Raw genomic sequence first — 57,671 nt, 5'->3', positions numbered from 1 at the left:
ATTCTCCCCCTTCACTTGGATCTCACCCACCATCTGCCCCTCAATCTCTTGGGCATCGGCTACCCTCAGCTTCTCTATCATCTTCAGCTCCTTACCACATGAGCCAGAGACATAGTTTTTATACTGAGCATAGGAGACCAGTGGCGCACACTCCGTCATGCCGTAGCCAACGGTGTAGGGGAACTTGATGCGGTCGAGGAACTGAGCCACCTCGGCATTGAGGGCTGCCCCACCAATGATGATCTCACCTAGATTGCCCCCTAGTGCCTGGATCAATCCCTCTCTAAACTTCTTGTATACCGAGTTGCGGAGGATCGGCGTCTTAAGTGCCAACCGTACCGAAGTCTCCTTGAGCTTAGGCGTCACCACGCTCTTGTAGATCTTTTCCAATACGAGTGGTACGGAGAGGATCAGTCGAGGTTGCACCTCCTTAAGCGCTTTGAGGAGAATGGTAGGGGTAGGCTTTTGACCAAGGATATAGACGTGTGCACCCGAAAGCAAGGGGAGTAGGAAGTTGAATGCACAGCTATAGGCGTGGGCGTTGGGGAGGAAGCAGAGGAGGCGATCACCGCGGCTCTGCATCTTTTCCGTCACTGCATAGGTCATATTGGCTGCTAGGTTGTTGGCAGTGGTCATCACCCCTTTGCTAAAGCCCGATGTACCAGAGGTATAACTAATGAGTACCACCTCCTCATTGCTCACCTCGGGGAATTTTACATCCTCCCGAGTAAAGTCATTTGGGTATCGTTGCTTAAATAGAACATCGATATTGAGTGCCTTGGTTGGGTCGTTGGAGAGTAGTCCTAGGAGTGGCTCCATACTTTTAATCCTATAAAGCCCCAATACATTAGGGAGCAGTGCTCCCTCTAGGTGCTTCTCGTGCTCTGGCCCCACGAATACAAACTTAGAGTCACTATGCTCAATAAGGTGTAGCAAGTCGGCCTTAGGGAAGTCGGGCAGTATAGGTACCACCACCGCCCCATAGGTAACAATGCCCATCCATACCATACACCACTCGGCACAATCCTTACCAATAAGGGTCACCTTATCGCCCTTCTTGATGCCATTCTGCTCCAAGATAAGGTGTACACGTGCTGCCCACCGTGCGACATCTGCCACAGTATAGGTTCGCCCCTCCTCATAATTGGTAAAGGCAGGAAGCGCCCAATTTTCCTTCAGTACCCCCTCATATAGCTTTACAAAGTTCTCCTTAATCATAATCCTCGTGGTCTAATGTTAATATTCATTACAAACATACAGATTCTACCGTAAACTACCAACTAAAGCGGAAATAAACCTGCCAATACGAGCTAATGTGTAATTAAACTTCTAGTGAATTGGATCTTGTAACTTTCTTGTATCGGAGTTTGGAATGTCAATAGATTATTCGTATCTTTGCGGCACGAGAACCCGCCAAGCCTCTCAACGATGCTCAAATGTGCGGGTCTTTTTTTTATACTATGACAAAAAGAATTCCGTTTGTAAAAACATACGCTACCCCTATGGCGTTAGTACAGTTGCTCAAAGCAAGAGGCATGAAAATAACTGATGAAGGAAAGGCTGAACACTACCTTGCTCACATCGGTTACTACCGCCTATCTGCATATATGCACCCTTTACTTTCCACCCCTAAGGAACAAAAACTATTTAAGCAAGGTGTTACCTTTGACAAGGTAATGATGCTGTATAAGTTTGACAAGAAGTTACGACTGCTCCTCTTCAATGAAATTGAAAAAATAGAGATTGCAGTGCGTTGTGCAATCGTAAATTTTGGAACAAAAATGTTAGACGATCCATTCTGGATGACGAACGGACGTTATTTCTCAGATCCTAGTAGATTCAGACGCACTAAACACCTAATTGAAGATGAGTTAAACCATACTAAAGAGGATTTCATCCATCATTTCAAGAAAAGCTATATCAATCAGTACCCACCATCTTGGATGCTGGCTGAGATACTACCATTTGGAGTAGTCACCAACATTTATTCCAACATCAAGAATAAAAGAATTAAGAAATCCATTGCTCAGTCATTTGGACTGCAAATTTCTCCATTCGAATCTTGGCTTACTATTGTTGCAGTAACACGAAACTCTTGCTGTCATCATGCTCGTATTTGGAATCGCGTGTTCTCCATTCGTGCTACTATGCCAATCAGAATAAAACGTCCTTGGATTACATTGCCAACTGATCCATTAAAGGTATACTTTGACCTGTGCATTATCAAGTATTTCCTTGATGTCATATCGCCAAATAACGACATGCTCCACAAAATGAATCATCTCTTTGCTACATTTCCAGAGATAGACAAGGCTGCACTTGGCTTTCCAAAGGGATGGGAGAATGAACCATTATGGAAATAATCCATTTAGCTTTTACATTGCCACTTTTTACCATAATGGCTATTGATTATCAAAGATTATGAAGAGAAACAATATATATAAGATGTTTGGGAGTATCCTTGCGGTACTTCTTTGTTGCCCACTAGTAAAAGCGGGCACCCCACCAACGATGATCAAGGACCCCGCCTGCTCTGCTGCTGCCTATGCTTATGCCGATAGCGTGATGCAGGGGATGACGGATGAGCAGCTTCTGGCTCAGCTTATTATGCCAATGGTCTACCCCAAAGAGGGTCAAAAGAGCCTAGAGGAGTGGGACCACCTAGTAGCACGTGGCTTCGGAGGCGTCCTTTGGCAGAAAGGGACGCCCGAGCGACAGCTCTTCCTCATCAATCGCATGCGACAGAGAGCTACGATCCCGATGCTGGTGGCGATGGATGGCGAGTGGGGACTCTCGATGCGTCTTTCTGGCACTATCCGATGGCCTCGAAACATTGTGCTGGGGGCCACCAACAACCTCTCCACTGCCTTTGAGTATGGTAGAGCCACAGCAGAGGAGGCGAAGCGGATGGGCATTCAGGTCAATTTCGCCCCTGTTGCCGACGTCAATAATAACCCCCTCAATCCAGTCATCGGTACCCGTAGCTTTGGCTCCGACCCTCAGCAGGTAGCGAAGCTGGTACTGGCTTATGGTCAAGGGCTAGAGAGCCTAGGGGTGCTGGCGGTAGCGAAGCACTTCCCCGGGCACGGTGATACCAAGGTCGATTCCCACAAAGCTTTACCCGTGATATCGCACGACCGAGCACGGCTAGAGGAGGTAGAACTCTACCCCTTCACCCAATTTATCCAAAAGGGCTTAGGGGGGATCATGACAGGGCACCTCACCGTTCCCGCGCTAGATAGCAGCCGAAAAGCGGCCAGTGTAAGCCACGCCATCACCACCGAACTACTGCAGGAGCAACTCGGCTTCGAGGGGCTCATCTTCACCGATGGGCTAGCGATGCAAGGGGTGATAGACAATGTAGGCAAAGGCTCTGTCGCTGTCGCCACTTTCAAGGCTGGCAATGATATTCTATTGGCACCACCCTCACCCCAAAAGGCATTAGCAGAGCTGCTCACCGCACTAAAAGCGGGAGAGATAGACCGCAGTGAGGTGCTACGTCGTTGCCGAAAAGTACTTGCGTGGAAACATCTCCTTGGGGCAACTAATCGGGCGCTACTGCCAACCACCGCCCTCTCTGCCGACCTTAATAATGAGCAGAGCAAGGCACTCCGTACCAGAATCTACGAGGAGAGTGTCACCCTACTGAAGAATAATGAGTCACTCCTTCCATTCGCTGGAAAAAGTGAGATAGCCCTCCTGCGTTATGGAGATTCTAGGACCCCTCAGCTTCTACAAGTGCTCCGCAATGGTGGCACAGTTAGCAGCCACGGCATTGGCGTGAAGGCAGGTAGTGGCGAGCGACAGGGCACCTACCAAAAGCTACGAAAGAGCTCCGTGATACTGGTTGCCATCACCTCCGAAAGGGCACGGCCTGATGCTGGGCTCCTCCAATTGGCACGCGATAGGTCGGTAGTCTTGCTTTTCCTCACCAATCCCTACACCGCACTGCACTTCAAGGAGGTGATCACCGAGGCAAAGGCGGTGGTGATGGGCTACGATAGTAGTGTCGATGCCCAGGCAGCCGTCGGACGTGCCTTACTTGGTCAGCTTCCCATGAGTGGGGTGCTACCAGTTGACCTACCCCCACTCTTCAAGGCGGGAGCAGGCATTCCTCTAGAGCGAAAAGGGCTCACCTTCGCCAAGCCCGAGACCGTGGGGCTCAATAGCCGCCTCCTCTCCAAGATAGATAACATTGCCCTCGAGGGGGTGAAGAAAGGCGCCTACCCTGGTTGCCAGGTACTAGTGGCGAAGGAGGGAAAGGTGGTTTATAGCAAGGCCTTTGGCTACAAGGATAGCGGAAAAAAGGAGCCCAATAACACCGCCACCCTATACGACCTCGCCAGTGTCACCAAGGCAGTCGCCACTGTGCCACTGCTGATGATAGCAGAGGACGAGGGGCGGTTGTCTACAAAGGATCCACTAGGTAAGCACCTCGATTTCCTCAAAGGGAGCAATAAAGAGTCGGTAACACTTGCCGACCTTCTTTTTCATACAGGGGGAATGCCTGCGGTGATCAATTTTTACCTCTCGCTCATTGACCAAGAGAGCTACCCTTCGCCACTAATCACCTATCGGCGCCAAGCCGGCTTTCCCATTCAGATCGCCCGAAAGGCGTGGGCAAGGCGCAACTTCTCCTACCTTCCATCATTGGTTAGTAGAGAGCAGAGTGAGGACTACCCTATCCGCTTCGCCGAGGGATATTACCTCCACCGTTCGGTAAGGGAGATGATGCGTGAGGAGATCCGCGATGCACAGCTCCGTCGGCGGGGTTACCGCTACAGTGACATTGACTTTCTGCTATTGCAAGAGGTCCTTGAGCAGTGCTACCAGATGCCACTCGATCAACTTTTTATGGAAAAGCTAGCCACACCACTCGGGCTAAAGCGACTTACCTACTGCCCTTTGGCGCGATTTGCCCCTTCCGAGATAGCCGAAGGGCAGAAGGATCAATTCCTTCGCCACCAAACCCTTCGTGGCGATGTAGATGACGAGGCAGCAGCAATGCTAGGAGGAGTATCGGGCAATGCCGGACTCTTTGGCACAGCAGAGGAGCTATTTCCACTCCTACAGATGCTCCTAAATGGTGGCACCTACGATGGTCATAGGTATATTAAACCCAATACGGTACAGAAGTTTACCACAGCCCGCCGCCCTATCTCCCCCTATGCACTCGGCTTCGATCGTCACCGTGGCAAAGGCAAGGTAGGCAACGTGGCCGATATTGCACCCCTCTCCACCTATGGGCATACCGGCTTCACCGGCACCTGCTGCTGGATAGATCCCCAAAATGAGATTGTCTACATCTTTCTCTCCAATAGAGGTGCCCCAAAGCGGTGGAACAACCAGCTCTCACAGCTCCATATCCGCACCCGCATCCAAGAGCAAATCTACCGATCACTAAGGGGATAAACCTATTTATCTCATATATGGTTATCCGCCACTCCCCCTCCCGCAAAGGGTCGTGTGTCGGGGAGCTATTGACTACACCTTTCCATCTAATAGAGCTGACACATCACCCACTAAAAACTCCTTAATTACTTAGATTTTACGCACTCTTTGGGTAAGTTTGCAAGTACTCTAAAAAAGAGACCCAAACCGACAAAAGAAAAGAATGAATATGAAAAAGTCTTCGATGAGACTAATAGGGTTAGTGGCTATAGCAGTTGCGGCACTACTACCCCTGAGTGGTTGTGACACGAAAAAGGGCGGCCAAGGGCAGCAAGCCGATGGCACCACCTACACCGTACGAGAGTTGAAGGAGCAGCAGATCACTTTACCATCTATCTACCCCACTACACTTCGGGGCAAACTGGATGTAGAGATACGCCCACAGGTGGCTGGACCCATCACTCAGGTGGCTGTAGATGAGGGAGCCAAGGTGCGTAAGGGCCAGCTCCTCTTTGTGCTGGACCAGGTACAGTTCCAAGAGGCGGTCAATGCTGCCAGGGCAGCTGTAGCTGTGGCTGAGTCTCAGGTGGCAACTGCCGAGCTAACGGCCAAGAACAATCGCCAGCTAGCCAGCGAAAATATCATCGGGGACTACGCACTCCAATCAAGCGAAAACCAACTCGCCACCGCCAAGGCCTCACTTGCCAGTGCCAAGGCTCAATTGGCGAGTGCCCAGAAACAGCTCTCCTACACCCGTGTGGTAAGCCCTACCGATGGCGTAGTGGGTAGCATCCCATACCGCGTGGGGAGTCTCGTATCTCCACAGATGCCACAGCCCCTCACCTCGGTGAGCGATATCAGCGAAATGTATGCCCACTTCTCTATCACCGAAAGGCAATTCCTCGCACTCTCTCGTGCCCATGGAGGGCTCAAAGAGGGCATCTCCTCTATTGGCGGTATTGAGCTTCGCCTTATTGATGGCACACTCTACCCACACAAAGGCGTGCTAGAGACGGTGAGCGGGGTACTCAACCCCACCACTGGTTCGCTCAATGTGCGCGTGCTCTTCCCCAACCCAGACCGCATACTTCTCAGTGGTGCTACGGGCGAGGTGATCATCCCCAACGTGATTGAGAATGCTATTGAGGTGCCACAGCTAGCCACCTTCCAACTACAGAAGAATTCATTTATCTATGTTGTGGACAATGACGGCAACGTCACCGCACGAGGGATAGAGCTACTGCCACAAAATGATGGACAAAACTACATTGTTACCTCTGGTCTGTCGGCAGGCGACAAAGTGGTACTAGATGGTGCTGTAACCCTCCGGGAGGGCATGAAGATTAAATATCAAATGGAGGAGCGGTAATGAAACTAGACGGATTTATCAAGCGACCAGTCCGCTCCTCGGTCATCTCTATCATCATCGTGCTACTGGGACTGATAGGCATCACTAGCCTACCAGTAGAGCGCTACCCCGATATAGCACCACCTACCATATCAGTCCAAGCCTTCTATCCAGGAGCCGATGCCGAGACGGTGGTGAATGCAGTGCTCTCGCCCCTAGAGGAAGCGATCAATGGCGTAGAGGGTATGACCCACATGACCTCCAGTGCCAGCAATGCTGGCTCTGGCTCGATTACGATCTACTTCGACCCAGATATCGACCCCGACATGGCACAGGTCAATGTACAAAACCGTGTAACACGTGCTCAGGCACTACTCCCAGCTGAGGTGACTAGGTCGGGGGTGAGTGTCAATAAACGACAGAGTAGTACACTGCTCCGTATTGCTATCGAGGATACCGATGATCGATACGACGACCTCTTTCTGCAAAACTATGTAGATATCAATATCCTCCCCCAGATCATGCGTGTACCTGGTGTGGGAGAGGCCTCGGTACCAGGTGCCAAGACCTACACCATGCGTATCTGGCTGAAGCCCGATGTGATGGCTCAGTATGGCTTGATCCCTGCCGATGTGATGATGGCACTGCAGGAGCAAAATATTGAGGCGGCTCCTGGTCAGTTGGGCACACAGGGCAATCAGGCCTTTGAGTATGCCCTCACCACCAGAGGACGCCTTAAGAATGCCGATGAATTTGGCAATATCATCCTACGAGCCGATGCCAATGGTCAGCTCCTCCGCCTCAAGGATGTAGCGGATGTGGAGCTAGGGGCCCTCTACTACTCAGTGGTGGCATCGCGCGATGGCAAGACCTCTATCAATATCGGGGTTAACCAGATTGCAGGCTCCAATGCTACCCAAGTGGTAAAGGATATAGAGGCGCTGATGGAGGAGGTAAAGAAAGACCTCCCACCTGGCCTAAGTATATCCTACGGCATGAATGTCAATGACTTCCTCTACGCGGCTATGGGCAATGTGCTACGTACCTTGCTTGAAGCATTCCTCTTGGTAATGCTTGTGGTCTATATCTTCCTCCAAGACTTCCGAAGCACCCTTATTCCAGCTATTGCCATCCCAGTGTCACTGATAGGTACCTTCTTCTTCCTACAGCTCTTTGGCTTCTCCATCAATCTACTGGTGCTGAGTGCTCTGGTGCTAGCGATTGCTATTGTGGTAGACGATGCCATCGTGGTGGTAGAGGCGGTACACGCCAAGCTCGACCATGGATACAAAAGCCCACAAGCTGCCTCCATCAAGGCGATGGAGGAGATAGGTGGAGCGATCCTCTCTATCACGATGGTGATGATGGCTGTATTTATCCCTGTGAGCTTTATTGGCGGTGTCTCTGGAGTTTACTACCGGCAGTTTGGTATCACCATGGCGATCGCGATAGCCCTCTCTGGTGTCAACGCCCTCACCCTCACCCCAGCACTGTGCGCCTTATTCCTAAAGCCTGCTAGCGACGAAAGTGGCAAGAAGCCCAAGTTTATAGAGCGCTTCCACATAGCCTTCAACACCTCCTACAATCGCCTGCTCGGCAAGTACAGAGGTGCCCTAAACAGGATCGCCCCTCGCAAGCTACTCACCTCAATTGCGGTAGTGGCAACACTCATCATCACTGCACTACTAGTAGGCAATACCCCCACTGGCTTTGTGCCTGAGGAGGATAATGGTGTAGTACTGGCTCAGGTAAGCCTTCAGCCAGGTGCTTCACTAGAAGAGAGTACCAAGGTACTCTACGAGGTGAGCAAGGTGATCCACCAATTCCCAGAGGTAGAGTCGGTAACAGAGTTTGCTGGATTTGGACTGATGAGTGGGGTCGGCAGCTCTTATGCCACCCTTATCGTACAGCTCAAGCCGTGGAGTGAGCGCCCCTCCAAAAAGAATAGTTCGGCTGCCGTGCAGCAGAGGATCATGCAGAGGTTTGCCACCCTCCCCAATGCTCGCCTTATGGCCTTTGTGCCACCGACTATTCCAGGGTATAGTGCCTCGGGTGGTGTGCAGATGGACCTCCAGGATACCAATGGTCGGGAGTTATCGGACTTCTATAATATTGCAGTAGGCTATATTACCGCCCTCAATCAGCGATCCGAGATAGCAGCTGCCTTTACCACTTTCAACCCTAGCTTCCCTATGTACCGCGTGGATGTAGATGCAGCTAAGCTCAAGATGGCAGGGATCTCGCCACAGACCATTTACTCCACCCTTCAGGGCTACATTGGCGGTATGTATGCCTCCAACTTCAATGCCTTTGGGTACCTCTATAGGGTGTACCTACAAGCCGGGCCAGAGGATAGGGCCAACCTCTCTGATCTCCAAAAGATCTATGTGAGAGGGCCTCAAGGTATGGCTCCTATCAGTCAGTTTATCTCGCTTGAGAAGGTATATGGCCCGCAGGTGATCAATCGATTTAACCTATTTAATTCGATCAACGTTAATGCCACACCAGCCCCTGGTTACTCATCGGGAGAAGCTATCAAGGCGGTTGAAGAGGTGGCCGCAAGTGCCCTACCATCGGGCGTGGCCTACGAGTTCTCTGGCCTTACCCGTGAGGAGCAAAAGGGTGGTGGAGCAGGCTCTACCGTGATGGTGCTACTGCTCTCACTTGTATTTATCTACCTACTTCTAGCTGCTCAGTACGAGAGCTTCGTGCTACCACTTGCGGTGATACTGTCAGTACCCTTTGGGCTGATGGGCACCTTTATGTTCGCAATGATCTTTGGCGTGGAGAATAATATCTACGTACAGATTGCAATGATCATGCTCATAGGGCTACTCGCCAAGAATGCCGTGCTGATCGTGGAGTACGCCCGCCAGCACCGCCACCAAGGCTATAGCATACTGCAGGCGACCATCTCGGCTTCTGCAGAGCGTATGCGACCTATCCTCATGACCTCTCTCGCGATGATCATAGGCCTCCTGCCACTTATGTTTACCACAGGTGCAGGTGCTGCAGGCAACTTCTCGCTCGGTGTAGCTGCTGTGGGTGGTATGCTAATAGGTGTGCTATTGCAGGTAATCTTTGTGCCTGGGCTTTACTACATTGCCCAAAACTGGCAAGAGCGGATCCACCCCATCCAATTTGAAACTAAAGATGATTCGAAAGATGAAGAATAAGTATATCCCATGTCTCTACCTATGTCTCTCCCTGATGCCGCTACTCCTCTCTAGTTGCGGAATCTATGGGAGCTACCAGCGCCCAGAGGAGATCACGGCGGAGCGACTTTTCAGAGCCCCCACTCTGCCCAATGACACAGTACCAGCAACGGATCAAAATATCGCGACCCTTTCGTGGCAAGACTTTTTTTGTGACCCCCAACTGAAAGGACTGATCAAGACCGCTCTAGAGCGCAATGCCGATATCCGCATCGCCCAGCTAGGGCTAGAGCAGTCCAAGGCGGCATTGCTATCCGCCAAGCTAGGGTTCCTTCCCAATATCTCTGCAGCACCATCGGGGCAATACAGCTATAATACCGAAGTGTGGAGCTACAACCTCCCCATCACCGCCAGTTGGGAAGTTGACCTCTTCGGGAAGCTTCGCAATAGTTTGGAGCAACAAAAAGCTCAGACTCGACTTGCAGAGGCTCAGACCTATCTAGTACAGACCAATATCATCGCTGCGGTGGCCAATAGCTACTACACGCTATTGGCGCTTGATGCCCAGATAGGCGTGGCAGAGAAGACGGTGGCTACCTGGAGAGAAAATATCAGAGTGCTCCGACTGCTAAAGGAGACAGGAAGAGTCACTGAAGCTGCTATTGCACAAGCAGAGGCACAGACCTTTGGACTACTTGATGTGCTAGCAGAGCTCAAGACTCAGAGGAGAGTGACAGAAAATGCCCTCGCCACCCTACTTCATCTTCCACCACAGCAGATAGAGAGGGGATCGATGGATAGCGAGAGGATCCCCCACTTCGACACAGACCTTGGAGTGCCAGTGGACCTCCTAGCCCTTCGCCCTGATGTGCAGATGGCTGAGGAGCGACTAGTGATGGCCTACTATGGTGCCAATAGAGCTCGGGCCGACTTCCTCCCCTCTATCAAGCTAACCGCCAATGGCTCCTGGACCAATGCCCTTGGCGGGGTGATTGTAGACCCCTTCACCTTTGTGGGCAACGCCATCGGGTCGCTATTCCAGCCTATCTTCAATAATGGTCGAAATGTAGCCCAGCTACGTATCGCCAAGGCTAAGCAGAAGGAGGCAACAATACAATTTCAGCAGACCCTCATAGCTGCTGGTGCTGAGGTGAGCAACCAGCTTTATCGGATAGAGGCGTACCGTACCAAGATAGACTTCCGCAAGAAGCAACTAGAGTCGTTACACCAAGCTACCGATATGACCATGAAGCTGATGACCCTCGGCAATGGCACCTACCTAGAGGTGCTCACCAGCCAGCAACAGCTCCTCAATGCCGAGATGGGCTCTTATGCCGACCAACTAGGGCTTCTCCAAGCCCATATCAACCTCTACAAAGCCCTCGGTGGTGGCACTAGATAATAGGGATTACGCATTGGAAAGAGTCCTGCATCTCATACTCTGTACGACATTCTCATGAGTGGTAATACCCCGCCAAAAAAGCACCCGAAGGGTGCCATTCAGATAGCCCCCGGTCAAGGCTCGTAGAGCCGAAGACCGGCGGGAAATGGATTGCGGTTTATCCATCGACCCTTGCGGTCGCACTAGCCTATCCAAGTGCGACCACAAGGGTCGATGGGTGTGGGCGTCTCGTACCCCCAGTCAACGGGCTTCGCCCTCGACTGGGGGCAATCTATGTTCACCACCAAATTTATATAGTTAAAAAGTGTTATTTCGCTCTATGCTCGTTTTGCGTCATAATCAGAATAGAATTTGGTCCTTCTCGTAGCGATTGTAAAGGCGACCGTCAGTAGCTTGTTTTTGATGTTGTTCATAATGAGCAGTTTTGGCTTGCCTTTGCTCTTTAACCTTTCATCGTAAGCCTTAAACTTCGGATTATGTATGCTTGCAGTGAGTGCCGTCATATGTAAGAGGCTTGCAAAATAAGGGTCGGCAAACCAACTCCTATGATTGCCATTTTGGACGGATGTACCTGACTGATTCGGGTGTGGAGAGACACCTAAAAAGCAGGCAAGCTGCTTGGGGTTATCAAACCTTGTAAACCCTCGAGTAACAACGATCAAAAGAAGGCTTGTGATCTTCCCGACACCTGGTATGCTCAGTAGGCATTCATGGATCTCATTAAGCTCTTCATCAGCTTCAATCATTTCTACCATTTTAGCTTCAATAGTCTTGATTTCTTCCTTCAGAAACCTCTCCTGCTCCTCTAATCGTTGGATCATAAACTTTAGCGTCTCATCATTGGGTTCTGACTTAAGAATATGCTCATATTCTTTTATTTGACACTGCAATCTTGCACTTTCTCTCACCTGTCCATATCGGTATGAATAGAGTCTCTCTAAGCTCTCCATATCCTTAGATAGGGGCTTATAGAGCCTAATCTGATCACGAAAGCGATAGAAGTAGTAAGCGATCTTTTCTGCGTCCATCTTATCGGTCTTGTCGCGAACAATCTTGCCACTACCACATTTGATCGAATAAGCATTTTGTACGGAGCAATCAATTCCCAGCACATAAAGCTGTTTAGGCAACGTGGTGCTATAGTTACCTGTATCTTCTCCACCTACAAGGACAGAGGAGTAGTCGCCAGATAGTGCACAAGTCTTATTCAGCCATTTTACAAATCGCTTACAACCTGGCACATCGTTTTTAAACTGCTCATTACCAATGATCTTTAGATCAATAGAGCTCTCTTCAGATACCTTGAGGATAGCTGCGTCAAACGTTTCTTTTGAGAAATCAATTCCCACAAATAAATTTTTATTCATAACTTTGTACTTGAAGTGGTTAGATAGCCATTAGTCGAACGAAAGCTGTTTGTACTCAAGCTGTAAATAGGAGTATAATCCTAACAATCTATATAGTATCCAACAGCGTGATTAGGTGTCCTTATTGCCCCCAATAGGTTCTATGACCTCGCTAGCATACTAAGGTTTCTCACCTAATCGACTAATGGCTATCTTTCTACAACAAAGATACGGCATTAGTCTCGCTATTAGACTATTTTTACTGGTTATTTCATCTTTGATATACCCTTTATCTACGCATTTGAATTTAACTTTTTTTGTTTGATTTTGGCGGGCTCGATAAACTCGCCCGGGCTACCTGCAAACTTACAGCTAGCTGAGTGGCACCCTCACGGGTGCTTTTTTATTAAATAAACTACCGTCCGATAAAGTCATTTTATCGGGCACCGAATTGCGCGCCACCGCATTTTCTAAGGCGAATATTATTTATTTACAAAATTCTTTATTACATTTGTGGAAGTATTAGATGACGGTATTATTTTCACAATATAAAGTTTATATCTTATGAGTTTTTTGACTGACGACAAGCTCGTGATCATCGGAGCAGGAGGTATGATTGGTAGCAATATGGCACAGACAGCAGCTATGATGCGCCTCACCCCAAATATTTGCCTATACGACCCCTATCTTCCTGGTCTTGAGGGCGTGGCAGAGGAGATCCGCCACTGTGGATTCCAAGGTCTCAACATGACCTTTACCGACAATTTTGAGGAGGCTCTAAAGGGAGCTAAGTACATCGTTTCATCAGGTGGCGCCCCTCGTAAGGATGGCATGACTCGTGAGGACCTCCTCAAGGGTAATAGCGAGATTGCTGCCGACCTCGGTGAGCACATCAAGCGCCTTTGCCCCGATGTAAAGCACGTGGTAATCATCTTCAACCCTGCCGATATCACTGGTCTCGTAACCATGCTACACGCAGGTATTGACCCACGCCGTGTGACTACTCTTGCAGCACTCGATAGTACTCGTCTGCAGAGCGAGCTAGCTAAGCACTTCGGTGTAGCTCAGTCCGAGGTTACTGGTGCACGCACCTTCGGAGGCCACGGTGAGCAGATGGCAGTCTTTGCATCAAATGCCAAGATCGCTGGCAAGCCATTGAAGGACTACATGGGTACCGACAAACTGACCAAGGAGCAGTGGGAGGAGATCCGTACCAAGACCACTAAGGGTGGTGCTAATATCATCAAGCTACGTGGTCGCTCATCATTCCAGAGCCCAGCATACTGCTCTATCGAGATGATTGCTGCTGCTATGGGTGGTGCTGAATTCCCATGGCCAGCAGGTACTTTCGTGAACAATGATAAGTTCCAAAACATCATGATGGCAATGGATACCAAGATCGGCAAGGATGGTATTGTTACCTACAATATGCCTGAGGGCACACCAGAGGAGATGGCCGAGCTAGAGGCTAGCTACAAGCACCTGGTAGACCTACGCAATCAAGTGATTGAGATGGGCGTGATCCCAGCAGTAGAGGATTGGGGCACCATCAATAAGCACTTCGCTAAGTAATCTCCTTATAGATAGAGAAAAACAAATCCAAAAGGGTCGGGCTCCTCGTGATGCCCGACCCTTTTTTCTATAGATTAAAAAAACCTGCTGTGTGGTCAGAAAAAGTGACCATCTATGAGAGCAAAAGTTGAGTTGCAACTAAGCAATTGGCGAGTTGCAACTAAGCGATCGGCGAGATGCAACAAAGCAAATGCTTAGTTGCATCTCGGTTTTTGCTTAGATGAGAGCACACCCAAGGGGTGGCTCATTGGACAATGGGTGCCTCATCGGACAAGTCGGACAGGTCAGACAAGTCAGACGAGTCAGACACCCGTACCCCGTCAGCAACTTATTGGGGCTCCGACTCGTCCCACTCGGGCAATAAATTGTCGCCAAAAAGCACCCGACAGGGTGCCATTCAGATAGCCTCCGGTCTTCGGCTCTACGAGCCTCGACCGGGGGGAAAGGGATTGCGGTTTATCCATCGACCCTTGCGGTCGCACTAGCCGATACTGGTGCGACCACAAATGCCAAACAAATGCCATAAATCATTCTAGGTTTACTCATTATTTATCTATATATTTGTTTGAAAATGATTGTATTACAGATTATATATAGTTTATGAGAGTAGAGTCTAAGAATGTCAGAGAGTTACTTATGGGCAATACTTCGCCCTTCTTTATTCCCCCTTTCCAACGATCATACGCTTGGGGTAAGCCCGAATTAAGTCGCTTTTTCCATGATATTACAAGATTGCTTGAGTCGGAACTTTCTGGAAAAGAGCCAAAGCTACAGCATTTCTTTGGTACGCTTGTAGTCAAGAGAGAATACCAAAGCCTTGATAAAGATATTATTATTGTTGTTGATGGGCAGCAGAGAATAACCACTACTCTGCTTTTCCTTCTTGCTCTTCGTGATACATTTCCCATGTCCGATGATGAAAGAGAAGGTACTGACCAAGCTTTCTTTTATAGTTCGGACTCAAAATATGAAGAGAAAATCAAACTAAAGCAAGTTACTGCAGACTGGGATTGCTATAAAGCTATAGTGACTGGCAAGAAAGCTCCTTCAGGTTTGATTACTAATGCCTACACTTATTTTTGTAGAGAGTTGAAGGCACTTATGCAAAGAGTTCCTAGGTTGGAAACTGTGCATTTCGTCAGTATCTTAGAGCGAATAAATCTTGCTGTAATCAATCTTGAAAATGATCCTTATAAGGGAGAGGATCCACAGATTATATTTGAAACACTCAATTCTCTTGGTAGGCCACTTACCCTATCTGACCTTATTCGCAACTATATTCTTCTAGGTTTGAATAGTGAAGAACAGACAGAAGCCTACGAGCAGTGCTGGTTCCCCATGATTGAGGAGAAACTAACCAGAAAAGAGACTTCAAATTACTTACGGGACTTTACACAATACAAGCTCTCGGAGTATTTAGTGACAGCTAGCGATAGTAATGCTAAACAATTATACTCCATTTTCAAAGAAAGAGTTGCATCAGAATATGAAGATAAACAACTGCTTATTCTTGAGATATCAGAAGTGGCACACTACTATTTGGCAATCGTTGACCCCGACTATACCCCACGTCTCACTGAAGACAAAAGATTTAACAAGGAAGTAAAAGACTTACTAATTGATATCTTTCAGGGTATTAAGTCAGACCCATTTAAATCTTTCGTGATGGGGTTGCTGATTAGTCATCAAGGAATTAATGGAAAGAAGAAACTGTCCGATGATGCCTTGCTAAATACTCTCCGAATGATTAAGACATACTTAATACGAAGAAGAGTATGTGATTTGACCAGCGGAGAAAATAAGAATATGCCTTTGTTGACTAAATATATTCCTGAAATGGCTAACGGAGAAACCGACTTCCTACAAATAATAAAGCAATTGCCTTATTTCCTAAGAATGCCAAATGATAAGGAGATACGCAGTACTCTCGAGACCTTGCCTTTTTATAATGAGCTAAGAAACTATTCAAAGCTTATCCTTGGTGATATGGAGAAAAAGAGATCTAAGGTATCAGTGGATTATAGAGATCCATTAATAACGATTGAACATATTATGCCCCAAAAATTAACCACTATTTGGGAGCAAGAATTGGGAGAAGACCATCAAGAAGTACATAGTAAATACCTCCACAACATAGGGAATCTTATCCTAACTGAATATAATATGGAGATTAGCAATCGATCGTTTGAGACAAAGAAGCAGAAGCTTGGAGAATCTGCTTTAAGTTACAGACTTGATATTATTTCAGTAGAGCGGTGGGATGAGCAAGCAATACTCAAACACCAAGAGCAGATGATTCAGTTATTCTTAAATGCGTATGAACTCCCAGATGAATATCAAATTGTTAACAACTGGAATGAGCGGATTGAAGATAACGAGATACGAAAGTTTTCTATAACTGATTCAGATGCAAAATCCTTTGTAAAGTTTAGACAGCCAGAAAGTGTAACAATTGAAGGTAAAGTCTATAAGGAAAATAGGTGGAACCACTTATATTTTGCAATACTTCAACACCTTAAACGGAACTACCCCAACCAATACGAAGTGCTTGTCAATGATCTAACTACTCATCTAAAGCAAGGGAAAAACCCTAGCGTGATCAATTGGAAAGATGAAGAACTATATCCAGAAATTCCAAGCTTTAATACTCGTTATGCCTTAGTTGATGGTACGGTCTTGAAAAAAATACCAAATAACTATTCTGGAGATAAAAGGCTGGTTTTTTACCATAATAGGTCAGCAGAAAAGATGATTGAAGGCATAAATGAGATGTTTGAATATTTCCATGTAGATGGTGATGAGGTAATCATTACACTCAAAGAAAAATCTAACTGATCCAGGTCCAACCCTCAAGGGGTTGAATGGTGGGGGTGGGTGGTTTCATAAACCCCTAGTCTCCGGCTCTCGAGGTTCGATTAGGGACTAGGATCCATCTGACCTCCTATGAGGGGAGGCCAAATCCACCACCATTCCCTCGGCCGTCCGACCTGTCCGACTTGTCCGATAAGGTACCCTTGATTAGGCACCCCGACAAAGGGCTTTGAGCACTCGCCAACTCATGGAGGTCTCTCGGGGCAGTCGTTACTTAGGAAATGCGGAGATAAAAAGTGGTTGTTTGTTTTGCAAACTACCGAATTCTTTGTATCTTGCTGTCGGAAAGTAATTCACTAATCATTAAAAAGAAGAATTATAAGTATGAAGACAATAGTTAGAAGATTATCTGTAATAGCACTGATGCTAATTGGTGCCATGGCACTAAGTGCTCAGGCACAAACCCCTATGACTATCTCGCTCAATGATAGCCCTACGAGGCTACAGGTGAGCCACTCTATTGAGGTGAAGATTATCCCTTCTACCAAAAATGAGATGGTAGTGGTGGAGGAGGGCAAGGGCGGTACTTTTAAGTACACCTTTGAAAATGGCAAGCTCACTCTATCCCGTGAGAAGAAGTCTCGCCGTAGATGGTTCAACTTTGGGGAAGATGATATCGAGGTGAAGCTCTATGTAACCGATGTGACCAAGCTAGAGGAGGTAAGTGCTTCGGGTGCTAGTGAGGTAGATATCAAGCAGAGCCACGCTCTGAATATCCGCAAGGTAGACCTTTCGGGGGCAAGTAGCTTTGAGGCTCAGGGCTCACTAAAGTCGATGAGTGTGATCCTATCGGGTGCTAGCGAGTTCGACTTTGATGGCTCTATCCAGCAGCTCATTGTTGATGCCTCTGGGGCTTCGGATATTGAGGTAGATGGCGATATCACAGGTAAGCTATCTGTAGATCTCTCTGGAGCTAGCTCTATGGAGTACAAGGGGCGTGTAAAGGAGGCCAAGATTGAGGTCTCTGGTGCATCTAGCTTTAAGGGTAAGCGTGCCACTGCCGACACTGCATGGCTAGAGGCCTCTGGTGCCAGCAAGATCACCCTCCCAACCAAGGATTGCAAAAGCTCTACAGCTTCGGGGATGTCCTCTATCAACTCCTAATCAGTCAACTGACCAAATAAAAGAACTCTCCTCCATTTATCCAGAAGGGTAAATGGAGGAGAGTCGTCATTAATAGATCATTAAGTGTTTCCTTAATTATTGAAGCTTGTATCGACCTGCTTTAAGGTCTTGGTAAGTTGGGTTATAGAGGTTATTATTGACTTTGCTGCTGGTCCAGTTGGATTCATTAATCTGACCATTCTCTACCAACTGCTTGAGACCCGAATAATCCATTAGCACAGTGCAGTACGCTATCTCCACCCTCTTGACTTTCTGAAGGTGTGATAGGAAGTTTAGATGTGTCAGGCTCTCATTTTGCTCCCAGTAGCCACGGCCACCAAATTTTATGGCTCCTACCTCTGTTAGTTTAGGGAGGTTAGCATCCTTGAAGTATTTAGTCTGAAGGTCTAGATCTCCTCCCACTTTTTCCAGAGCAGGCATATCTAGGTACTCAGTAGCGGCACCTCCTAAGTCTAGGTTTTCACCTATTTCTTTTAATCCCTTGGCTGTGACTTTCTTGAAGTTGCTAGTTAGTTTGAGACCCTTTGATATTTTTTCAAGGGTCGCAGGCAACTCCACCTCCTCCATATCGTGAGCCAATTCAAGCATAAAGCTTTGGCACTCCTTTAGCCCTTCCATGATGGGTGCCTTGGTCACAGGTCGGCCATTGTAGCTAATCACTACATCCCCGCTAATAGTTTCAGGAAAGATTATTTTCCCAATGGTATATGGGCTGATGGTTACGTTTTCAATAGATTGAACATGGCTGAGGTCTATCAGATCCACTACCCTATTCTCATCATCGGTAAGGTCGATCTCTAGTCTAGGAATGCTCTTGATATGATCAAAAACACTTGGTAGATAGCCACTTACGTACAAAAGGGTATTTACTTTCTCTAGCTTTGGAGCTTCGTACTTGGTTAGGTTATCAGGGATGTAAAGTTTGTCTACTTCCGTAAGCTCCGGGAATAGCAAGCTCTCTAGTGCCTTGAATGGGTCACGCTCAAATTGTATGGTCTTTACCCTTTCGAGCTTTGGGAAAGCTAGCTCTTTGATGAGCTTATTGCTCATATCACCTCGCCAATCGCTTTCAAACTTTATCTCCTCAACCTCTTTAAGACTAGATAGATCGAATGTGGTCAAAGACTTAAGCATAGATATATCTATCTTATCAGCCTTCTTCAAAGCTGGGAGGCTGAATGCTTCTAGCGCCTCAGCTTCTTCGAGCTTTATGGATTCAACCGTTTCTAGCTTAGGCATTGAAAAGGAAGTCAGCTCAAGAGGTTTTGAGTAACTTGATTTATTGAGGTGAATATTCTGTGCTACCATAAGCTCAGGGAAGTCCAAAGCTTTTAATTGACTTGCCTTGATTGAGACGTTGCCAAATAGACCTTTGACGCTAGGGATCTGGAAATCGGTTAGATTTTCAGCCTCAATGGATACCGTCCCCATCTCCTCGAGCATTGGCATAGAGATGCTTTTTAGCGAATCACAATTGATCTGAAATCCATTGGGGATTGACTTAACATTCGGAAGGTCAATAACCTTGATGCTATCATTATTACCCATGAATTGTAGAGAACCGATGCGCTCTAGTCCTTTGAGGGGTGATAGGTCGGCTACTACATTGCTGTGCAGGATGAGTTTGTATCTAACTTCTTTGAGCTTAGCAAGCCCCTCGAGTGAGTGGATGCTATCTTCGGCGTTTTCTGATCCAAGGATCAAATTTCCATTGATGATATCCACCCCTTGGGTTAAGAACTGTGCCACCTCCTCATCGGTTGTTAGGTGAATGGCGCTATTAAGAGCTACGTCGGTAGACTGCACCTTTACGGTGTAGGTACGTGTGGCACCACTATAAGAAGTGACGGTAAAGGTCTGAGACTCCATCCACCCTTTTACCTCTTCGGGCTTGGGCGAAACAGATGCCAAGTCGCTGAGGTTGTATTTCGCTGTGAGCGATGTACGGGCGACATTGGAGGGGATTCTGACCGTTATCTCATCACCTTGTACGCTACCTTTATAGGCTTCACCATCTGGTGCTGTCAGCTGAAAGGAGAGGAAGAAATTATCTTCTCCGCTAAAGGGATCTACTTTTTTACACCCTGTAAGAGTGCTAAAAAAGAGGAGCAATCCCATCAATAGTATGGTTGGTTTATTATGTGTCATAATCTTGTGCTAATCCTTAATAAATTTTCCATCTTGTAAGTCATACAAGCTTGGCTGATAGTATGTGTTGTTGGCGTATAAGTATGTAATAGAGCCATTGGCTACTGCTCTCTTAAGGAATGAGTAGTCTTTGAACGCCTTGAGGTTATTAAACTTAACGTAACGCACCTTTTCGAGTGCAGATAAACCGTTGAGGTTAGTCAGTACATTATTGGCATTTTTAGGCCAATAGCATTGGATCACTAGCTCGACACTAATGGTCTTGAGCTGTGGCATATCTAGCATCTCCAAGTCGTGTAGGTTAAAGCTCATCTTCTCTACTGATTGTAGTTTTGGTGCCACTAGTTTTTTCATAGCACATTGAGCTTGAATCTCCTTATTCCTTCCATCGAATGCTGATGAACTGTAGTTATAATCTATTTTCTTAGCCTCTTCCAATAGTGGGAAGTTAAGGGAAAGCATATTCGAGCAGTCCATTGTGATATCTCCTGCTTTCGTGAGCATTATCTGAACCTCTTGTGGCTCTGCTAGGTGATAGTTGGACACCTTAAAGTTTTCTGATACCTCTTCCACTCCACTCATCTTGAGTAGTTGCTTCACTTGCATCATGGCGTCACCTTTTATCTCCACTTTCTTCATCACCTTAGGAAGGATAAGATCCTCTACATTTCGGCACCGCTCTAGCATGATTCCCTCAATGCCTGTATTACTAAAGTCCCAAACGCCACCAGCATTGATATCGACTAGTGATACACTCGCTACTTTCTTCAATTGATTGGCAAAGGCGGTTATATCTTGTAGCTTTGAGAGATTTGTAAACTCAAGCTTGCCATCAATCGTCTTTACCCCAAACTGATTGAGATCGGAGAGCCCACACCCATTGAGTATGAAGTCACCGTGAATGCTCTCTAGATGCGGTGCAATGAGGGCAGAGAGGGAGGTAGCATTAATAGATAGCTTGCCACACTCTTTGAGCTCACTCAAATAGAATTGACTGATAGCCACACCACTCATCTCAATATCAGCAATGGACTGTAGCTTATTGAGACTCAATACTCCGAGCACTTTGAGTGTCTCGAACTTCAAATTGCCACTGATCACCTCAAGCTTTGGCGTGGTGACTGTGGATAATTTGGCGAGGTTTTTAAGCATCCAATCACCATTGATCTTTTTAAGCTGGCGTGCAGTAAGCGTGCTTAGCTGACTACACTCTTCAAGTTGGATTGACCCGATCTCCTCTACACTGGGGAGGGAGAGCTCCCTTACCATTGCCTTGGTGGCTTTCAATTGACCATCAAGAGCGATTAATTCGGGGAAGGCGACTTCATTCAGAGATGCTCCTGAAATGACAATATCGCCATATACCTTTTTCAGGTGTCGGAAGGTACCATTCTGTAGTTTATCGCTTTGCAGGAAGATGCTTCCAACCTCCTTGACATTTCGTAGTCCGGAGAGGTCTTTCCCTTTGTAGGTAGGATTGATGATGATATTATAATCCACCTTTTCGAGCGTGGTCAGTGCATCAATATTGCTAATAGAGTCCGTACCAGTGGTGGCTCCAATGATCAGATGCCCCTCTACGTGTCTTACCCCCTTTGCCACAAAAGCTTTAACATCATCATCTGTCACTAGCTTGACGCTGTTTGGAGCCTCTGTAAAGGATCTGGCTATCTTGACAAGATAAGTACGGTGCTCCCCAGAGTAAGAGCGAACCTGGAAAGCTTGGTCGTTATTCCAATTGTCGACCTCCGTTGGCTTTGGTAAGATTTGTGCCTGGTCGCTTATGCGATAAGCAACTTTGGCACTTGAGAGGTCGGCATCAGAGGGGACCTCTATCTGGAAAACATTCTCATCAATAAGAGAGGCGGTATACTTATGGCCCTTGCTATCGGTGAGAGATAGCTCTAGTAGTCTATTATCATTCCCTGAGAAGGGGGTCTCTATCTTCTCTTTGCATCCTGTTGCTGAAAGCAAAAGTAGCACGAGGAGTAAAGACTGTATTTTAATTGATTTCATACTTTATTATTTCTCCTTGTAAACATCAATGAACTTAAATACCTCGGTAGAGTTTTCGCCCAACCACCCTGCCGAAATGTTGAGCCCAGTCTGGACCTTAACAAAGTCGATATACTTTAGATTTACTGGCTGCAACTTGTGGTCAATGGCATGGCTGATCTTGAAGTGATTGGCATTTGGTGCAGCGAAGTAGTTATCATCATCTGTTAGCCTATCAATAGGGCTGAAGTTATCGGCATAACCCCAGTCGAACTCTTGATTTACCCAGTAGGTTCCTTGCCCACTTTGATCAAACGTCCGACTTGCCAAGCAGGTACCCCTCAACATGTAGGTGTCGTTCTTTACCCAAAGAGGGTAGTAGAAGTCTTGCTGATGGAATCCAAGCCAATCAACTGACCCACGGTTGCCTCTATTATCCGTCCACATAGTATTGGCTTTTTTCTGAGTTGGGCGGTAGTAGGTGATCTCATAATCTTGTATGGTTTCGGGCTTGCCCGTTTCGCTACCTTTCAGTTCGTACCAAGTGTCATTAGGGAGACCATCACCATTTTCATCTTGCATCACCCAGACGATTCCTGGCTCCGAGCTACCCTTAAAGGAATTGCCCATAATGGCGAAGTCGTAATCCCCTGTATTTTTAATGCTGTGGTCAAACCCTACAATAATGTAGCCGCCAAATCCGCCAAGCGATACATAGGCATTACTCTCAATGCGACTTTGGGCATATTGGCAAGCCTCTTCCATCGTATTGGCAATGTATCCTTCATTGACGAACTGCCCTGGTGCCGGTAGGAATTCAAATACCTTTACTACATCACGCTTGCTGGTGCCCTCTACGAATGGGCGGTAGTATTGGTTGGACTCCACGACTTGAAGAGTGAGTGAGGCTTCACCCTTCTTATCTCCCTTTTTGCCAATAACCTTGACTTGATGATTGCCCGTCTTCGTCGCCTCATATGTGAGGATAGAGCCCTGCTCACCCTCTACCTTCTTGCCATCTACGTACCATTCAAAAGTCATATTTTTAGAGGATGGAACATTCGCTGGGATACGAATGGTTCGGCCCACTGTGGCGGCACGAATATCATTGTCGAAGCTGACCTCAACAGGAATCTCATTGACTACAGTAAGGCGAATCAGATACTCATCCTCTCCATCTTCATTGACTGCTTTGAGGGTAACAAATGAGACGCCAGGTTTGGTCTCAGTAAAGGTATAGGTCATATCCTCCGAGACCACTTGATTATCTCTGATCCAGGTGAGCTTTAGCCCCTCCTTGTTATCAATGATAGGGGTAAGTTCGTACTTCTCACCCACCTCTACAATCGGCTCTCCACCCCCTTCTATAGAGATAATGGGGAGCTGAAACTCAACCACCTCCACCTTGGCATTGGCTTTTGCTGTACCGCTAGGTGTGGTAACCGTAAGGGTGAGGTGGTGCGTGCCTAGCTCATTGGAGCTAAAGACAAGGGTGGGCTCTGTGCCCAATATCCTTCCCTCTTCACGCCAAGCATATACCGCATCCTCCTCAATATTCTCAAAGGTAGGAGCAATCTTGATAAGTCTGTCTGGCTTGGTTTGGTAGTTAGCCTGCTCCAACCTTACTATTGGTGGAAGCACTTTTTCAATCTTGCGGCAGCTCGGTAATATGAGCGATGCTAGCAAGAGAAAGCTCAGAATGTACTTAATTCTCTTCATTTCTTGAGTTGTTATTATTCGTTAGTTGTGTTATCTTTTTTACGTTGTTCGTAGAGGAAGGCGAAATGGCCTGGGATGTCGCCTGTGTCGACCTTCCATTTGAGTCGGCCAAACTTGCTATAGCAGCGCAAGGTGCCCGGCGTTACATAGTCAATAGCATCGGTAACGTAGATATCTCCATTCACGGGGTTTACCTTTACGCCATAAGGGATGGTAATGTCTTCGTCGGTGCCATCTTTGATAAAGTTGCGGCTCACCACCTCGTGGGTTTTTACATCAAAAATACCATAGGTGATGGTATTGGTATTGGTGAGGTAGCTCCATTCTACCGAGTAGATATAGGCTAGCTCGCCACTGATGTCCAAATTGGTCACAGCTAGATCAAGGGTATCTGTCACTTCCTCTGTATCTAGGTCAACAAAGAATGTCCGAGAGGGCACATAGTAGTAATCTCCTCTGCTGGTACAGATCAACTCGTTGTAGGGCGTAAGACGGAGACGGTGTAGATTGATCGCCACCTCAATGGTATTGACTACTTCAAAAGTCTCTAGGTCAATAACCGAAATGGTATTGTCATAATTAGGAAACATATAGCCTCCAGAGTTGGCGACGTAGATCTTGCCATTTGTGATTACCAGCTCCTCAGGCTGGTAGCCCACATTGCACTGCCGTGTCACTTCAAGGGTGGCGGTGTCAATTTCGCAGACCATTCCCACCCTTGCATTTTGATTGAACTCAACGGGTGCCACATAGGCCGAAGCGTATGCCTTGCCATCGTGAAACTTTATATAGCGGACGTTGGGTATCTTGACAACTCCTAAGTGCTTTGCCGTATAGGCATCCATCACCTCGATAAAGTTAGAGACATTGATCACGGCATAGAGTTTTGAGCCATAGATACCGATGTCATTGCCGACATCTCCGAGCTCTTTAACCATCGTCGGATTGGTCTCGGCATAGATATTTCTGTGATAGGTCCCTGTCGCGAAATCAAAGTAGTCAAGGGTAGACTTATTGCTACCCATATTACCTTCATTGAGTAGGTAGAAACCTTTTAGCTGGCCTAAGTTTTCTTCCCCCACATTGGTCTCATGGGATAGAGAGTGGATAATCTCATACTCTCCTCTACATCCTACCACTAATAGGAGTAGTATCCCTACAACGACACTGAGGGGTTTATAATTCATTCTCATAATTGGTAAGTAAGAGTTAGCTTGTAATTACGCCCTGGCATAGGGTAGTTGATCACAACGTCGTAGTGCTGGTTAAGGAGGTTGTTCACATCTAGATTGATCCTCAGCAGGTGCTTCTTCCCGAAAAGGAAGTCTTTTCGAAGCGAGATATCGTGCGTATACCATGGGAGCATACGGCTATTTTCATCATTGTATTTAGCATTATACCGCTTACCTGTGTAGATAAAGCTGTAGTTGAGCCCCCACGATTTGTACTCTGCTCCAGCGATAACCGACCCACTATGCTCAGGGATATAGACTATCTGGTGTCGGTAGTTCTTAGCTTTGGGGCTTGTCACATCAAGAGCCTTCTCATACGTGTAGCTTAGCCGAAGTGTAGTGACTAGCTGCTCAATAGGCTCCACAGCGAGGTCTAGGTTGGCTTCGGTCCCGAATATATCTACTTTGCCTAGATTGAGCATGGTCCATCGGAACATATTACCAGCGGGTACGGCTACAATCTTATCCTTAATCTTATTGAAGTAGCTCTCCACACGAGCATCAGCGTACTTCACGACCGATGAGCCCTTGGGTCGCCATCGGTAGCTTATGCCGAAGTCGTACTGCTCAGCATACTCTGGTCGGAGCACAGCATTCCCAATAAAGGTATAGTAGAGGTCGTTAAAGGTGGGCATCCTAAATATATTTTTGTAAAAGGTATGGACCTTTAGATCCACCTCTTTGAATGGCTTGAGAGATAAGAAGAAAGAGGGGGTCAGCACATTCTTGGGTGGTGCCCCAACATTGCGCTCTACACTCTCACGCACCATAGTGCCCAACAAAGCTGCCTGAAAGGTAATCCATGGAAAGCTTACCTCACCAGAAACTACTCCCATAAGAGTCAGACGCTTGGGGTATGAAAAGTTGACAAGATTGGCATTCAATGTGTTGTATCTAGCATCTGTTGAGAGCCCAAATCTTAGCCACTTGGTAGCAATAAACTCTTGAGCTATGGTGGCATAAACTTCGTGCTGCTCATATTTATTATCCACATATAGAGGGCTGGTCCACTCTTCATCAAGATAACGGGTGTAGTCATTGGCATACTTTGCTTGAGCCTGTATGCTATACCACTCATTCACCTTTTTAGTCAGCTTCCCTTGGAAGAAGAAGTTTTGGTCTTCGAGCCGTTGTCCGTGCTGAAATACATTTCGAATAATGGGGCCAGGCAATCCTCTTTTAGAGTGGTAGTAGTACCCTTGTATGTCCCATTTACCCTCCTCCATTTTCTTAAAAAGAGCCAACTCGGCCCTAAGTGCAGTGATATCTCCATTCTGCCGAACTGCCACGGTATCATAGGCAATGGTGCCATCCTCAAATACTCGCTTATACCTAAATGGGTATTTACCACTAGAGGAGACAAACTCCACATTGGCACTCAGGGCAAAGTCATTGGGGAGCTTTTGCTCTACCAAGACTGATGGAATCACCGTGGCAAAGGAGCCGGCACGAAGATGTGCCCGAAGGTTGGTACGCTTACCTTTACTGAAAGTCGGCTGCCTAGTTTCAATATAAATGGAGGAGGCTGAAGCGAAGTGCTGAGCTGGCTGAAAGAGATCGCTCTTCTGCCCATTATAAAGGCTTACCGCTTCCACATTGTCTAGTGAAAACTTACCTAGGTCAATTTGCCCATTTTGTGCATTTCCAAGCTTGATCCCATTGTAAAACACGCCGAGATGATTGGTACCCATGCCTCGCACATCTACCGTTTTCAAGCCGCCTAGTCCGCCATAATCCTTAATCTGTATTCCTGAGAAATACCTTACGGCATCAGCAATTGATATGCTACTCAATTTCTGTAGCTGTTTGCCTTCAAGCTTCAACCCTGGAATCACCTCTCGGTGTTGCTGTGCCGTTACGGTAAGGTCGGGTAGTAGATACACGCTATCGAGCTGTGCCCACGCCGAGAGGGTTGTGAAGCATAGCAAAGTGATCGTTAATATCACTACCCTTAAAGTTTTAGTTGCTTCTATCAACTTTAACATACTAAGTATAGAAAAAGATAGGTGTGCAGACTAGAGGAATTATTCCTACTTTAGTCTGCACACAATATTTCAATATAAAATCAAGTTATTTATTGATAAACTCATCACTAAACCTATAAGCGAAGTCAATACCTGCCGTACTTGCACCCCTTTGGGTAGGGTAGTGATATTTATTCAGTTGTTTGATAGGATCAACCGTCACATCATACTCAAAGATATCAGAGTCAACATACGCTGCCGTTCTACCTACCCAAAGATGCCCAGTGGTAGGATGCACTCCCATAATTCCATAAATATTATAGAAAGAGTAGCCTTCCTTGAACGCTGGCACATAATGGAGGTCGAGCTTCTTTGTCTCATAATTGTATCGTGATGCTGTAGAAGCGTTGAAGTCCGCAACATCCACAAAGTAGAGATGTGGCTTAGTAAAGCTAGCACAAATGCCAATTGCTGGACTCCAGGTAGCCACAGGGAAGACTACAGTATTTGGCATCTTATGCTCTTGGATTACTGTCCCTTCATGATCCATCTCCACAATGATTGGATCGGAGGTAAACTCTGTATTCCACTGCTGATTTCCCTTAAACTCACCCGCGAAGGGCACAAATATATGTCCATTAACTCCCTTTACGATACCTTTCGCCTGACGCCCCTTGTACTCTAGACGCTTGCTGATAGAGTTAGTTTTAGGATCAATGATAACCATCCCGTGTCCACAGGCAGCGTAAACTTTTCCGCGAGAGAAGACGAGACGGGTTTTGATAGCCCCCTCTGTGGTAAACTTTCCAAAGGTTCCCTCTACGGTCTTATCTATCTTTAGTTTCCTATTCTTATAGATAATCTTGATGATACCAGAGGTCTGCTCCATATTGCTATCGGACCATTGTACATATCCAAGAGAATCATTGCAGATCACTATGTGCTGTGGCCATGTGCCTTCTCCCTTAGGAGATTTGAATACAAACGAATCGGCATACTCCATCTTCATAGTACGGGCATCACACACCACAAAGCGTCCAGCACCATTCATGCGGTCACCATTTTGTGTGATGAGATAGATCTTGCCATTTGCCATATACATGTCTTGGACCACATTGCCTATCTCCAAATGGTTATTGGCATTCTCAAAGATATTGAGATACTCATTATTATTCTTGTCGTAATAGACTATGGTACCATTGACGGTGGTCATATTCCCTTCGCATACTACAAAGGTGCCTGCAGGATCTGTATAGTCAATCGATGCAATCACCTCAACTGAAGCAAGGTAGGTAGCTCCATTTCTTCCTAGCCCCATCAGGGTGATGATTCCACCATTGTATGATTGCCCTGGTGTTTGCTTTGGAGCTTTGATGCGAACCATTTTCTTTTGGGCATTGACTTGGAGGCTCCACCCTTCTGGTACCTTAATCTCCTCAATAGTAGCTATATCCTCAGCGGTCAGCTTAATATTCCTTGCTTCATTGAATTTGAATACGTGATAGTGGTACTCTCCTTCAGGCTTCTCAAAGGCAAATATCTCAAATCCTGTTTTTGGGATAGTAATCTCCTCCCCATTGGCAAGGACAAATACCACTGCATTGCTTTCATTTCGGACAGATTGGAAAAAGGAGTCGCCATCTTTTCCCACAGCTTGTACCTCCTTACCCTGATCGTTCTTGATCCTTTCGCCATCTAGGGTCCAGTAACCATCTTTATCCACCCCTATAACAGGTGAGTGACCATCTTGACCATCTACTCCATCCTTTCCGTCTTTTCCAGCAACAGGAATTTTATTGCCATTCTTATCTTTGAGCCATTGGTCTTTACCACCAAGTGTCCAGTAATAGATGCCCTCTTCCTCTTGGATCCCAAGTTCAGGGGCATCTAAGCCATTTTTGATGGTGACTTTTGTTCCGTCGTTGAATTTGATTTCATAGCCGCCATCAATCTCATTGATCTCATCAATGGTCTTTTTCTCTTGCTGAGCCTTCACCACCTTTTGCAGGGTAGAGATGTCAGCTTTTGTTTGGGCAATCTCCTTCTTGATATTTGCAATCTCTCCCCATAGGTCACAATCATCGTATCGATAGCAACCCGAGAATAAGAGGCCCACCAGTGCTAGAAATAGCCAGACTTTCTTTGTTCTCATACTCATTACATCTATTCTAAGTTTCTTATAATCAGCAGCCTCCATTGGTATGGCGATCGCTGAATACATTTATTCAGTGTCAAATGGCTTTCGTGCGGAGATGTAATAGAGTAGCAGGTTGACTAGAGTTTAGGAGTTAATTATGTTTTTGTTTCTCTAGAATTAGCCGTTGCCAATGCAACATTGTAAGCTTAATAAGTATCCCTCTATCTCTAATGCTTCAGTGCCTCGGAAGCCATTAAAGCAGTTATCGGCAGGTCTTCTGACTTACTCCAACTTTCGCACACCTTCCCAAGAGACACTATGCTCTAAGTGGTATTTTGATAGATTAACTAAGCTATTTGGAGCTTACAGCAGCGGGTACTGTCTAGGATTTGCACCTAGTTCCCTTTTCACCAATCGCCCTAAGGATAGGGTTATGGCACCGTTAACATCTTATATTCTTTGCAAATGTAACCAAAAGATTTCAAATTGTCCTAAATATCAGAGAGAATAGCAGGGGTTACGCATTAGAAAGTTCTTGCCGTATGGTTTTTAGGTGTCTATGAGTAAGGACCTCCGCGAGGAGGTCATTTATGGTAAGACTCTTTCTAATGCGTAACCCCTGAAGAGAATAGTTAGGCTAACATATTCAAATGATCTATTTAATGCTTATGTCTGTAGAGTGCATCTCACGTAGGCGAGCTGCTTAAATATAAAGGGGTGGTGCAACTGTTGGTTGCACCACCCCTTTTTGTATGCTAGGCGACGTCGCTTACTCTTCAGTAGCGGGAGCCTCCTCTGCTGGAGCCTCAGCTTCGGTAGCAGCCTCTGCCTCAGCCTTTGCAGCTGCTTCAGCTTCTGCCTTTGCCTTCTCCTCCTCGGCTTTCTTCTCAGCTAGAGCTGCCTCACGAGCCTTATTCACCTCACGCTCAGCCTCTAGTGCTTTCTTAGCTGCTTCACGCTTAGCTGCCTCGTCCTTGCTCTTGATCTGAGCTACCTCAGAGTTCTTGCCTTGCTTCCACGCCTCAAAGCGCTTCTGAGCCTCTTCCTCTGAAAATACACCCTTCTTCACACCGCCTTGTAGGTGCTTCATCATCATCACACCTTCGCGTGACAGGATGCTGCGTGCGGTATCGGATGGGGTGGCACCCACGTTCACCCAATAGAGTGCTCTATCGAACTTCAGGTCGATAGTTGCTGGGTGGGTATTAGGGTTATAAGTCCCCAAAATCTCTACGAAGCGGCCATCACGAGGGGCACGCTTGTCGGTCACTACAATCTTGTATACAGGGTAACCCTTGCGACCGTGTCTTTGCAATCTGATAACTGTTGCCATCTTTGATTTGTAAATAATTAGTGATTAAACTCTGCGCCCCACGGTCTCCCGACACGGGTACACGACCCTACGGGGTGAAACGCAACCGCAAAGGTACCTATTATTTTGCAAGTAACCGACTATTTTGCACAATAAAATGGGGCACTGGGTAGTGGCTCTGATAATTTTAGTAGTTTTGTAGATATTTCAAGTGTATATATATAATGAATGATATCATACTTAAGGGGGTAAGGGTGCATAACCTCAAGGGGGTGTCGCTAGATATCCCGCGCGACCAATTGATTGTGATTACAGGGCTGAGCGGTAGCGGTAAGTCGTCGCTCGCCTTTGATACGCTCTATGCCGAGGGACAGCGAAGGTATGTAGAGAGCCTAAGCGTCTACGCACGTCAGTTCGTCAGTAAGATGGCAAAGCCCGAAGCCGATCTGATCAGCGGCATTCCACCGGCCATTGCGATTGAGCAGAGGAAATTCAATCGTAGTCCTCGTTCTACCGTCGGCACCGTCACCGAGATCTACGACTACCTCCGAATGCTCTATGCGAGGGTAGGACATACCTTTAGCCCCATCAGTGGGCAGGAGGTGAAGCGGCACACCACGAGAGATGTGCTGGAGTATGTCAATAGTCTCCCTGAGGGGAGTAAGTATATGGTTTGTGCCCCTATCACACTGCCACAAGGGCGTACGGTATCGGAGCACCTAGAGCTACAGCTTGCCAATGGCTTTAGCCGTGTCTTGGTGAAAGACAAGGTGGAGCGAATCCAAGACATCTCACAGGAGGAGGCAAAGCTGCCTCGTACCGCCAAAGACCTATCACTCGTCATTGACCGATTGGTGGTGCAACCAGATAACGATGCCACCAATAATCGACTAGGAAATTCAGTGGAGACCGCTTTCTTTGAGGGGAGAGGAACAGCACTAATTGTGCACGACGAAGGAGTGGCTACCTTCAGCGACCGCTTTGAACTAGATGGTATCACCTTTGAGGAGCCTTCCGATAAGCTCTTTAGCTTCAATAGCTCCGTTGGTGCCTGCCCCACCTGTGAGGGGTACAGCCAAGTACTGGGGATCGATGAGGATTTAGTGATTCAGAATAAAAATCTCTCCCTCTACGAGGAGTGCGTCATGCCATGGCGGGGTGCCAAGATGAGCGAGTGGCAGAAAGACTTTATCCGCAAGACAGAAAAGCTCAACTTCCCTATCCATCGCCCCTATCGGGAGCTGACGGAAGAGGAGAAAGACCTCCTGTGGAATGGCAATGGACTGCCCGAAATTCATGGCTACAGCCGAGAAAAAATCTATGGTATCAACGACTTCTTTGACCATATCAAGGAGCGACAGTACAAGATGCACTACCGAATTATGCTGGCGCGCTACCGTGGCCGCTCTGTTTGCCCTACCTGTAAGGGCAAGCGACTACGCAAGGAAGCCCTCTATGTGCAGGTGGGTGGCAAGAATATCTCCGAACTAGTCACTCTCCCTATTAGTGAGCTCAGGAAATGGCTCAAGGCACTACAGCTCTCCGAGCAAGACCTCAAGATCGGCCGTCGACTGCTGGAGGAGCTTCGCTACCGAGTGGGCTTTATGGATGATATCGGTTTGGGGTACCTCACACTCGACCGTGTGGCGGGCACCTTGTCGGGAGGCGAAGGGCAGCGTATACAGCTCGCCACGTCGCTAGGCGGAGGGCTGATCGGCACCCTCTATATTTTGGACGAACCAAGTATCGGTCTGCACGCTAGAGATACCCATCTCCTTATTGATATCATGCACCGATTGAGAGATATGGGCAATACTGTGGTAGTGGTAGAGCACGACGAAGAGGTGATGAGGGCAGCCGACCTGATCATCGACATGGGTCCCGAGGCGGGAATTGGAGGTGGGGAAGTGGTCTTTATGGGACGCCCCGATAAGCTACCCGCCCGCTCCAAGAGCTACACTGTGAAGTACCTACAGGGCAAGGAGCAGATACCGTGGCCCAAGCGACGCCGAACCTCCAAGAGCACCATCACTGTGGAGGGCGCCTACCTCCACAATCTAAAAGACATTGATGTGACCATCCCACTTGGGGTGATTACGGTGGTAACGGGGGTGAGTGGCTCGGGCAAGAGTACCCTGGTGCGGGAGATATTTTACGAAGGGGTAGAGCGATTGATAGATAAAGCTCCGCTCACCAAGATTCCTTGTCGCAATATCAAAGGGAGTATCTCTAGCCTCAAGGCAGTGGAGTATGTAGATCAAGACTCCCTAGGCATCTCCACCCGCTCCAATCCCGTCACCTATATCGGTGTGTACGATGATATCCGTCGATTAATGGCGGCTCAGCAACTCTCTCGCCAGATGGGCTTCACGCAACAATACTTCTCATTTAATACAGAAGGGGGTCGTTGCGAAACCTGTAAGGGTGAGGGCGTCATCACCATTGAGATGCAGTTTATGGCCGATATCACCATCCCTTGCGATGAGTGCCACGGCAAACGCTTCAATGAGGAGGTGCTGGAGGTGACCTTCCATGATAAAAATATCTCCGATATCCTTGAGCTATCAATTGATGAGGCGATTGAGTTCTTCACCCACTACCAAGATGAGAGCCTCTTTATCCCCAAGATTGTGGAGGGGCTACAGGTGCTCTCCGATGTAGGCCTTGGGTACATTAAACTAGGGCAAAGCTCTAGCACCCTTTCGGGAGGTGAAAGCCAGAGAGTGAAGCTTGCTTCGCACCTCAAGGACAAAGGAAAGCGACCCACCCTCTTTATCTTTGACGAGCCAACCACCGGGCTCCATGTGCACGATATCCACGTGCTGATGAAGTCGTTCCAATCGCTCATTGAGCACGGGCATACCGTGGTGATCGTGGAGCACAATATGGAGGTGATCAAGTGTGCCGATTATATTGTAGACCTCGGACCTGAAGGAGGTGATAAGGGTGGGCAACTGGTTTACCAAGGCACGCCAGAAGGACTGATGGAGGTGGAAGAGAGTTACACAGGTCGCTATTTGAAACAAAAGTACGAGCAAGACCACGCTAAGAAATGAGACCCGAGAGCGAACTACACTTCATCTGGATGAATCGCCTCTTTAGGCAAGTGACCCTCAAGGGAGAGCCTATTGAGGTACTAGATGTGGGCGAGCTCAATAGTCACGACGGCCCCGACTTCGCCCTCTCGCGAGTTCGGGTAGGCAATATAGAGTGGGCTGGGTCGGTGGAGATTCACCGCCGTGCCTCGGAGTGGGAAGCACACAAGCACCAACACGATCCCCGCTACTGCACAGTGGTGCTACATGTAGTATTGGAGGCAGATCGGGAGGTGTACGACCAGGAGGGGCGACGGGTGCCAACGGCAGTCCTGAAGATGGCGCCCGAGATGCTGGAGTACCTGGAGCGTTTGGTGCAGGGCAATAAGAGTCTCCGCTGTATGCCCGAGATGATGGCATTGGGTGAAGAGCCCTTCTTGGATGGGGCCTTGGAGTTGCTCCCCGAGCGCTTGGAGGAGAAGCTGGCACGTCTGCGTGACCGTTCGGAGAGTGACCACTTCAATAGCATTCTCTACCACACCTTGATGAGGTATGTGGGAGCACACCAGAATAATGAGGTGATGCAGCAGGTGGCAGAGAGCCTACCCTATACCTACCTCAAGAAGCATGCCTCCGACCTCGTGGCACTCGAAGCGATGCTCATCGGGCAGGCTGGTCTGCTGAGTGAGACCCCTCATGATGAGTATGAAGCAAAGCTACTAGAGGAGTATCGCTTTTATCAGCAGAAGTTTGGGCTCACCCCTTTACCTGCCGGTAGCTTTCGGTATCTCCGCTTGCGTCCACCCTCCTTCCCCGCACGTATGCTGGGCATAGTGGCAATGATCCTCCACCATGAGGAGCTGTTGCTCTCTGCCCTCTCTCGGTTGGATAAACCGATAATTGAGCAGACACTTCGATTGGCTCCTAGTCCCTATTGGCAGGAGCACTTCGACTTTGGACGACGGTTGGACGGGCGTCGTGCTGGCGTTGGTCGGCAAACCCTTACGTCATTGATCATCAATGCCATCGTCCCCTCTGCCTACTACTATGCCCAAAAGGTGGGTGACGCCCACCTAGAGCAACGGGCACTCGACTGGCTCTACCTACTCCAGCCAGAGCAGAATCAGTATGTGAAGCTCTTTGAGCAAAATGGGCTACACCCCCGCCATGCTGCCGACACCCAAGCCCTCCTCCAGCTCTACCACCACTACTGCCAGCCACTCCACTGCCTCCGTTGCCCCCTTGCCATCGCGTACTTCCGCCACTGCCACCATCGGTAACCTCAACCAATTTGGTTAACACCATCTCCCATTCCAAAGCCTTAGAAGGTGGATAGTGCAAGGGTTACGCATTAGGAATATATTCATAAGCAGAAAGTAATGGCTCAAAAAGCCCATTTATAACAAACAGATATTCAACACCATATAAAAGTAAAAACTGAGTTGCAACTAAGCGATCGGCGAGATGCAACTAAGCAAATGCTGAGTTGCAACTAAACTTTTGACCACTTAGAGCCTGTTGCTTTTTAGGCTGTTATGCGAAGACCATCTGCCCCCTTACTTATGGTATGGATTTGACCGTGGATGTTAATTATGCACTCCGTGTAACAGTCTCCTTATTCATAGATACCCCGATAAATACCACTCACAACACTTTTCTAATGCGTAACCCCTATGCGTAACCCCTGGTGGCGGGCGTAACGAAATATTGAGCAAAGAGATATTTTAGTACCTTTGTGCAATATTGTATACATCTAGTAAGGCATCTATGGATATTAAGAGATATAAGGTATTGGAGCGCAGCCTTGGGTGGCTGCTCTTTGTGCTGAGTAGTGCGGTCTACTTCGTGACGATGGAGAAGAGTGCGAGTGTGTGGGACTGCCCTGAATTTATCACCACCTTTGCGAAGATGGAGGTGGGTCACCCACCTGGGGCACCTTTTTACATGTTGGTCTACAACACGCTCGCTAATCTCTTTCCAAATGGAGGTCAGTGGATAGCCACAGCGGGGAACGCGATCAGCGGACTCTTCTCTGGGCTCACCATTATGTTGCTTTTCCTCACCACAGCGCACCTTATCCGGCGAAGCGACTGGCTAGGAGAGAGCTGGGTAGCCCCTAGCTCAGTGAGCAAGACCCAAGTGGTGCTTTACCTCGGTGGCGGTGCGGTAGCAGCGCTTCTTTATGCCTTTAGCGATACCTTTTGGTACAGTGCTGTAGAGGCGGAGGTCTACTCGATGAGTAGCTTCTTCACTGCTTTGGTCTTTTATCTGATGCTAAAGTGGGAGGCGGAGGCCGATGAAGAGGGGAGTGACCGCTGGCTATTAGTGATTGCCTATCTAATGGGTCTGAGTGTGGGGGTACACCTACTGAACCTCCTCACCATCCCTGCCATGGGACTTATCTACTACTTCCGCAAGAGCGAAAAGCCCACTTGGAAAGGGGCCGTGGTGGCGGTACTCGTCTCCTTTGCCCTGATTGCGGTGCTGATGTTTGGTATCATGCAGGGGGTACCACAGATGGCAGGCTACTTCGACCTCTTCTTTGTCAATACCCTTGGTCTGCCCTTTAACAGTGGGTTGGTGGCCTATCTGATTGTGATGATCGGGCTATTGGTCTACACCTATTACCTCACCATCACTCGCCCAGTGAAGCCTCAGCTACTAAAGGGGCTTTACCTCGTATCGGTGATATTGATCGGTATTCCTTTTATGGGTAGCAGTTGGGTGATTCCAGTATTAATCATCGGCGGATTGGCGGTCTATCTTTTCAAGGCGACTCGGCTACCAGTGCACATAATGAGCACCACTGCCATGGGGATGCTTCTCTTCCTCTTCGGGATGAGCACCTACGGAGTGATCTTAATTCGTGCCAACTCAGATATCCCGATGAATCAAAATACCCCATCGGATGTCTTCTCGCTCCGCTATTACCTCTCTCGTGAGCAGTATGGCAAAGCACCGCTGATCTATGGAGAAAGCTATGCCGCACTCCCTGAGTACGATGATGCGGGAAGGGTAAAGACGGTGAAGAGCACCACCTACCGCCGCAATGGTAATCGGTACGAAAAGCAGGTGTCGGAATCTATTGTGTATCGTAGTGATATGAAGATGCTCTTCCCCCGTATGTATAGCAATATGATGCCTCACTACAAGCAGGGGTATGAGATATGGGGCGATGTAGAGGGAAAGACAATGACGGTATCGGATCGTGGTAAGACTCGTACCGTGGTAGTGCCTACTTTTGCCGAAAACCTGAAGTATTTCTTTAGCTACCAACTCAACTATATGTATTGGCGCTACTTCCTCTGGAACTTTAGCGGTCGGCAAAATGACCTACAGGGGCAGGGAGAGGTGTACAAGGGGAATTGGATCACCGGTATCTCGTGGCTCGATGAGATCTTCTTGGGGCCACAAGAGGGGCAACCTAGCTTTGTGACCGATAACAAGGCACACAACCGCTACTATATGCTTCCCTTGATCCTTGGTCTGGTGGGGCTAGTAGCTCAATTGTATGGCCGTCGGAGGGATCGCGAAAACTTCTGGGTGATCTTCTCGCTCTTCTTTATGACGGGTATTGCGATTGTACTTTATCTCAATCAGCCACCTTATCAAGTGCGTGAGCGTGACTATGCCTACGCTGGTTCCTTCTACGCCTTTGCCATTTGGATTGGTATGTCGGTGCCTGCCCTTCACACACTTATCACAAAGGGCAAAAAAGAGAGCCCCGCTCTCGCAGGGCTCTTTACGGCAGTAGGGCTAGCCGTGGTAGGATTGGTATTTCAGCAGAATTATGATGACCATAACCGCAATGGGCGGTCGCTTGCTTCGGACTTTGGCAATAACTATCTAGAGAGTTGTGAGGAGAATGCGATTATCTTCTGCAACGGCGATAATGATACCTTCCCACTCTGGTATGCACAAGATACCGAAGGGATAAGGCGAGATATCAAGGTCTGCAACACCTCTTACCTACAGGCTGATTGGTACATTGACCAGATGAAGCGATGGAGCTACGAGGCGGCACCGATGCCGATCAGTTGGACACCCAATGAGTATGGTGGAGATAAGCGATTGACCGCCTACATTATCCCTAATACCACCGATACAATCCCGCTTCGCTTGGGGCTAGACTTTGTGGCAAGTAACGACCCTAAGCTGAAGCAGATACCAGGGGTGGCTCAGCAGATTGACTATATGCCAGCTGACCAGCTATCACTCGCCTTTGACCCAGCTAAACTGGTAGCAAATGGCACGCTGATGCCCGCCGACACAGTGGCTCTAGGGCGACCAGAGATGCACTTTGACTTTTCCAAGAAGCAATACCTCGGAAGGCACGAGCTGATCATCCTAGATATGCTGGCCACCAATCAGTTTGAGCGACCCGTCTACTACGCCCTCACCGTGGGTGAGGATCAAAGAGTTGGCATGACCTCCAACTTCCGACAGACCGGTATGGCCTATCAAGTGCTACCCGTAGAGGTGAGGGGCACTGGCCGTGAAGTAGATATTGAGCGAATGTACCGCAATGTCACCCAACGCTTCCGCTGGGGTGGTGCCGATAAGCCAGGTACCTACTTCGATGAGAATAGTCGCCGCCTGGTGGAGACTTACCGGAGTATGATCTTCGCACCACTCGCCAAAGGTTTGGCGGAGAGTGGCGACCTAGAGCGTGCCAAGGAGGTATTGGCCCTAGCTGAGCGTGCAGTGCTGGAGGAGAATGTACCGCACTCCGTTTCGTCACTTCCACTAGTAGAAGCATACTATGCAGCAGGATTGACGAAGAAGGGCGATGAGATCTCTAGCAAGGTGATAGAGGATTATCTGCAGCAGTTGGATTGGTTCTTCCGCCTAAAGCCAGAACTGATGATGAACTCCCTCCCCGACATTCAAAATGCCCTCCTTATTGTAACGGAGGCCCTGAAGCTAAGTAATAGCAATAGCGATGCTCTCAAAGGAAAGTACGATGCACAGCTAGCAAGCTATCAGAATACTCTCCTCGGCATCATTAAATTGCTACGGGAGCCATGATTATAGAGCAACCTCCGAAACTCTATCGCAGACTATTTCCGGGTGCAGTATGGCGGATTCCTAGTCTGCCACACGAGGAGCAGCCATCGGTCTACCTCACCTTTGACGATGGCCCTATCCCCGAGGTGACCCCTTGGGTATTGGAAACTTTGGCAGAGTACGGGGTAAAAGCCACCTTCTTCTGCGTGGGGGAGAATGTATGGCGATTCCACCCCCTCTTTGAGCGCATTCTACAAGAGGGGCATGCGGTAGGCAATCACACCTACCACCACCTACAGGGATTGCCAACCCCTACAAGGGCCTACATAAAAGACACCATGAGAGCCGATCAATTGATCCATTCGCCACTCTTCCGCCCCCCACATGGGCATCTTGGGCGAAGTCAATTGAAGGTGCTAAGTAGTCGCTACCAACTGATTATGTGGGACGTGGTAACCCGAGACTACTCCAAGCGGGTGACTCCACAGCAGGTATTGGAGGCGGTAAAGCGATATACTCGCGACGGCTCCATCATCGTATTTCATGACTCACTCAAGAGTGAACCCAATCTCCGTTACGCCCTACCAAAGTCTATTGAATACCTCCTCGAGGAGGGCTATCAATTCAAAAGGCTACCTGGGCGGTGCGAAGAGGAGACTCATTCATTAATAACAGAGGCACTATGAGCCAACCTAACAACCATAACAAACCGCTCAACTGGGCCGGGCGACTACTCGCCCGCTTCGGTTGGACCCCTATATTTCCCGAGACTTTCCACCCGAAGAGTGTCATCTGCGTGGCACCCCACACCTCTAATTGGGATTTTATCATCGGGTATCTATACTACAAAGCGTGGGGCGTCGGCGTGACACCTCGCTTCCTAATCAAGAAAGAGTGGTTTACCTTTCCCTTCAACCTGATATTTAAGCCGCTAGGGGGACTACCAGTAGACCGCAAGAGCGGAGGCTCCTCGGTAGACCAGGCGGTAGAGATGATTCAGAAAGCCGACCGCCTACACATCGGCATCACACCCGAAGGGACACGCAAGCGCCGTGACCGCTGGAAGAGCGGATTCTACCGTATTGCGAAAGGAGCAGGCGTACCAATTGACCTAGCCAAGATTGATTATAAAAAGAAGGAGGTGGGCATCATTGCCTCTATTATGCCCGACCAAACCGATATAGAAGAGGCGATCCGCAAGATTCGAAGCTATTTCGATAGCAGTATGGCGAAGTACCCTCAGCAGTTTGCAGACCTATGAAAGAGCAGCTAGTAGTCGCTTCGCTACAGATGGAGCAGCAGCAGAAAGATATTGATGCTAACATCGCCAAGGTAAGGCAACTAGTGGTGGGGCAAGCGTTTGACCTACTAGTGCTGCCCGAGATGTGGACCACTGGCTTCCTCGTAAAGGTGGCAGACCTCTCTCGGGAGTTCCTCACCGAGGCATTCGAGCGAGGGCTGGAGACGATGAAAGCACTCGCCACAGCACACGATGCAGCGCTTTATGGCACCCTGCTAGAGCTACGCCCGAGTGGTAAGCCTAGCAACACCGGCCTTTTCGTTACCCCTACAGGCGAGGTGACCTACTACCGCAAGAAGCACCTATTTCACCTAGGCGGTGAGTCGGAGCACTTCGAGGCAGGAGAGGAGCGGGTGCAGGTGAGCTACCAAGGTTGGCAAATCCGCCTCAGCACTTGCTACGACCTCCGCTTCCCCACTTGGCTGCGGCAAGACCCAGAGCTGGGCCTTTATGACCTACTCCTCTGCTCTGCCAATTGGCCTCGTCCACGCCACCTGGCATGGGAACGCCTTCTCAGAGCTCGTGCGATTGAAAACCAGAGCTATCTGGTCGCCTCCAATCGTGGCGGCACCCCCCACCCCAAGCTCGTCTACCCTGGCTACTCCTTTATCCTTGATAGTGAAGGGGAGAGCCTAAGCGAGAGCAAAGAGCCAGTGGAGACCCTCCTCACCGCCACCCTCGCTCGCCCCGACCTTATGGCACGAAGGAGTGCTTTCCCCGTCCTCGAAGACCTCGACCCCTTCCAGCTACTACCAAGGTAATCTGAGAGAGGATTATTTGGTATCTTTGTGACGCAGAATAAAGAATGATATTTACGATAATAAGATAAGATGGCAAAGAAGATAGACGCACTCACCCCTCGGAGCGAAGACTACTCTAGGTGGTACAATGAGCTAGTGATGAAAGCCGACCTAGCTGAGAATAGTGATGTACGTGGCTGTATGGTGATCAAGCCCTATGGCTACGCTATTTGGGAGAAGATGCAGCAGACGCTCGACCGAATGTTTAAGGAGACGGGGCACTCCAATGCCTACTTCCCGCTCTTCATTCCTAAGTCGTTCCTCAGCAAAGAGGCCGACCACGTGGAGGGATTTGCTAAGGAGTGTGCTGTGGTGACCCACTATCGACTTAAGAATAACCCCGATGGCTCTGGCGTGGTAGTAGACCCTGCCGCAAAGCTGGAGGAGGAGCTGATCGTTCGCCCCACCTCTGAGACGATTATTTGGAATACCTACAAAGGATGGATCCAATCGTGGCGCGACCTCCCTATCCTCTGCAATCAGTGGGCCAATGTGGTTCGCTGGGAGATGCGTACCAGGCTATTCCTCCGCACTGCCGAATTCCTTTGGCAAGAGGGGCATACCGCCCACGCCACTTCGGAGGAGGCAAGGGAAGAGGCAGAGCGTATGATTGGCGTTTACAAGACTTTTGCCGAAGAGTACATGGGGATGCCTGTGATCGTAGGGCATAAGAGTGAGACGGAGCGCTTTGCTGGTGCCGTAGATACCTATACCATTGAGGCACTGATGCAAGATGGCAAGGCTCTGCAGAGCGGTACCTCCCACTTCCTCGGTCAAAACTTTGCCAAGGCTTTTGATGTCACCTTTACCGATAAGGAGGGCAATCAGCAACTCGTTTGGGCTACCTCGTGGGGCGTCTCCACCCGATTGATGGGTGCCCTCATCATGAGCCACTCCGATGATAATGGGCTCGTACTACCTCCACACCTCGCCCCTATTCAGGTGGTGATGGTGCCTATCTACAAGTCGGAGGAGCAACTAGCAGAGATTAAGGCAACTCTAGAGCCTATCCAAAAGGAGCTAAGGGCTAAGGGCATTTCGGTGAAGCTTGATGATTCTGATAATCGGAAGCCCGGCTGGAAGTTTGCCGAGTATGAGCTGAAGGGGGTACCGGTCCGCCTCGCCATGGGTGGTCGCGACCTAGAGAATGGCACGATTGAGGTGATGCGTCGCGATAAGCTAGAGAAGAGCACCCACGCACTAGAGGGTATCGTGGAGTACATCTCCGAACTGCTCGAGGATATTCAGAAGAATATCTATCAGAAGGCACTCAACTACCGTCAGGAGCATACCACTGTGGTGGATAGCTACGACGAATTCAAGCGAGTGCTTGATGAAAAGGGCGGATTTATCCTCGCCCACTGGGATGGCACACCCGAGACCGAGGCAGCGATCAAGGAGGAGACTAAGGCAACTATTCGCTGTATCCCTAGTGACGGAGATACCACTCCAGGTACTTGCATCTACAGTGGAAAGCCATCGGCACGTAGAGTGCTATTTGCAAGAGCCTACTAAAAGGAGGGTCGCTTGATGACAACTTTACTTTGGATATTAGGGGCGGTAGCACTTGTGCTACTCGCCCTTATTTTATACCCTAATAATAAGAAGCCGAGCATTAAGATAAAGACCAACTTATCGGACTTTCAAGGAGAGAGAGCCGTTCAGCCAATTGCAGTACGTAGCCCTTTATTAGACCCAATCCCAAGGGCAGAGGGAGATGGGGCAGTGGCAAAGTGGATGATCCTAGACCTACAGACTACAAGTCTCAGTGTAGAGGTTGGAGATGAGGCTAGAATCTTAGAGGCGAGCTGGGCGCTACTGGATGAGCAGTACAAGTTGATCACTCGGCACACCTATCGGGTCCGACAAGAGGTGAGTAGTTCGCCCGAAGCTTTCAGAGTGCATGGCATCTCTGACACGCATCTAACCCCTTACAGCATTTCTGAGCAAGAGCTAGTAGAGCGGTGGTTTTCTGATCTCACACCGGGAGCAATACTCGTAGGTCATAATATCGCCTTCGACCGTGCTATATTGCTAGGTACCGTGAGGCGAGTTGCACCTACGCATACAGCTGAACTAGAACAGCTCCCCACCTTCTGTACCATGACCTATCTCTGCACCTCGCCCGACAGTAGATACCCCAGCCTAGTACACCTCACCGAAGAGCTCGCCGGCATTCCACCCCAACGCTTTTATAGCCTTCGTCCTATCTCTTGGAGAAACGTCTACTTCACCCGTCTCTGCCTGCTCCATCTGCTCCCTAATAACCATTGATCTGAAGAGGGTCTCCATCTCGCCAAAAACTGAGATGCAACTCGTCATTTGCTTAGTTGCAACTCGGCATTTGCTTAGTTGCAACTCGCCGATCGCTTAGTTGTAACTCAATTTTGGCTATTGTATATAGCTGTATATCAATAGATTGCAAATGCCTTTTTCTCCTCTTTTGCCGGGTTGTCTATTCGACCTTTCCCCGCCCAAGATCCTTACTCACAGACACCCCGATAAAGACCATACGGTAAGACCTTTTTAATGCGTAACCCCCTGAGACTTCCGGTGCATTGGGGTGAAATGACCGGCAAATTGTGTACCTTTGCGGGAAATAAATTCTGCGACCATTGTAGTGTGCGTATGCTTGCATTATGCGACACAAATTGGTCGTGGAGCTAATTTACAATCATTTATATCATCATGAAGCATTATTTTACATCATTCATCATTCTCTTGCTTCTTGCTAGCTCTTCAACGAATGCTTTAGCAATCAATGCAAATGGGAATTCTGTTACCGACCCTACAAAAGCTGAGCCTGACTCGGTATACCACCTTAAGAGCTTAGAGGTAGTTGGGTTTAGACGCGACAAGGTCTCTAAAATCAATGTGGAGATGAAGCATCTTCCCTTTAGGATCTCTAAGATCTCTTTGTCGCCGCTGAAGCTCAGAGGAGTTTTTGACTTCCAAGAGGCAGTTAGATTTACCCCTGCGGCACATGTGAGCACTTCTTATGGTGCGTTTCAGCAACTTAGCGTGAGAGGTTTCGACTACACCCCCATAGAGATTGATGGGATGCGTGACGAGCGTACCACCTTCAACTCTTATCCTGTTCCCGACCTTACGATGGTAGAAACCCTAGAGGTGACCAAGGGGCCTGCCTCTATTCTATCGGGGCACTCCTCTGTTGGTGGTGCTATTAACATAGTGCGTAAGTCGGCTACAAATGTGCCCACTCTGGAGCTGCTCTTGATGGGTGGTTCGTGGAATACATACCAAGTATCTGGAACCATTGGGGGGAAGGTGGTCGACGGTATTAATACGCTTTTCAACCTAAATGTGGCTGGTGGTGATGGCTGGCGAGATAGAGGTGATAAGCGGTTTTCGCTGTATAATAACACCAACTTCCGATTGGCACCAAATCATGTGCTAGACTTGAGACTGAGCTATGTGCACGATTATTATGGTACCGAAGCTGGCTTGCCCGCTACGATGCCTGCCGATATTACAGATGAAGTTGCTGGTAAGGTGATCTATCGTGAGGGTGACCTCCTTAGGGGTCTTAACCTAGCACAGAGATACAATACGGAGAGTGACTTTATGTACAATACTAATGCCAATGGTATGCTTCGCTACGTTTTCTATATGGATAATGGGTGGAAGCTCTCCAATAAGGCGATGTACAACTATGATGTTATTGACTACTTCTCTACAGAAACACTAAGCTATCCTACTAGCGACAAGCCTATCTTCCCTTATTCTTACACAAGGAATGGGAAAAAGACTTATATTGATCTTGACCATGTACAGCGTACGTTTCCACTGCGCTTCCAGCATAAGTCTCAGACAATTCAGGATCAACTGGACTTCTCTGGTAAATTCAACATTGGTTCGGTGGGCAACAATATCTTAGTTGGTGGCTCATATACCTTTATGGATAGAGTATCATTTTCTGGATATGGCGTTGCTAAAAAGCCTTATGCTATTCATCATCCGAATGATAAGGATGATGTGTGGGGCCCTGGGGTAAATGCTATTGTCTCTGCCTATCAGCCAGATAATAGTCTCTTGATGCATTCTCGCTTTGGCAAGGCGTCGCCATCAAAGACTCAAGTGATTGGTCTCTTCTTCCAAGATGTCCTGGACTTCTCTAGTCAATTGAAGGGATTTGTTGCACTACGATATAATAATTATAGCATCAAAAACTACAGCAGGTCCTCTGCCATAGACCGCAAGGCTCAATACGATCGTGGTGAATTGACCTCCAATCTGACTTACAACTCCCTTACTTATCGATTGGGGATGGTGTATGAGCCTATTGAGGATCTCTCTATATATGGAAGTTTTTCCAACTTCTTTGTACCAGACCGTAGGGCGAGGTCTTTTAGTGAGAAGCAAATCTTAGTGGACCGCCATGGTAAGATAATTGACCAATCGAAGCTGGACTTTAAGAAGGCAGTATTTGAGCCAACCACTGGTTACCAAGCAGAGGTGGGTGGTAGCTTTAGCTTCTCGGATAAGCTGAGTGGTACCTTATCAATATACCATATTAAGCAGAATAACCTAGTCCGCAATATTGGAGTAGTGCCTGGAATAGTGGATGGTAAAAACATAGATAAGAGTGTGGTAGCACAGGTGGGGACTGTGCTCTCCAATGGACTGGAGACGGAACTTAACTACAGACCTATTGACCGCCTCTTTATCAGCCTAGGATATGGCCTCACAGATGTGAAGTATGGAGAAATTGCGAAGAATGAATTGGATCTAAGTGGAGTGGACAAGGGTGATAGGCTCAATAGGATCCCAATGCACACTTTCTACTCATTTGGTAATTACACCATTGATAAGGGGATACTTTCTGGACTTGACCTCAACTATAGCGTTACATTTACCGATAAAATATATAGGAACTTTGGTCGCAACCTGTACTACGACCCTTATACTTTGGTAAATGTGGGAGCTAACTACGCCATCAAAGACAGTGGTGTCTCTGTAGGTCTGCAGCTGAACAACCTTTTTGACAAGAGCTACTTTGCACAGTCTTTAGGTAATCAGATGATACCTGCTGCACCTCGTAATTTCAAGCTAATGATTCGCTACAAAATATTCTAAGCACTACTGGATGCTATGAAGCTTTTGCGTTTTTTGCACAAATGGCTAGGCATATTAATGGCACCTCTGCTAGTGATGTGGTTCGTCACTGGTTTCTTTATGATCTTTTCAGGGTTTCCCCGAGTGGAGAAGGAGCAAGCGTTTGCTCTATTGGACCCGATTGGAAGCATCGACTCCCTACCCAGCACGGGTGAATTGATTGATTGGTACCAGACACACACTGCCACAGGAGACAGCCCTACAACTCTCTCACTGAAGCGTGAGGAGGGGAGGGCTGTGCTCTCGCTCAGTGGGGCCCAAGGTGAGGTCTTGATGGACCTTCGCTCCGAGAAGCCTATAGACGATATCCCTCCAACGCTGGAGGAGCTAACGGAGAAAACACTTCGACTTACGGGGCTCTCGCCTGCTCGGGTAGATACATTGCACCAGCTTAATCAGTGGTTACCTTTTGCCTCACGTAGAGAGGACTTGCCCTTTATTAAAGTATCAGTAGAGAACCCGAAGTCTACAACCCTTTACTTCTCTGGCAAGAGTGGCCGACTGTTGCAGGAGACCAACCAAAGCAACCGCTGGATGGCCTACTTTGGTGCCATCCCTCACTGGATTTACTTCTGGCCAATTCGGCAAGATGTGGAGCTTTGGAAGGGGATATTTGTGGTCTTGGGGATTATGGGCTGTGTGATGATTATTTCAGGCATCATTGTGGGCGTTGTATGGGCCGTGAAGAGCCGAAGATCCTCCCGACGCCGTTGGTCGCCCTTCTCAAAAAGGTCGGGCAAGTGGCTGTATTGGCACCATATATCGGGGCTTCTCTTTGGTATAATTGTGCTCACGTGGATGTTTAGCGGCTGGATGTCCTTGGATTCCTTACCCCGCTGGCTTACTGGTCCATCTCCTCGTACCGAGCTCTATAGCATTAAGGATGGAGGAGCTATTACTGGCAATGAGGTGATGCACTTTGAGCCCATCCTTGCCCAGCACCCCAATGTGAAGCAGGTGACCTACTCACACTACATGGGGCGGCCGTACTATCAACTTGAGGAGAGCGATAAACCAGCTATCTACCTAGTATACAATGATGATGGTTCTCTTGTCCCACTGGCATTGAGCCAAGAGGAGGTGGTGAGTTATCTCAAAGGTCTTGACCTAGCGATAGAGGTGAAGGAGGCATCGGTGTTCCATCACTATAAAGGCGATTATCTCCCCCATCCGCGGGGAAAGCGGAAGCTACCTCTCCCAGTACTTTACCTCTTGACGGCTGAGGGGACTACCCTTTACATCGCATTGGAGGAGCCCTACTTATCCGTACAGAATCGGGCGACGAGACTCAATAGTTGGGCCTACCAAAAACTCCACTCGCTAAAATTTGTCTGGAGCTACGAACACCCTACGCTTTGGCTCTGTATCATGCTCTTCTTACTCACAGGTGGAGCGGTTGTTAGTGTCACTGGCTTAGTCCTCGGATGGCGAGCCCTGAAACGTGCACTAAAGCACCGCTCAGGCAACCATCAGCGACGTAGGGAGGTACAGCAGGGGTAGCCCATTAAGAGGATATCCATTGGCATTCCCTTTATCCCCTATCGGGGAAAAGCTAAGGTAAGGTCCTCCATAGGTTGGGGGACCTTACCTTTTGCGTTCCGATTTTAACTGTAGTGGCGGTTTTGCAGCTTCGAAGGGGTCATTCGACGGGGTCAGGGGTTACGTATTAGAAAGGTCTTCCAAGTCGTAATGATCGGAGCATCTATGGGAGAGCACTTGCTTAATGAGGCACCTCCCTGACCCCGGCTGAGGGGTCAGACCTAGAGATAGGGTTGTCCGACCCCTCGGCTGGGGTCGCAAGGGTATTTTACACCTATCTATACACAGGTCATCGGCACTGCGTGCCTTGACCTGTGCCTATTTAGCACGGACCTCTGCCGAGGTCCTTACTCATAGATACCCCGCCAAAAACCATACAGTTAGAACTTTCTAATGCGTAACCCCTCATTTCAAGTGGTGTTGGGGCTGTATTTTCATTCGTTTTTGGTATATTGCAAGTTGAAACGAACATGACATATTAGAAGCAAATATATGATACTAACGGTACTATCCACCGACCATCTACTTCTGTACGGCTCTATACTGGCTGTACTAGGATTATTTCTAAGCAAAACTGGTTTTAGATTTGGGCTGCCCACCCTGCTCCTATTCCTAGGTGTGGGAATGGCAGCGGGTGCCACAGGCTTCATCAATTTTGACAGTCCAGTGATTGCACAGGCGATCGGCTCGGTAGCTCTGGTGGTGATCCTCTTCTCGGGTGGTATGGATACCTCCTTTAAGGAGATCAAGCCTATTATGGCACCTGGAGGGCTCCTAGCTACAGTGGGGGTGCTATTGACCGCACTATTCACGGGCACCTTTATCTACTTCCTTTTCCAATGGCTAGATATGGGGATCAAGCTCACGTTTCTACAATCGCTCCTCTTTGCCAGTGTAATGAGTTCAACTGACTCGGCGTCGGTCTTCTCGATTCTTAGGAGCAAGAAAACCAACCTGAAGCAAAACCTCAAGCCACTCCTAGAGTTTGAGAGTGGTAGCAACGACCCTATGGCGTACATGCTCACCATGGTGCTGATACAGATGATTAGCCAAGGAGATAGCGTTACGATATGGGACGGGGTTTTGATGTTTGTAGTTCAATTTTCACTCGGACTACTCCTCGGCTTCGTACTCGGGAAAGGTGCCATTTGGCTGGTCAATAGAGCCAACCTCTATGCCACGTCGCTCTATCCAATACTGATGCTCTTTATCGCCTTTTTCATCTACTCCCTCACCAATACGGTACAGGGCAATGGCTACTTGGCAGTCTATGTTGGGGGCTTGGTGATTGGCAATTCTCGCATGCAGTACAGTCATACCATCGCCAAGTTTTTTGATGGTATGCAGTGGCTCAGCCAATTGGTGATGTTCTTGACACTGGGACTTTTGGTAGATGTCCCTTACATGATGAAGCTAGCACTCCCCGCGCTATACATTTCGCTATTTATGCTCTTCTTTGGGCGTCCGCTATCGGTATTCCTCACGCTGCTTCCCTTTTGGGGTAAGTTTAGTGCCAAAGCACAGCTCTACACCAGTTGGGTGGGCTTGCGTGGAGCGGTGCCGATTATCTTTGCGATATCTCCGTGGGTGGCTGGTCTGGAGCATGCACAACTCACCTTTGCCATCGTCTTCTTCATTACCATCCTCTCCCTACTGATTCAGGGAACTACGGTGCATACGATGGCGGATAGGCTGGACCTTATCGACTACTCGGTGAGGGAAAATGTCTTTACCGACATCAATCTACCTCAGCAGATCAAGAGTGCTATTTCGGAAATCATCGTGAATGAGCAGATGCTCAGCAAGAGTGATATGATGCGTGACCTGGAGCTTCCCGACCACACCCTAGCCATAATGGTACAGAGGGAGGGGCAGTTTTTCATTCCCCGTGGGCATACTCAGCTTCGGGTAGATGACCACGTCCTATTTATATCGGACGACCAAGAGGCGCTGGTACAAGCTTATGAGGAGCTGGGAGTTAATAACTATAGTTTGGATAGCAACGCATGAGCCAAATAATATTTGATAAGTTACACGGTCTGGGCAACGACTACATTTACATAGACCTAGACAAGTATCCACTGGCAGACATTGCCCAATTTGCTCGTCAATATAGCGACCGACGAAAGGGGATCGGCGGTGATGGGGTGATCACCTACCAACGGCAACCATCGGGTCATTATATGATGCGGATCTTCAATCTCGATGGGTCGGAAGGGCTGATGTGTGGTAATGCTATCCGCTGTGTGGCTAAGCTCCTCTACGAGAGGGGGCTGGACCGCTCGAATCCGATGACGATTGAGACGCAGTCGGGCGATAAAATACTTGCCCTTACGCTAGAAGGGGAAGAGGTAATGGCGGCTAGAGTGGATATGGGATTGCCCCGAGTGCTGGAGGTAGGGAAACGAGTACAAGGGGTAGAGGGGAGCTACATCTCTGTCGGCAACCCCCACTTTATCCACTTTATTGAGAGCGACCCTGATGATTACCCTCTTGCAGAGGTGGGGTCAAAGGTGGAGCACGACGCAGCCTTTCCCGATGGCGTTAATTATGAAGTCGCTATGATCCAAGACCCCAGCACGATTAAGATGAGGGTATGGGAACGTGGTTCGGGGCTCACTCAGGCGTGTGGCACAGGGGCTACCGCCACGGCTGTTGCTGCAATCAACCTCGGTTTGGTCGCCCATAAAGTGAAGATAGAGATGCCTGGCGGCTCTCTCGTGATTGAGTGGAGTGGCAAGGAGAGCGACCCTGTCTATATGACGGGGCCAGCTACGTATGTTTACCAAGGAATCGTAACGATATGAAAAAGATAAACAACCAATTTAATAAGCTCCCTGGGAGCTATCTATTTGCCGAGATCAATCGGCGAATTACTAAGTATCAAGAGGCTCATCCCGAAGCGAAGATTCTACGCATGGGGATTGGTGACGTCACTCGCCCCCTTCCCCCAACCGTTATCAAGGCGATGCACGAGGCGGTGGATGAGATGTCGAGTGGCAAGACTCTCAAAGGGTATGGGCCAGAGCAGGGCTATGCCTTTTTGCGTGAGCTGATTGTGCAGCATGACTATGCCTCGAGAGGAGTAGAACTAGCACCAGATGAGATCTTTGTAAGCGATGGAGCCAAAAGCGATACCGCTAACATTGTGGACCTCTTTAGCAATGATGTGCGGATAGCAGTCACCGACCCCGTTTACCCGGTCTATGTCGATAGCAACGCCCTTGCAGGGCGGGCAGGTGATTATCTTGCCGAGAGTGGACAGTGGAGCCAACTCACCTATCTCCCTTGTAGCCAAGGCAATGATTTCATTCCGCCACTTCCTCAGCAGCCAGTAGATATCATCTACCTCTGCTATCCCAATAACCCCACGGGCACTACCCTCACCTACGATGAGCTAAAGAAGTTTGTGGAGTACGCCCGTGAGCACGATGCTCTCATCCTCTTTGATGCCGCCTATGAAGCCTTTATCCGTGAGGAGAATGTACCTCACAGCATTTACGAGATAGAGGGAGCGAAGGAGTGTGCGATTGAATTCCGAAGCTACTCCAAGACGGCTGGCTTTACTGGCGTGCGGTGTGGTTATACAGTGGTGCCCAAGTCGCTTCCAGGCGGGCTCAATGCCATGTGGAGCCGTAGGCAGACCACCAAGTTCAATGGGGCTAGTTACATTAGCCAAAGGGGCGCCGCAGCTATCTACACTCCAGAGGGAAAGGCCGAGGTACGTGCCAATATCGATTACTACCTACAGAATGCCCAGACCATTAGGGAGGCACTCACTGAGATCGGGGTAGCACACTATGGAGGCGTCTCCTCGCCCTATATTTGGCTCAAGACACCCGAAGAGTACCCTGCATCGTGGGATTACTTCAATTACCTACTCACCGAGAAGCAGATTGTTGGCACGCCAGGTGTTGGCTTTGGGCTAGAGGGTGAAGGCTACTTCCGTCTCTCCGCCTTTAGCACTCACGAAGCTACTGCTGAAGCGATGCAACGGCTCACCAAATAAAAGCACAAAACTACTAATGTTAAAACCAATAGCAACAGATAAATAATGGATATAAGACTTAAGAGGCTAGTTACACTTGGAGTACTCATACTCCTTTGCTTTACCCAAAGCAGGGCAGAGGGAATTTCACTAGAGGCGATCACAGGTGGCAGATATTGGCCACAGAGTGCAGGCTATGGCTTCCGTCCCATGGTAGATGGAAAGAGCTACACGGTCATCTCGGATGATGGCACTCGACTAGTACAGTATAGCTATGAAACGGGCAAAGAAGTAGCCGTACTCTTTGACACCCAAAAAGCTCGTGACTGCGACTTTGATACTTTTAGCGACTACCTCATCAGTGATAGTGGGCACCATATCATCATTCTGCGAGATTGGAAACCTATCTACCGCCGAAGTGCTACGTATGATGCTTATCATTACGACGTGCGTCGCAATAGGGTAGAGCCACTGACTGCGGAGGGGCGTCGGGTACGTGTTCCCCTCCTCTCGCCTGACGGTCGTAGCTGTGCCTTTGTGGTGGATAATAATATCTACATCAAGAAGTTTGACTTTGATACGGAGGTGCAAGTGACTACCGATGGCAAGTGGAATGAAGTGCTCAATGGCGTGACCGACTGGGTCTACGAAGAGGAGCTCTACGTCACAAGTCTGATGAGCTGGAGCAAGGATAGCCAGTATCTGGCCTATGTACGGTCCGACGAAAGCCAGGTAAAGCAGTATGATATGGCGGTGTATGGCACCGGGCTATACCCCTTTACCTACCAATTTAAGTACCCAAAGGCTGGTGAGGAGAATAGCAAGATTTCCATCCACCTTTACCACCTTGACAATCGCAAAACCTCTACCGTTGATCTTGGGATAAAAGAGGAATTCTATATCCCTCGGTTAGAGTTTCACGAGGAGAGCCTTTACGTCTTTACCCTCAATAGGCATCAAAATCACCTTCGCTCCTATCAGGTCAACCCTCAAAGTCAGGTGGCACGCCTCTGGATTGAAGATAAAGATGACCGCTATATCGATAGCAATAGCTGGGTGTTACAATTGGCCTTCACTCCTCAAGGGGCTTACTATGTCTCTGAAACCTCGGGTCGCCCACAGCTCTACCGCTACGATAAGGCAGGTACACGTCAGGAGCAGGCAACCAAAGGTGAGTATGATATCGATACCTTTTATGGGGTTTCTCCTCAGGGCGAACTCATTTATTCTATCGCCTACCCCACCCCAATGGATCGGGTGGTGGTGGCTCAAGACCGCAAAGGAAAGATCCGTTATCTCTCCCCAGAGAGTGGCTGGAGCAATGCCACCTTTAGCAGTGACCTGAGCTACTATCTACTCAACCACTCATCGGCGACAGAAGTGCCTAGATACCAGATTTGCCGAACGAAAGATGCCAAGACGCTAACGCTACTGGAGGATAACCAGACATTGAAAAATAGATTGGCACAGATCAGATATAATCAGCGCGAGTTTATCAAAGTAAATACCCAAAGTGGTCAGCAACTGAATGCTTGGATGATCAAGCCAGAGGGCTTTGACCCCAATAAGCAATACCCTCTCGTGATGACTCAGTATAGCGGTCCCGGATCACAGACGGTGGAGAATCGCTTTAGCTTTGGCTGGGAAGAGTATCTAGCACAAGAGGGATTTGTGGTAGTTGCTGTAGATGGACGTGGCACTGGTGGTCGTGGAAGCGATTTCAAGAAATGCACCTATCTACAAATGGGTATTCTTGAGACTCAAGACCAGGTGGAGGCAGCTCAAGCTCTGGGGCAACTTCCCTACATTGATGCCAAGCGGATCGGTATCTTTGGCTGGAGCTTTGGAGGGTACATGACGCTGATGACCATGACCCGTGGACAAGGCACCTTCGCAGCAGGCGTAGCAGTCGCTCCGCCAACCGATTGGGGGCTATACGACACGATCTATACAGAGAGATATATGCGCACGCCCCAAGAGAATGCCAAGGGATATCAAGCGACTTCAGTAATGCCCTATGTAAGGGGTCTGAAGGGGGATCTACTTATTATCCAAGGTACGGCCGACGATAATGTACACATGCAGAACGTGATGCATCTGGTCCCTGCATTGGTTGAAGCAAATAAGGATTATAGGATGCTCGTCTATACCGATAAAAACCACAGCATCTACGGAGGGAATACACGCAACCACCTATATAGGCAGATAACGAATCACTTCAAAAATAGCTTAATGAGATGATAGAGGGCAAGAAAGAACGGCCACTTCGTAAGCCCGATTGGCTAAAAATTAGTATCTCTAGCACCGATAGCTATTCTGGCACTTCTGAAACCATTAAGGAGGCGGCTTTACATACCATCTGTAGTAGTGGCCGTTGCCCCAACCAAGCTGAGTGCTGGAGTCGTGGTACCGCCACCTTTATGATTGGAGGCAATGAGTGTACCCGTGCATGTCGCTTCTGTGGCACCCCTTCGTGTAAAACACCCGCTCCCCTCGATCCTGATGAACCTAGGCGTGTGGCGGAGAGTGTCCGCAGGATGGGACTTAAGTATGTGGTGATCACTTCGGTGGATAGAGATGACCTGCCCGATGGAGGAGCGGAGCATTGGCGGCAAACGATTGAGGAGGTGCGTCGGCTGAATCCGCACGCCACGATAGAAGTACTGCTCCCTGACTTTGGAGGACAGCTAGCGTCTCTCGACTTGGTCTTGGAAAGCCAGCCCGATGTGGTAGCCCATAACCTTGAGACGGTACGACGCCTGACCCCCACCGTTCGCCACCGTGCCACTTACGAGAATAGTCTCAAAGTATTGAAGCATATCTCCGAGCGTGGCTTTGTTACCAAGAGTGGCATTATGGTAGGTCTGGGCGAAACACCAGATGAGGTTAAGGAACTATTTGCCGACTGCCTTGAGGCGGGAGTTTCGACACTGACCATTGGACAATACCTACGCCCTAGTCATCAGAATATACCAGTGGAGGAGTATGTGCACCCCGACCAATTCAAAGCCTACAAAGAGGAGGGTGAGGCGATGGGACTTTCACACGTAGAGAGCGGACCGCTTGTGCGCTCCTCCTATAGAGCAGACCAACAGTTTGAAGTAGCTAAAGGGCATATCAATCTCACAGATCTCCTTCAAAAGTAACTAGATGAAGCAGCACTTTCTACTCCTTCTACTGCTACTTCTACTGTCACCGCAGCTCGCTCACGCCCAAGGGGGGTGGACGGGTGATCTGGACGAGTTTATCATTGAGGATGGCATCGCAAGGCACCAAAACAATGGCAAGTCGGGCGGTGCCGTTATCTATAAGGACTTTACCTCCGAGGCTTCAGAGAGTTTCTCTTGGAGCCTCGGCTTTGTATTCCAAGACCTTCCGACCAGTAGCAATACCTTTGAAGTAACCCTATTCAACCAAGAAGTAGGCAACTTTCGATACTATTACAAGGTGGTGCCTACTAAAAACAATACTAGCATTGGACTAATCAAAGAGACCTACCAGAAAATAAGCTCCACAGAGAGCCGTAAACTTTCAAGCACGGTACTCACCTCATGGCAAAATAATAGTGGCTACCAACTGTGGCAGAAAGTCCAAGTAGAGGTAGACTACCACGCTACAAAAGGGATACGTTTCCGATGGTTCACTCCAGTTTCCGGGCTCCGTCAAGGCGAGTGGATTGAACTACCCGAAGGTCGCCCCTATTGGCGAATGAGCCTTCGCACAAAATTCACCTCAAAGAAAAAGCTCAATAACGCTTATATCCTTCCCAAGATTATCCAGGATAATACTGGGGGAGAAGAGGAAAAACTCCATATCCAAGAGCAATGGGCTGAGCAATCAGGACGGGTACACCTCAAGCTTTCAGAACCAATCTCGATCCGAGATGCTACGGTCACCTGCGCTGGATTTCAACCCACCATCTACTCAGGAGACAAGGCCGAAGAAATCGTCATCAATCTAGGAGCTACTTTCATGCCTGGAAATAGCTACCACTTTGAGATTAAAAACCTAATAGATAGGAATGGGAAGTATGTAGACCTCTCCTTCCAAATTGATATCGAATCTATCCAACCTGGCACCACCATCATCCCAGAAGGTATATTCATTACAGAGGTAATGGCCTCACCACCAGATGATGGCCCCCTTCAAGGTACTAAGTACATAGAGCTCTACAATAATACTGGTGCACAGCAAAATCTAGCTCTTTACACTCTCCACTACGGAAAATCAAAATACCCATTGCCAAATATAGTGCTAGCACACGGGGCATTTGCCATACTCTATCTTGAGAGCAACCCCTACCCCACCAGAGTAGCGACTCTGGTACCAATGCCAGAGTTTCCAGCTTTGAGCGGAAGCTTTAAGTTGCGACTTGTAGGGAGTGACAATAAAACCCATGATGAGGTAAACTTCAATTCACAAATCTATGGTGAAGGTGTTCCCAAAGGCAAAGCCTCAATAGAGCGGGTAGGCTATCAGCCAGACCTATGGCGACGCTCCACAAATCCCAACGGTGGCACTCCAGGTATGCCCACAACACTTCAGCCATATAGAAATGTAGCACCTAAGAGCATCGTAATCAATGAGCTGCTCCTCTCTCCACCCACTACAGGAGAGAAGTATATTGAGCTATTCAACACCTCAACAAAGGCAGTCAATCTTGCAGATCTCTATCTGACGTATCGAAATAAGGAGGAGAGTATTACCTCCACCTCCTGGCTAATTGTCCCCAACGACTACCTATTGCAACCCAATAGCTATGTGGTACTCACACCTTACCCAGATGCCCTTCCCCGCTTATACCCTGAACACGATAGCCATACATTTGTAGAGAGAATAGACTTCCCAAGTATCTCCACCACCTATTCAGAAGTGGCACTCCGTGCTCACTCCAATGGCGAGGTGATAGACCAAGTTGTCTATCGACGCCAGTGGCTAGGAGATACCAGTAACGATCGAACTGGGTTCTCACTCGAACGCCTCTCGCCAAGTGCCGATGGTACTAAAAAGGAGAGCTGGCAAAGAGCTCAAGCAAATGGCAATAATAAAAATACAGGCGGTACACCAGGACGACCCAATAGTGCAAACGGGATGCCTCTACCGGATAGAGGCAACTATTATATAGAGTGGCCAGAAGACCCCATACTCACCTACAAACAAGTAGAGCCATTACTACAAGTATATGCACCACTTGCAACATTAACACTCTACTCAATCAACGGCGATCTGCTAATGACCTCTCAAGGGGAGGAAATCACCAATACCCTTCAAAGTATACGGATAGGCAATCTACCCTTTCCAAGTATGTTAATGGTACTTGTCCTACAATTCCAGCACCCTGAAAAGGAGCCCAGCAACCTCTTCTACCGCTCTGTGTGGCTACACATACAGTAAAGCGCTTATGGAAACAAGCAAAACCACTTGCAAGGGGCTTGACAGACACTCTACCAACTTTTCCATGAACATTCTCCAAAAAGCAAATCAAAAGAGGGCATAGTGGGCATCATTACAACTGGCCCTTACAACAGCACAAAGATACCAAAGAGCCCCACCTACCTTGCTCCCTAGAGAACCCTAGATAAAGCTAACTTAATACTTAGGTGCTCTTCATCGCATTGGTCAGCAGTTGCCCACCTTTCTGACCTATCCGACCTGTCCGACTCGTCCGATCTGTCCGACTCGTCTGATCTGTCCGACTTGTCCGACTCGTCCAAGATTGGCTACAAAAGCAGCGGTGGAGAGGAAAGTGGCAGCAAACAGTACAATAAAAAAGAGAGACACTCTAGGAAAAACTTCCTAAAGTGTCTCTCTCTGTAAAATGGCGACTACCTACTCTCCCTTGTTAAAAGTACCATCGGCGTGACTAGGCTTAACTTCTCTGTTCGGAATGGTAAGAGGTGGATCCCTAGTGCTATAGTCACCTAATTATATCGTGACATACTGGCAAATATCATAGCTATCTACTATCAATAGCTCTTAGAAACTCTGAGATGACATCTCGAATGTATATCTCAATTCTCTCTATCTTACTCAATATATNAAGCGTACAACATTTAGTAACCTATTCATGCGTACTGTAATTACACAACACTACACTTCGGCCTAAAGTTTACGGGTAATTAGTACTGCTCAGCTAAATGCATTACGGC

33 protein-coding genes, 1 rRNA gene and 1 riboswitch (1 of these 35 running past the window's edge) are annotated in these 57,671 nt (G+C 48.3%); of the genes, 24 read left to right on the top strand and 10 right to left on the bottom strand.

Annotated features, from left to right (window positions below; genetic code table 11):
- A protein-coding gene (locus tag A3GK_RS0102165; RefSeq protein WP_018027893.1) for an AMP-binding protein crosses the window boundary here: on the bottom strand, positions 1–1,218 show its 5' portion. The gene continues 450 nt to the left of window position 1, outside the view; 1,218 of the gene's 1,668 nt are visible here — the first part of the coding sequence; it begins with the start codon at positions 1,216–1,218; its stop codon lies off the left edge, out of view.
- A 242-nt stretch (positions 1,219–1,460) separates the two neighbouring features.
- Here A3GK_RS0102165 and A3GK_RS0102160 point away from each other — a divergent pair, with 242 nt between their 5' ends.
- The 5 genes from A3GK_RS0102160 (at position 1,461) to A3GK_RS0102140 (ending at position 11,296) form a co-directional block, all read left to right on the top strand.
- The gene (locus tag A3GK_RS0102160; protein WP_026161658.1) at positions 1,461–2,363 is read left to right on the top strand and encodes an Abi family protein; all 903 of its coding nucleotides are present in this window, start codon (positions 1,461–1,463) and stop codon (positions 2,361–2,363) included.
- 58 nt (positions 2,364–2,421) lie between these two features.
- Positions 2,422–5,412 (top strand): glycoside hydrolase family 3 N-terminal domain-containing protein, encoded by a 2,991-nt coding sequence (locus A3GK_RS0102155; protein ID WP_018027891.1) that lies wholly within the window; start codon positions 2,422–2,424, stop codon positions 5,410–5,412.
- Between the two features lie 208 nt (positions 5,413–5,620).
- The gene (locus A3GK_RS0102150) at positions 5,621–6,760 is read left to right on the top strand and encodes an efflux RND transporter periplasmic adaptor subunit (RefSeq protein ID WP_162138129.1); all 1,140 of its coding nucleotides are present in this window, start codon (positions 5,621–5,623) and stop codon (positions 6,758–6,760) included.
- The gene (locus A3GK_RS0102145) at positions 6,760–9,915 is read left to right on the top strand and encodes an efflux RND transporter permease subunit (protein WP_018027889.1); all 3,156 of its coding nucleotides are present in this window, start codon (positions 6,760–6,762) and stop codon (positions 9,913–9,915) included. The genes A3GK_RS0102150 and A3GK_RS0102145 overlap by 1 nt, the downstream gene beginning before the upstream one ends.
- Positions 9,905–11,296 carry a TolC family protein gene (locus tag A3GK_RS0102140; protein ID WP_018027888.1) on the top strand — a complete coding sequence of 464 codons (1,392 nt, stop codon included), beginning with the start codon at positions 9,905–9,907 and terminating at the stop codon, positions 11,294–11,296. The genes A3GK_RS0102145 and A3GK_RS0102140 overlap by 11 nt, the downstream gene beginning before the upstream one ends.
- Before the next feature lie 317 nt (positions 11,297–11,613).
- On the opposite strand, the gene A3GK_RS0102135 is transcribed toward A3GK_RS0102140, so the two are convergent.
- Positions 11,614–12,663 (bottom strand): IS110 family RNA-guided transposase, encoded by a 1,050-nt coding sequence (locus A3GK_RS0102135; RefSeq protein ID WP_018027887.1) that lies wholly within the window; start codon positions 12,661–12,663, stop codon positions 11,614–11,616.
- A 543-nt stretch (positions 12,664–13,206) separates the two neighbouring features.
- On the opposite strand from A3GK_RS0102135, the gene A3GK_RS0102130 reads away from it, so the two are divergent.
- The 3 genes from A3GK_RS0102130 to A3GK_RS10935 all read left to right on the top strand — a co-directional run bounded on the left by A3GK_RS0102130 (position 13,207) and on the right by A3GK_RS10935 (position 18,189).
- Positions 13,207–14,214, top strand: a complete 1,008-nt coding sequence (locus A3GK_RS0102130; protein WP_018027886.1) for a malate dehydrogenase — start codon at positions 13,207–13,209, stop codon at positions 14,212–14,214.
- 600 nt (positions 14,215–14,814) lie between these two features.
- The gene (locus A3GK_RS0102125; protein WP_018027885.1) at positions 14,815–17,049 is read left to right on the top strand and encodes a DUF262 domain-containing protein; all 2,235 of its coding nucleotides are present in this window, start codon (positions 14,815–14,817) and stop codon (positions 17,047–17,049) included.
- A gap of 360 nt (positions 17,050–17,409) precedes the next feature.
- Entirely contained in the window at positions 17,410–18,189 is a 780-nt protein-coding gene (locus A3GK_RS10935) for a GIN domain-containing protein (RefSeq protein WP_081605304.1), read from the top strand.
- A 96-nt stretch (positions 18,190–18,285) separates the two neighbouring features.
- On the opposite strand, the gene A3GK_RS0102115 is transcribed toward A3GK_RS10935, so the two are convergent.
- The 7 genes from A3GK_RS0102115 to A3GK_RS0102085 form a co-directional block, all read right to left on the bottom strand.
- Complete coding sequence (locus tag A3GK_RS0102115; protein ID WP_081605303.1) at positions 18,286–20,358, bottom strand: leucine-rich repeat protein; 2,073 nt, start codon at positions 20,356–20,358, stop codon at positions 18,286–18,288.
- A gap of 9 nt (positions 20,359–20,367) precedes the next feature.
- A complete protein-coding gene (locus tag A3GK_RS0102110) occupies positions 20,368–22,374 on the bottom strand; it encodes a hypothetical protein (RefSeq protein WP_018027882.1) in 2,007 nt (668 codons plus the stop codon).
- Between the two features lie 6 nt (positions 22,375–22,380).
- Entirely contained in the window at positions 22,381–24,072 is a 1,692-nt protein-coding gene (locus tag A3GK_RS0102105; protein ID WP_018027881.1) for a PKD-like domain-containing protein, read from the bottom strand.
- 14 nt (positions 24,073–24,086) lie between these two features.
- A complete protein-coding gene (locus A3GK_RS0102100) occupies positions 24,087–25,259 on the bottom strand; it encodes a YncE family protein (protein WP_155799408.1) in 1,173 nt (390 codons plus the stop codon).
- A gap of 2 nt (positions 25,260–25,261) precedes the next feature.
- On the bottom strand, positions 25,262–27,289 hold the full coding sequence (locus A3GK_RS0102095; protein ID WP_018027879.1) for a TonB-dependent receptor: 2,028 nt from the start codon (positions 27,287–27,289) through the stop codon (positions 25,262–25,264).
- Positions 27,290–27,374: 85 nt separating this feature from the next.
- A complete protein-coding gene (locus tag A3GK_RS10930) occupies positions 27,375–29,420 on the bottom strand; it encodes a DUF5074 domain-containing protein (RefSeq protein ID WP_162138128.1) in 2,046 nt (681 codons plus the stop codon).
- Positions 29,421–29,655: 235 nt separating this feature from the next.
- A riboswitch (cobalamin riboswitch) is annotated at positions 29,656–29,864 on the bottom strand.
- Between the two features lie 310 nt (positions 29,865–30,174).
- Complete coding sequence (locus tag A3GK_RS0102085; RefSeq protein ID WP_018027877.1) at positions 30,175–30,738, bottom strand: 30S ribosomal protein S16; 564 nt, start codon at positions 30,736–30,738, stop codon at positions 30,175–30,177.
- Positions 30,739–30,941: 203 nt separating this feature from the next.
- On the opposite strand from A3GK_RS0102085, the gene uvrA reads away from it, so the two are divergent.
- The 16 genes from uvrA (at position 30,942) to A3GK_RS0102005 (ending at position 56,916) form a co-directional block, all read left to right on the top strand.
- On the top strand, positions 30,942–33,773 hold the full coding sequence (uvrA, locus tag A3GK_RS0102080; RefSeq protein ID WP_018027876.1) for an excinuclease ABC subunit UvrA: 2,832 nt from the start codon (positions 30,942–30,944) through the stop codon (positions 33,771–33,773).
- On the top strand, positions 33,770–35,032 hold the full coding sequence (locus A3GK_RS0102075; protein WP_018027875.1) for a DUF2851 family protein: 1,263 nt from the start codon (positions 33,770–33,772) through the stop codon (positions 35,030–35,032). Before uvrA ends, A3GK_RS0102075 begins: the two co-directional genes overlap by 4 nt.
- A gap of 487 nt (positions 35,033–35,519) precedes the next feature.
- On the top strand, positions 35,520–38,780 hold the full coding sequence (locus A3GK_RS0102070; RefSeq protein ID WP_018027874.1) for a DUF2723 domain-containing protein: 3,261 nt from the start codon (positions 35,520–35,522) through the stop codon (positions 38,778–38,780).
- Entirely contained in the window at positions 38,777–39,445 is a 669-nt protein-coding gene (locus A3GK_RS0102065; RefSeq protein WP_018027873.1) for a polysaccharide deacetylase family protein, read from the top strand. Before A3GK_RS0102070 ends, A3GK_RS0102065 begins: the two co-directional genes overlap by 4 nt.
- The gene (locus A3GK_RS0102060; RefSeq protein ID WP_018027872.1) at positions 39,442–40,020 is read left to right on the top strand and encodes a 1-acyl-sn-glycerol-3-phosphate acyltransferase; all 579 of its coding nucleotides are present in this window, start codon (positions 39,442–39,444) and stop codon (positions 40,018–40,020) included. Before A3GK_RS0102065 ends, A3GK_RS0102060 begins: the two co-directional genes overlap by 4 nt.
- A complete protein-coding gene (locus tag A3GK_RS0102055) occupies positions 40,017–40,820 on the top strand; it encodes a nitrilase-related carbon-nitrogen hydrolase (protein WP_018027871.1) in 804 nt (267 codons plus the stop codon). The genes A3GK_RS0102060 and A3GK_RS0102055 overlap by 4 nt, the downstream gene beginning before the upstream one ends.
- Before the next feature lie 69 nt (positions 40,821–40,889).
- Positions 40,890–42,374 carry a proline--tRNA ligase gene (gene proS / locus A3GK_RS0102050; protein ID WP_018027870.1) on the top strand — a complete coding sequence of 495 codons (1,485 nt, stop codon included), beginning with the start codon at positions 40,890–40,892 and terminating at the stop codon, positions 42,372–42,374.
- Positions 42,375–42,389: 15 nt separating this feature from the next.
- A complete protein-coding gene (locus A3GK_RS0102045; protein ID WP_018027869.1) occupies positions 42,390–43,133 on the top strand; it encodes a 3'-5' exonuclease in 744 nt (247 codons plus the stop codon).
- 414 nt (positions 43,134–43,547) lie between these two features.
- Positions 43,548–45,956 (top strand): TonB-dependent receptor, encoded by a 2,409-nt coding sequence (locus A3GK_RS0102040; RefSeq protein ID WP_018027868.1) that lies wholly within the window; start codon positions 43,548–43,550, stop codon positions 45,954–45,956.
- A 15-nt stretch (positions 45,957–45,971) separates the two neighbouring features.
- On the top strand, positions 45,972–47,495 hold the full coding sequence (locus tag A3GK_RS0102035; RefSeq protein ID WP_081605301.1) for a PepSY domain-containing protein: 1,524 nt from the start codon (positions 45,972–45,974) through the stop codon (positions 47,493–47,495).
- 531 nt (positions 47,496–48,026) lie between these two features.
- Complete coding sequence (locus tag A3GK_RS0102030; protein WP_018027866.1) at positions 48,027–49,544, top strand: potassium/proton antiporter; 1,518 nt, start codon at positions 48,027–48,029, stop codon at positions 49,542–49,544.
- Positions 49,541–50,341 (top strand): diaminopimelate epimerase, encoded by an 801-nt coding sequence (gene dapF, locus A3GK_RS0102025; RefSeq protein WP_018027865.1) that lies wholly within the window; start codon positions 49,541–49,543, stop codon positions 50,339–50,341. Before A3GK_RS0102030 ends, dapF begins: the two co-directional genes overlap by 4 nt.
- Positions 50,338–51,543: an LL-diaminopimelate aminotransferase gene (locus tag A3GK_RS0102020; protein WP_018027864.1), complete on the top strand. Its 1,206-nt coding sequence runs from the start codon at positions 50,338–50,340 to the stop codon at positions 51,541–51,543. Before dapF ends, A3GK_RS0102020 begins: the two co-directional genes overlap by 4 nt.
- A 45-nt stretch (positions 51,544–51,588) precedes the next feature.
- Positions 51,589–53,763, top strand: a complete 2,175-nt coding sequence (locus A3GK_RS0102015) for a S9 family peptidase (protein WP_018027863.1) — start codon at positions 51,589–51,591, stop codon at positions 53,761–53,763.
- Positions 53,760–54,668 carry a lipoyl synthase gene (gene lipA / locus A3GK_RS0102010; RefSeq protein WP_018027862.1) on the top strand — a complete coding sequence of 303 codons (909 nt, stop codon included), beginning with the start codon at positions 53,760–53,762 and terminating at the stop codon, positions 54,666–54,668. Before A3GK_RS0102015 ends, lipA begins: the two co-directional genes overlap by 4 nt.
- Positions 54,669–54,672: 4 nt before the next feature.
- Positions 54,673–56,916 (top strand): lamin tail domain-containing protein, encoded by a 2,244-nt coding sequence (locus A3GK_RS0102005; RefSeq protein WP_018027861.1) that lies wholly within the window; start codon positions 54,673–54,675, stop codon positions 56,914–56,916.
- 422 nt (positions 56,917–57,338) lie between these two features.
- Here the strand turns inward: A3GK_RS0102005 and rrf are convergent.
- A 5S ribosomal RNA gene (gene rrf, locus A3GK_RS0102000) occupies positions 57,339–57,447 on the bottom strand.
- Positions 57,448–57,671: the final 224 nt, after the last annotated feature.

The sequence above is a fragment of the Porphyromonas somerae DSM 23386 genome (assembly GCF_000372405.1).
GTDB lineage: Bacteria > Bacteroidota > Bacteroidia > Bacteroidales > Porphyromonadaceae > Porphyromonas_A > Porphyromonas_A somerae.
The sequence above is the reverse complement of the archived record's forward strand: the minus strand, read 5'-3'. Positions and strand labels throughout refer to the sequence as shown.

Excerpts from the sequence above, each read along its gene's own strand:
- A3GK_RS0102160 (WP_026161658.1), top strand. The coding sequence starts at position 1,461 with ATGACAAAAAGAATTCCGTTTGTAAAAACATACGCTACCCCTATGGCG.
- A3GK_RS0102155 (WP_018027891.1), top strand. The coding sequence starts at position 2,422 with ATGAAGAGAAACAATATATATAAGATGTTTGGGAGTATCCTTGCGGTA.
- A3GK_RS0102150 (WP_162138129.1), top strand. The coding sequence starts at position 5,621 with ATGAAAAAGTCTTCGATGAGACTAATAGGGTTAGTGGCTATAGCAGTT.
- A3GK_RS0102145 (WP_018027889.1), top strand. The coding sequence starts at position 6,760 with ATGAAACTAGACGGATTTATCAAGCGACCAGTCCGCTCCTCGGTCATC.
- A3GK_RS0102140 (WP_018027888.1), top strand. The coding sequence starts at position 9,905 with ATGAAGAATAAGTATATCCCATGTCTCTACCTATGTCTCTCCCTGATG.
- A3GK_RS0102135 (WP_018027887.1), bottom strand. The coding sequence starts at position 12,663 with ATGAATAAAAATTTATTTGTGGGAATTGATTTCTCAAAAGAAACGTTT.
- A3GK_RS0102130 (WP_018027886.1), top strand. The coding sequence starts at position 13,207 with ATGAGTTTTTTGACTGACGACAAGCTCGTGATCATCGGAGCAGGAGGT.
- A3GK_RS0102125 (WP_018027885.1), top strand. The coding sequence starts at position 14,815 with ATGAGAGTAGAGTCTAAGAATGTCAGAGAGTTACTTATGGGCAATACT.
- A3GK_RS10935 (WP_081605304.1), top strand. The coding sequence starts at position 17,410 with ATGAAGACAATAGTTAGAAGATTATCTGTAATAGCACTGATGCTAATT.
- A3GK_RS0102115 (WP_081605303.1), bottom strand. The coding sequence starts at position 20,358 with ATGACACATAATAAACCAACCATACTATTGATGGGATTGCTCCTCTTT.
- A3GK_RS0102110 (WP_018027882.1), bottom strand. The coding sequence starts at position 22,374 with ATGAAATCAATTAAAATACAGTCTTTACTCCTCGTGCTACTTTTGCTT.
- A3GK_RS0102105 (WP_018027881.1), bottom strand. The coding sequence starts at position 24,072 with ATGAAGAGAATTAAGTACATTCTGAGCTTTCTCTTGCTAGCATCGCTC.
- A3GK_RS0102100 (WP_155799408.1), bottom strand. The coding sequence starts at position 25,259 with ATGAATTATAAACCCCTCAGTGTCGTTGTAGGGATACTACTCCTATTA.
- A3GK_RS0102095 (WP_018027879.1), bottom strand. The coding sequence starts at position 27,289 with ATGTTAAAGTTGATAGAAGCAACTAAAACTTTAAGGGTAGTGATATTA.
- A3GK_RS10930 (WP_162138128.1), bottom strand. The coding sequence starts at position 29,420 with ATGAGAACAAAGAAAGTCTGGCTATTTCTAGCACTGGTGGGCCTCTTA.
- A3GK_RS0102085 (WP_018027877.1), bottom strand. The coding sequence starts at position 30,738 with ATGGCAACAGTTATCAGATTGCAAAGACACGGTCGCAAGGGTTACCCT.
- uvrA (WP_018027876.1), top strand. The coding sequence starts at position 30,942 with ATGAATGATATCATACTTAAGGGGGTAAGGGTGCATAACCTCAAGGGG.
- A3GK_RS0102075 (WP_018027875.1), top strand. The coding sequence starts at position 33,770 with ATGAGACCCGAGAGCGAACTACACTTCATCTGGATGAATCGCCTCTTT.
- A3GK_RS0102070 (WP_018027874.1), top strand. The coding sequence starts at position 35,520 with ATGGATATTAAGAGATATAAGGTATTGGAGCGCAGCCTTGGGTGGCTG.
- A3GK_RS0102065 (WP_018027873.1), top strand. The coding sequence starts at position 38,777 with ATGATTATAGAGCAACCTCCGAAACTCTATCGCAGACTATTTCCGGGT.
- A3GK_RS0102060 (WP_018027872.1), top strand. The coding sequence starts at position 39,442 with ATGAGCCAACCTAACAACCATAACAAACCGCTCAACTGGGCCGGGCGA.
- A3GK_RS0102055 (WP_018027871.1), top strand. The coding sequence starts at position 40,017 with ATGAAAGAGCAGCTAGTAGTCGCTTCGCTACAGATGGAGCAGCAGCAG.
- proS (WP_018027870.1), top strand. The coding sequence starts at position 40,890 with ATGGCAAAGAAGATAGACGCACTCACCCCTCGGAGCGAAGACTACTCT.
- A3GK_RS0102045 (WP_018027869.1), top strand. The coding sequence starts at position 42,390 with ATGACAACTTTACTTTGGATATTAGGGGCGGTAGCACTTGTGCTACTC.
- A3GK_RS0102040 (WP_018027868.1), top strand. The coding sequence starts at position 43,548 with ATGAAGCATTATTTTACATCATTCATCATTCTCTTGCTTCTTGCTAGC.
- A3GK_RS0102035 (WP_081605301.1), top strand. The coding sequence starts at position 45,972 with ATGAAGCTTTTGCGTTTTTTGCACAAATGGCTAGGCATATTAATGGCA.
- A3GK_RS0102030 (WP_018027866.1), top strand. The coding sequence starts at position 48,027 with ATGATACTAACGGTACTATCCACCGACCATCTACTTCTGTACGGCTCT.
- dapF (WP_018027865.1), top strand. The coding sequence starts at position 49,541 with ATGAGCCAAATAATATTTGATAAGTTACACGGTCTGGGCAACGACTAC.
- A3GK_RS0102020 (WP_018027864.1), top strand. The coding sequence starts at position 50,338 with ATGAAAAAGATAAACAACCAATTTAATAAGCTCCCTGGGAGCTATCTA.
- A3GK_RS0102015 (WP_018027863.1), top strand. The coding sequence starts at position 51,589 with ATGGATATAAGACTTAAGAGGCTAGTTACACTTGGAGTACTCATACTC.
- lipA (WP_018027862.1), top strand. The coding sequence starts at position 53,760 with ATGATAGAGGGCAAGAAAGAACGGCCACTTCGTAAGCCCGATTGGCTA.
- A3GK_RS0102005 (WP_018027861.1), top strand. The coding sequence starts at position 54,673 with ATGAAGCAGCACTTTCTACTCCTTCTACTGCTACTTCTACTGTCACCG.